The following is a 43,647-nucleotide window of genomic DNA, read 5'->3' as shown; positions in this document are numbered from 1 at the left end:
CCGCCTCGCCGCCGCCCCGTCTGGCGTCCCGTCAGCACCTCAGCGCCGCCGGTGAGGGGCTATCTACGGAATACCACAAACACCCGCAACCCCTTTTTCGCAAAAACTTCACGTGCAGCAGAAAGAAAGGTTTTTCGCCTATCCCGAGGGCGTTGCGCCCCTCTCGGGCGCTGGCCTGGACCTTCAGGCGCGCATCGCGCGCCCCTTGGGCCCCCATCCTCCGAATCCCTGCCCTATCCCCCGGCGAGAGATGGGGCCTGCGGCACCGCGTGCGCCCGGCCCCGGGGACGTCCGCCTCGCCTCCAGCCCCCCCTCTGCGCAAAAGAAGGCGCGGTCACGGGGCCGGCCCCTCCCCTTGATTTTGAGGTGGCAAAATGCCACCTTGGCGGGAGATCGAGGAGGACATCATGGCCCAGTCAGTGAAGCTTTCAGATGACGTGATGGCGAGCGTGCGCCGGGAAGCCGATCTCCACAGCCGGTCCGTTGCTGGCCAGATCACCCACTGGCTGCGGCTCGGGCGGGCGATCGAGCAGTCGGGCGCCTATGACCATACCCGCGTGACGGCAGCACTGGAGGGCCGCCTCGACACGGTCGAGCTCGGGGACGAGGAAGCCGCCGCCTGGCTGGATGCCTTCACCGAAAAGATGTCTGCTCCTTCCACGACGGAACAGGCCTTTTTCGCCAAGCGGCAGAAGCTTGGCCGGGGTGTCGGCCTCGACGCGGCCGGAAACCTCATTCATGCGGCAGGATCTGACGCGGCAGCATGAGACCCAGTCTCGTCCTGCTTGCGGGCCCGAACGGGGCGGGAAAATCCACGCTCTATCAGACCCGGGTCGCCCCGAGCTTTTCCGGGCCGTTCATCAATGCGGACCTGATCCAGCGCGACGAGCTCAGGGATGCCTCGATGGAGGCGTCCTACAGGGCGGCACAGATCGCCGCCGAACGCCGGGCGGACCTTCTGGAGGCCCGCAAGAGCTTCGCGACCGAGACCGTCTTCTCCCACCCCTCGAAGCTCGACGTCATCAGGGACGCGCGCGCGCGGTTATATGGTCGTCGTCATGCATGTGGGCGTGGATGACCCGGACCTCTCGGTCGCGCGGGTGCGGGCCCGCACCGAGGAAGGAGGCCACGACGTCCCCGAGCAGAAGATCCGGGACCGCTATGCAAGAGGCCAGCCCCTGATCCGGCAGGCCGTGCGTCAGGCCGACCGGGGCATGGTCTTCGACAACTCGACGCTCAACGCGCCGCCTCGCCGGTCCCTCCTCTTTGCCGCGGGGCGTCTTCTTCAGGCGGAACCGGTGCTGCCGCGCTGGATCCTGTCCGGCTATGCCGAGGATCTGGTGATCTGACGCCGCGTTTTGCCCGCGACAGAGGATGCGCGCGCCCTGCATCTGCCATGGAAGAGGCCATTTCCTGACGGCAGAGCCCGTCCGGGCAACCTCCTCAAGGCATCGGGCAAGCGGGATATCCGTCAGCCTGCGGACCTGAAGCCAGAGTTTCCCGGCATAGGATGCTGTCACCCCGGGTCGCCTGCGGACCGCTGGCCTTGGCGCAGATCTTTCCGGGGTCTGCTGTCGGCCTGCCAATGCCGGTCATGATCCGAGGTCGAGGCCTGCCATGGCCTCGGCTGTGTCCTGATCGGCGGGAAAGAACGCCTCGATCGTCACTTCGGACAGGGTGACATCGACCGCCGTGCCAAAAACCGTCGTCGTGCTGATGAAGGACAGCAGACCCCTGCTGCTTTTCAGCCGCAGCGGGACCGCGATATCCTGAGGCTGCCTTGGCATTCGGGGCTGTTTTGCGGGTTCGGGGCAGGGCAGCGCTGTGAGTTCGGCCCGGAGAGCGGCAAGGCGCGCGTCAGCCGTTGCCTCGATCTCATGATCCAGCCGGGCAAGGACATGCGCGCGCCACGCGCCAAGGTTGAGGATACGCGGGGCGAGGCCTTCCGGATGGAGGCTTGCGCGCAGAACGTTCACCTCCCCTGCCAGCAGGTGCGGCGCGACGCCGGTCAGCAGGTAAGGCACGGCGGCGTTTGCGGCGAGCAGGGTCCAGTGGCGATCCACCACCAGCGCGGGATGCGGCAGATGCCCGCGCAGAATACGGCTGACCGCCTCGCGGGCGGCAGAAAGGTCGGGCGCGTCAAGCGGGCGTTGCGGGAACTGCGCCGCATAACCGCCCGCGTTGAGCATGAGATTCCGGTCCCGCAGCGGCAGGCCGAGATGTTCGGCCAGTTGCAGGATCATGTCGCGGCTCGGCTGGGAGCGGCCCGATTCCAGAAAGCTCAGGTGACGCTGTGAAATCTGCGCCTCGAGAGCAAGCGCGAGCTGGCTGAGCCTGCGCCGGGTCCGCCACTGCTTCAACAAGGATCCGACCGTGTGCTTCTGCTCCATGGGGGCAGCCTCTTTGTTCATGCGCCTCGGTCCAATTACCTCTGAGGTAATCGACGGCTGTCGCCGGTCGCAAGATAGTCGGGTCATCCCTTCGGCAAGCGGAGCCTGAAATGACCAACGATCCCCACCGACCCAGCCTGAGAAACATCCTCGCCCTCGACGCGGCGACATGCACCGGCATGGGGCTGCTGCTTGTTCTGGCCGCGGGGCCGGTTGCGCGGCTGACGCAGATTCCGTCAGGACTGCTGTTCTGGGCGGGGCTGCTGCTGCCCGTCGCCGCCTTCATGGCGCTTGTGGCCAGAGCCGTGCCTCCGCCCGGCTGGGCGGTCGCCGTGATCGTGGCGGCAAACCTGCTCTGGGTTGCGGCCAGCCTGATCCTGCCCGGGGCGGGCGTGTTTGCGCCAAGCGCCCTGGGCTGGGTCTGCGTTCTGGCGCAGGCCGCGGGCGTCGCGCTGTTCTCCTGGCTGGAATGGACGGCACGTCCTGCGGCCATTGCGAAAATCCGACGCCGAACCGAAAGACCGCGCCCATGACCTGCTATGCCATCGGCCATCTGCGGACCGTCCAGATGGGACCGGAGATCATCGCCTATCTCGACGCCATCGATGCCACTCTGGCACCGTTCGACGGACGGTTCCTCATTCATGGCGGCCAGAACCATCTGCTGGAAGGGAGCTTCACCGGCGATCTGATCGTGATCGCCTTCCCGGATCTGGCCCGGGCCCGAGGCTGGTATGGATCGCCCGGCTATCAGAAAATCCTGCCGCTTCGGTCGCAGAATGCCGAAGGCGACGTGTTCCTCATCGAAGGTGTGGCTGCGGAACATCGCGCACCCGACATCCTTCGGCAGGAAGCATGACCGCAGGCGCGTCAGGGATCGCCGCCCATGCCGCATATCAGGGGGATCCTGCGGTCATTTACCGGATCCCGCGCGGATCCCATCCGGGCCACAAAGACCGCTGCCCCCGGCCCGAATTGCGCGGTGATCCGCGCTGTCATCCTGCGGGGGTGTGAAATCGGCGGGCAGGTGCTGCCCGGCATGGGGCGACGAGCTGGGGTGGCAGGTGCTAGATTCAGGGGGCGCAGCTTCAGGAATGGCGCCAGTCAAAAGGGAGAGCCCATGAAAATCCGGCCGGGGAAAAATATCGCAATCAAGGTGCCGCGTCACAAATGGCAGGAAACGGTGGCCTTCTACCGCGACAAGGTGGGGCTGAAGGTCGCAAGGGAGCTGACGAACAGCGTCGGATTTGTCTTTGGCGAGATGACCTTGTGGGTGGACAGGGTCGAACGGCAAAGTCAGTCTGACGTCTGGCTGGAGCTTTTTACAGAGGATCCGGATCGCGCGCTCGATCATCTGGAAAGCCCGCAGCGCGACGAGCTGGAGCCTCTGGACGGGGTGACCGGGCATTGGACTTCGGATCCGGCTGGCGTGGTCCTGCTGCTCAGGAACGAATGACCGCACCGGCTGTTCCTGGTGAAATCCGGCAATTCCGACGCACCGCCGCTGGGGCGTCCGGAGGGGTCTTTGCGTGTCAGGCTGGCTGCGGCAGGTCAGAACACGCAGATCTGCGCGTATCTCGCAGGACCCGATTTGCAGTGAATTAATTTGCTTAAGTTAGTTTTTGTAAATAGTTTCAATAACAAGAGTTCACCACCAGACTGTGAGGCAATAATGACCACATTTCCGGTGCTGTCTCGCGCGGCGATAGACGCCTATGATCCCCTTTCGCTTCCGGTCTGGGTGTTTTCGACCAAAACCCTTCGGATTCTGAGCGCGAACGCCGCCGCGCGCGACTGGGTCGGATATGACGCAGAGACATTGCAGGCCATGACCATCGCCGATCTGCGGCCCGAAGCGGACCGGGGCAGGATCGTGGATCGCGTCCGCGCGTTTGATGGCGTCAGAGCCGATGCCGGGACTTGGACCATCGTCGCAAGCTCGGGCATTCCCTATACCGCCTCGTTCACCTGGAGCAAGGTCGTGGTCGAAGGGGTGGAGGCGGTCGTGGCAAGCATCCGCGATGTGACGCGGATTGCCCAAGCCGAAGCGCTTGTCGAAGCGCTGAGCCATCAGAACGAAACGCTGCGCCGGACTGCCAGCCTGTCGGCGGCGCATCTTTCGAGGCTGTTTGACGGGCTTCCCGGCAAGATGGTGGTGCTGACACCGGGGGACTACACGATTGTCGCCGTCACCGATGAATATGCGCATGCCGTGAGGCTGGACCGCGACGCGTTGCTGGGCAGGCGGCTGCTGGACCTGTTCCCCGACGACCCCGTCGACCCGCAGGCGGATGACGCGGGCAACCTTCGCGCCTCGCTGCGCCGCGTGGCCTCGCTGCGCGTGACCGATGTGATGAACCTGCAATGCCAGCCCGTGCGTCAGTCCGATGGCGCATTGCAGGACCGGTTCTGGCTGCCGCGCAACAAGCCCGTGCTCGATGCTGACGGGCATCTCATCTACATCGTCCACCGTGTCGAGGACATGACCGAGGTTCTGGCCGGGAAAGGCGCACCCGACACGCCCGGGGCCGACGCCATCACCGCGCTGCAGACGCGCACCGCGCTCTTTGCGCTGCGCGAGCGGGAAACGCGGCTGAAAACCGCGGAGATGCTGCTGGATCTCGGCGCATGGGAATATGACTTCGAACGCGGCGCCCTGAGCTGGTCTGACCGGGCGTTCGACATTTACGGCGTCCCGCGCGACCGGGACCCGCCGGATTTTGATGGCTATGTCGCGCTGGTGCATCCCGATGACCGGCAGCAGATGCTGGCCGCCTATACCTGTTTCTTCGAGTCGGGCGCGCCGGAGATCGAGTTCCAGCACCGGATTCTCCGCGCCGACGGAACGCTGTCGCATATCCGGGGCGTCGGCGTGCGGCATCAGGTGGACGGGCGCGAAATCGCCATAGGCTTCGTGCAGGACATCACCGCCATCAAGCTGACCGAGGAAGAACTGCTGCGTCAGGGACGGCGGCGCGAGCTTGCGGGCCGTCTGGCGCGCCTCGGAAGCTGGCACGCAAGCCTTCAGGACACGCATGTGTCATGGTGTGACGTGACCGCGGACATTCACGATGAGCCCGACGGCTTCTCGCCGACGCTGGATCAGGCCATCTCTTACTACATCCCGGAACATCGCGACCGCATTCGCGCAAAATTCGAGGCCTGTGCCAAGGAAGGCCGCCCCTACAACGAAACCGTGCAGATAGAAACAGCCAAGGGACGGCGGGTCTGGGTGCGCACGCTCGGCGAGCCGATCCGCGACGAGAGCGGCGCAATCGTCGCGGTCGAAGGCGCGTTTCAGGACATCACCGACCTGATTGCGGTGCAGGACAAGGCCTCGGACCTGTCCGCGCGGCTCCGGGCAACGCTGGAGGGCATGAACGATGCCTTTTTCCTGCTGAACGAGGCCTGGCAGTTTGCCTTCATGAACTCCACGGCTGAAGCATTTCTGCAACGTACGCGAGACGACCTGCTGGGCAAATCCCTCTGGCAGGAATTCCCGGAGGCGGTCGGCAGCACCTTTCAGGAGAATTACGAGCGCGCGGTCGCCGAAGGGTGCGCCGTCCGGTTTCAAGCGTATTATCCTCCGCTGCAGAGATGGTTCGAAGTCAGTGCGGACCCCACCACAGCCGGGCTTGCGGTATATTTCCGGGACGTCACGCAGCAACGCGCCCAGAATGCCCACCTGCGTCTTCTGGAAGCCGCAGTCTCGCGTCAGAGCGACATTCTGCTGATTACCGAAGCAGAGCCGATCGACGCACCGGATGGTCCAAAAATCGTCTATGTCAATGACGCCTTCGAACGGCTCACCGGCTTTTCCCGCGATGAGGTGATCGGACTGACCCCCCGCCTGCTGCAGGGCCCGAAGACCCAGCACGAGGAGCTTTACCGTATCCGTCAGGCGCTGGAGAAATGGCAGCCGGTCCGGTCCGAGCTGATCAATTACACCAAGTCCGGCGAGGAATTCTGGCTGGAGCTCGACATCGTGCCGATGGCGGACGAGACGGGCTGGTTTACCCATTGGATCGCAGTCGAGCGGGACATCACCGCGCGCAAACAGGCCGATCTGGCGCTTCAGGCCAATGAGGAACGGTTCCGTCTGGTCAGCAAGGCGGCGGGCAGCGCCATCTGGGACTGGGACGTGACGATTGGCCAGCAATGGTGGAGCGAGGGCCTGCGCGACATTTTTGGACATGAAAGGGATACGTCCGGCACGGTGCCGACCGTCTGGCGCCGGCATGTCCATCCCGACGACATGGCGCAGGTCAATGCCGCCTTGGACCGTCTGATGACGGATCAGGACAGCGTCCTGCGCGAGCAATACCGGTTTCGGCGGGCAGATGGCAGCTGGGCATTTGTCGAGGACAGGGCCTTTGCCCTGCGCGATGACAACGGCAGGGTGCGCCGTGTTCTGGGATCGCTGACCGATATTACAGATCAGAAACTGCTCGAAGAGCGGCTGAGCCAAGCCCAGAAAATGGAAACGGTCGGTCAGCTGACTGGCGGCATAGCGCATGATTTCAACAACTTACTGACGATCATCCTTGGCAACACCGAAATCCTTGCAGAGGATCTGGGCGAGCTGCCGCATCTGCAGAGACTGGCCAAGATGTCTTTGGACGCGGCCGACCGCGGGGCGGAGCTGACCAGCCGGCTGCTGGCCTTTTCCCGCAGACAGGCCCTCGAGCCCAAGGTTCTGGATGTCGCGCAGCTTGTTCAGGGCATGGACGGGCTGCTGCGGCGGACGCTGCCCGAAAGCGTCGAGATCGAGATCGTGCGCGCGGGCGGGCTCTGGAAAATCGAAGCGGATGCCTCGCAGCTTGAACTGGCGCTGCTCAATCTCGCCGTAAACGCCCGCGACGCCATGCCGGATGGCGGCAACCTGACCATCGAGATGGCCAATGCCATGCTGGATGACGAGTATGTCGCCCTGGAACCCGATGTCAGAGCCGGGCAATATGTGGTGATTGTCGTCACCGACACGGGCACCGGAATTCCGCCGGAGGTGATCGACCGGGTGTTCGAGCCATTCTTCACCACAAAGGAGGTGGGCAAAGGCTCCGGCCTCGGGCTGAGCATGGTCTACGGCTTCGTCAAACAGTCCGGCGGACATATCCGGGTCTATTCGGAACTGGGCGAAGGCACCGCGATCAAGATGTATTTCCCGCGCTCCCGGATCAAGCAGGAGGTCATCGTCACGCTCCCTGCCGGGCGCAAGCTGATCGGCGGCACCGAGACCATTCTTGTGGTCGAAGATGACGACGCTGTCCGCCAGCATGTCACCGCGCAGCTTCAGGGGCTGGGCTATCAGGTGCTGGAAGCCGCCACAGGCGCCGAGGCCATGGACGTTCTGGACCAGTCGCCTGCGGTCGACCTGCTGTTCACCGATGTGGTCATGCCGGGGGGCATGGGGGGGCGGGATCTCGCGGATGCGGCGCGCAAGCTTCGGCCAAGCCTGAAGGTCCTGTTCACGTCCGGCTATACTGAAAACTCGATCGTCCATCACGGGCGTCTGGACCCGGGCGTCAAGCTGCTAAGCAAGCCCTACCGGCGTGAAAAACTGGCCGTAAAAATCCGCGAGGCCTTGGACAACGCCGAAGACTGAGGCGGAGCGGTTGGGCATGGCGATGCCGCGGGCGGAGGGTCAGACCCTTGCAGCCTTGCGGCACAGGAAACCGGCCCGGACCAGAAAGCCGCTAGAGCAGGTCGTCGACGGCGTTCAGCAGCGTTGCCCTTCTGAACGGCTTCTGCAGGATCGCGTTTGCCCCGAAGAGCTCGGCACTGCTGGTAATTCCGCGCAATTCGGCAGTTCCCGTAGGGATATACCGGGATCCCCCCGTGACGATCAGGATGGGCGTCTTTTTGCAGACCTTGCGGATTTCCATAACCATCTCCAGCCCGTCAAAATGCGGCATGAAGAGGTCTGAAATGATCAGATCGAAGCTTTCCTTGGACAGCATCTTGGGGACGCGGTCGGAAGAGCTTTCCACAGTCACCTCGTGCCCGGAAGTCACGAGAATGGTCTCCATGGTCGCCGCTACGGCAGCATCGTCATCTACGATGAGGATCTTCGCCATTCTTGTTCCCTCCTTCGACGAGACGTGCCTACAAGGCTGCAGAAAATCCAACGCTGCCGCCCCGACCCCGCGGAGGCGCATGCCCCCTTTGGCAACATGACCTAAGGTGCTTTCGGGCGCAGGCAAACCTGCCAGGTCGTTTAGCATGACCAAACAGGATCATACAGAGCCAGCTGGACCCGCGACGATTCGCTTCAGCCTCGCGCTCGTCCTCAAGCTGCTTCAGTCGGCGCTTCTCGTCAGGCAGCAACCCGCCATACTTCTTCTAGGCAAAGTAGGTCGACTGCCTGATCCCTGCCTTGAGGCACTTCTCGGCGACCGACGTCCCCTCCTCGCCTTGTTTCAGGATCAACGCCTTCTGCGTGTCTATGAACTTCGATATCTTAATCGTTTGCGGGTTTCGCAAAATCCGGGACGGGCATTTCGGTAAATCCCGGACACGCGCCTCATAGGACCTCTGACGGGGCCGACATCCACCGACAGCACGCGACGCATGCCCTTGATGCCTGGATCCGCGCCTGCCATAGAAGCCGCCCCCATCAGATGCCTGCCCGGCGTCGGTCAGCCGAGGCATTCACATTGGTGGCCTGCCCTGCGCAGATTCCGCTGGGACGGGACACAGTCACAATGTCATCAACCTCTAGGGCGTGCTACGGTGCTGAGGGGGCGGGTTTCAGACTGAGGCCTGTCATGTCGCGATCATACGGTCATTTGCTCACACATCCAAAAAATACAGAAAGCTATTCCTATCGTGACTTTTTGGAAAGATGACCGACAGAAACAGCCGCTACACCGTCAGCTGTTTCTCTCCATGCTGGTTGTATTGGGGATAGTCGCCCTGAGCCTGATCGTTGTGGGCTATAACGCAATCAGCGTGACGGATACGACTGCGAAGGCAAGGCAGGAACGCTTTGCGGCAAGACTTCTCGAGGCGGAAATCAGCAGCCTGCCGGATCAGCAGCGCAGCGCCACGGTCTGGGATGACGCGGTCCTCAACACCGAACTGCGCGATGACGACTGGATCGACGGAAATCTTGGCGCCTGGATGCAGGATTATTTCGGGCATGACGAAAGCTATCTTCTGGATCGCGACGACCGCCCGATCTTTGCCTCGATCAATGAAGAGCGCCAGCCTCTGGACGTCTTTGACGCGCGTGCGGAGGACATTGCCCCGCTCGTCGGGCGGCTGCGCGCCCTCATGTCCGAGGCAAGTCTGAATGTCGAAAATCCTTACGAAGAACTGGCCGAGGTGTCGGTGGTTTCTGCGGTACACCTCGATACCGGCCCGGCCATTGTCGCCATTGTCCCCATCATCTCCGATACCGGGGAGATCGCGCAGGTCCCCGGCTCCGAAAACCTTCATGTTGCGGTGAGATATCTCGACGCGGAGTTTGCCCGGACAATTGGCGATCCTATCGAGCTCCGGCAGGTCACCTTTTCAGACGATGGCTCCTCGGATGACCTGGCAAGGGTGCCTGTGACCGATAGCGACGGGGCGCCCGTGACATGGCTGGTCTGGACACCCGAACGCCCCGGGATGGGGCTTTTTTTCAGCGTCCTGCCTGTGCTGTTTGCCAGTGCTGTGGCAATCGCGTTTTTTCTTTGGTGGATCATTCAGCGTCTGCTCCGCGTGTCGAAACAGTTGCGGACAAGCGAGGAGCGGCTGCAGCAGTCGCAAAGGCTGGAAGCGGTGGGCCAGCTGACCGGGGGCATCGCCCATGATTTCAACAACCTGCTGACGATCATCATGGGAAATACCGAGGCGATTCAGGACCGGCTGGGACCGGACCATCCCCTGCGGCCCTCCGCCGATCTGACCGCGCTGGCCGCGGACCGCGCTGCGGACCTGACAAGCCGCCTGCTGGCGTTTTCCCGCAAGCAGGCGCTGCAGCCGCAGGTCACCGACCTGAACGCTGTCGTCTCTGGAATGGAAGGCATGTTGCGCCGCACAATCACCAAGGACATCGACATCAGGATCGTGGCCGCAGCAGATCTCTGGCGGACAGAGGTCGACCCCGCCCAGATCGAGTCCGCATTGCTTAATCTTGCGATCAACTCCCGGGATGCCATGCCCGAAGGGGGTGTCCTGACGATCGAGACGGCCAATGTGGCCCTGGACGAGGACTATGTGGCAAGCGAACCCGGCCTGACTGCGGGTGAATTCGCCATGATCTCGGTCAGCGATAACGGCCACGGCATCGCGAAAGAGCAGCTTGGCCGGGTATTTGAGCCGTTCTTCACCACGAAGCCCGTCGGAAAGGGCACCGGTCTGGGGCTGAGCATGGTCTATGGCTTCGTGAAGCAGACCGGGGGTCATATCAGCGTCTATTCGGAGCCCGGCAATGGCACGACCGTAAAGATCTATTTCCCACGGTATTATGGCACCACTCCGGCACCAGCCGGAAAGGTGCAAGAAAAAGCCGCCCTGCCCGGGCAGGAGACCATTCTGATCGTGGAAGACGACAGCCTGATCTCGCAGCAGCTTTCGTCCCAGCTGACGGATCTTGGCTATAGCGTTCTGGCGGCCCCAGCCGGCGCCGCCGCACTGGCCATCCTGAAAGAACGCAGGGACATTGACCTGCTTCTGACCGATATCATCTTGCCCGGAGGCATGAACGGGCAGCAGGTTGCCGAGGCTGCCAAAGCGATCAATCCTCAGCTCAAGCTTCTTTACACCTCCGGCTATTCCGAAAACGCGATCATACATCATGGGCGGCTCGCCCCGGGCACGGAACTGCTGAGCAAACCCTATCGCCGCTCCGAACTTGCTTTGAAGATACGTCAGGTTCTGGAGGCGTGAGCCCGATGAAAGCCGAACCGGCTGACCGAGTGCCGATTGGACAGGCCTGCTGACGTCGCGCCAGATGACCGGTCCCGGCCCCCTCCCCTGCGGCCTCAACGACTACCCCTTCAGGATCAGGGCGGCGCCGCTGATGATGGAGAAGATCAGCACCGCAAGCCGCAGCGCCGGACCGTTGATGCGGGCATGGACCACGCGGGAGAGGAGGGTGCCGACCAGCACGGCGGGCACAAGCATGACCGCCGCCAGCATCTGGTCCTGCGTGATGCGGCCCGACAGCAGCAGGATCACCAGCGAGATGACCTCGCCCACCAGAAAGCAGGTGGCGACGGTGGCGCGCAGGGTCGGCCCCTCGGCATGCTGATAGAGCAGCGCGAGGGGCGGGCCGCCGATGCCGGTGGCGGTTTCGGTGATGCCGGTGAAGAGCCCCACCCCCACCGAAGCTGGCGGGGTGATCCGGAAGGGCGGCGCCATCAGCGCCACCGCCGCGGCAAGGATGGTCAAAAGCCCCACCGCGATCTCGAGCTGGCGGACCGACAGCGCGATCAGCACCGCCATGCCCAGAAAGGTGCCGAAAAAGCGGCCCGCCGTGATCCAGCCCGCCCCCTGCCGGTCGATGGCCTGACGCTCTCGCCATGCGACAAGCAGGTTGAGCGGCAGCATGAGCACCAGCAGCGTCACCGGCAGATAGGTGGCATCGACGAAGCCGAAGACCGGCGCCATGATCAGCGCAAAGCCGATGCCGACGGCGCCTTGGATGAAGGCGGCACCGCCCACCAGCAGCGACAGGGTCAGGAAGATCGTCAGGGTCACGCGGGCCTCGTGGCGCTCAGGCTGTCCGCCGTCGGATGAAGGCGCTGGATCGGCGCCGCGGCAATCGCGGGGCCCGCCCGGTCGCGGATTTCGGCCATCAGGGCGCGGGCGTCCCAGTCGACGGGCCAGCCCCCGACCATGCGCAGCCGCCCGCAGGTGAAGACCGCGTCGATCTGGTCGCGGCTGCCATAGCGCACCAGCTCCCATGTCAGATCGTGAGAGGGGGTGAATTCCGGGCGGTCGAGATCCACCAGCAGGAAATCCGCCGCAAGGCCCGGCGCGATGCGGCCGGTGACGGCGGCAAGGCCGCTGGCCTCGGCGGCCATGCGGGTGGCGGCCTCCAGCCACAGCCAGCCCGCGCCGCAGGAACTGTCCCCCGAGGCAAGGCCATAGCTGATGCGCTGCAGGCTTTCGGCGGCATCCATCAGCCGGAAGCCGTCGGCGCGCGTGCCATCCGTGCCAAGCCCGAACCGGATCCCCAGCGCCTGCATCTGCAGCGCGGGCGCCACGGCATTGCCCTTCCAGACCGAGGCCACGGGGTTATAGGCCACCGCCGTTCCGGTCTCGCGCAGCAGGGTCAGTTCGGAGGGCGTGACCAGCGTGGCATGGGCGATCAGGGTCTGCGGCCCAAGCGCGCCGACATGGGCCAGATGCTCCAGCGGGCGGCGGCCCCGCGCGATCAGCGACCGTTCGACCGCGGCCAGATGCTCGTTCACATGGGTCTGAAAGACCGCCCCCGCCTCTGCCGCCAGACGCGCGACATCGCGCAGCATGCCGTCGCTCGCCGCCTCCGGGATCGAGATCGCCAGCGACGGATGGATCAGCGGATCGCCCGCATAATGGGCCAGATGCGCCTCGGCGCTGCGGAGGATGCTGTCGCGGTCGGGGATTTCAGCCGATCCGCCCAGATCGTTGCAGATCCGCGCGATCACGGTCCGCAGCCCGGTTTCGCGCGCCGCATCCGCGAGCCTGCCCACATGGCCCGCTGACCGCGTGCCGGCATCGACGGCGGTGGTGAAGCCGCCGCGCAGGCATTCCAGCGCCGCAAGCTTGGCGGAGAGATAGACCATATGCTCGTCAAGGCTGCCCTCCAGCGGCACCCAGATGCGGCGGAAGATCTCGGAGGGCTCGCCGAACACCAGCGACTTGCCCAGCGACTGGGTCAGATGGGTATGGGTGTCGATGAAACCGGGCATCATCAGGTGATGCGGCAGGTCGACCCGGCCCGCGCCGGGATGGCGGGCACGCAGCACCTCCGCCTCGGCGATCTCGGCAAAGCGGCCCGCCTTCAGCAGGACGGCCAGTCCGGGCCGGGGACCCGAGGGCAGCAGAAGCCGCCCCGGAGCCACGATCAGGTTTTCGGTCGACGCAAAGGCGTGACGAAGGTCGGTCACTGGGCAGTCTCCACCGTGTCATGAGGTTTGGGTGCGTTGAACTGGAACATCGCGTTGACGAGGGCGGCGGTGATCGTCCCCATCGCGAGGCCGTTGCCGAGGATCATCTGCGACCATTGCGGGAACTGGCTGTAGACGCCCGGCACGAGGATCGGCATCAGCCCCATGGCAAGCCCCGAGGCGAGGGTGAACATCGCGCCATGGTCGCGCAGGTCGACCCGGCTCAGCACATGGATGCCGATCACGCCGATGATCGAGAAGACGATGACCGCGGTGCCGCCCACGACCGCCCCGGGCAGCACGCTGGCCAGCCGCGACACCGGCGCGATCAGCGCGATGATGACAAGGATCACCCCCGCCGCCGCGGTCACATAGCGCGAGCGCACGCCGGTGGCGCGGACGATGCCGACATTTTCGCCCGAGGTGATGATGAGCGAGGTGCCGAACACGCCGCCCAGAACCGAGGCCACGGCATCGCCGCGGATGGTGCGCGGCACGATGGCATGGGCATCGCCCTTGCGGTCCACGATCTCGGCGGTGGCGATGGTCTGGCCGGTGGCCTCGGCCATCGAGATGATCGAGAAGATGATCAGCGGCAGCGAGGCGAGGATGTCGAATTTCGGCATGCCGAAGGGAAACAGCTGCGGCACCGCCAGCAGCGGACCCTGCATCACGCCCGAGGCGTCAAGCCGCCCCAGCGCCGCCGCCAGAAGCGTGCCCGCGATCAGCCCCAGCATGACCGAGATCCGCTGCAGCGTGCCGGTGAAGACGCGCGAGAAGATCACCGTCAGCGCGATGGTCGCAAGGGCAAGGCCCACATTGACCGGATCGGCAAAGCCCTCGCTGCCCGGCCTGCCGGTGATGGCGCCGCCATAGATCTTGACGAGGTTCACCGCGACCAGCAGCAGCATCGTGCCCACCACGATTGGCGGAAAGAACCGCAGCAGCCGCCGGAAGACCGGCAGCGCGAGGAAATAGAACAGCCCCGTCATCAGCACCGCGCCAACGGCGGTCTGCACGTCGGTCTGCGTGGCGATGGCAAGGAAGATCGCGATGGGGGCACCCCCCGGCACCATGATGAAGGGCAGCCGCGCCCCCAGCCCCGCCGGACCGAAGCTCTGCAGGATCGAGCCCAGACCGCAGACCAGAAAGGTCGCGCTGATGATCGACACCGTCAGCGCAGGCTCGAAGCCCAGCGTCTGCGCAACCAGAAACACCGCCGTGATCGGCGAGGCGGCCATGACCAGCACATGCTGGAAGCCATAAAGGACCAGATCCTTCAGCGGCAGTTTCTCGTCCACCGGATCGAGCCGGGGGTGTTGGTCCAGCACCTTCGTCATATGCATTCTCCCTGTGTGCATGTGCGGTCGTCTGCTTGCGCAAATCTTCTGCGATTTTTATGCAAATCGTTTTGCTAAACTCCGATTTACCATGGTGAACGATTCGTGCAAATCGTTTTGTTGCCTCGCTGCGGCGCGGGTGCTAGGAAGGCCGCGCAGCGTGGACGGGGGATCAGGTGCGAAAACCGACCATCTCGGATCTGGCCCGGGCGGCGGGCGTGTCGGTGACGACGGTCTCTCATGCCTTCAGTGGCCGCCGCCATGTCGATCCCGAAACCCGCGACCGGATCCAGCGGCTGGCCGACCAGCTGGGCTATCACCCCAGCAGCACGGCCCGCGCGCTGCGCAGCGGGCGGACCGGGATCATCGCGCTGGCCTCCTCCATGCCCTTCGCCGTGGCGGCGGGCCCCTCGCGCCTTGGTTTTCTGATGGAGATCGCGGCCTCGGCGGCCATGTCGGCGCTGACGCGGGATCTGGCGCTGTGCCTGATCCCGCCCCATCCTTCGGCACAAAGCTACAGTGCGGCGAGCTTTGACGGGGTGATCCTTGTCGAGCCGATGCGCAATGACCCGCTGGTCGCGCATTTCGAGGCGCGCAAGACCCCCATCGTCTCCATCGGCACGGTGGCGGGCCGTCCGGACATTCCGGCGGTCGACATCCGGTCCCGGCAGACCGCCGAGATGCTGCTGGATCATCTGGCCGGACAGGACTGCCGTCAGGTAGCGGCCCTGATCGGCGCGGGCTCGCGCACCAGCCAGATCGAGAGCATCGAGGCTTACGAGGCCTTCGCCGCCCGGCAGCAGATCCGCCCCCGGCTCCTGCTGCTGGACGAGGAGGAGGCCGAGGAGACCGCCTATGGCCAGATGTGCGACCTGCTGCACAGCGATCCGGAGATCGACGGCATCTTCGCCGCCATCGACGCCTTTGCAACCGGCGCGGTGCGCGCCGCCCGGCAGCGCGGCCGCGCGATCCCGCAGAGCCTGCGCATCGTGACCCGCTATGACGGGCTGCGCGCCAAGCTGTCCCAGCCGCCGCTGACGGCGGTCGACCTGCATCTGCCTGCGGTGGCGGAAAAGGCCGTCACCCTGCTGCTGAACCAGATCGACGGCCACAAGGGCGCGGAGATGGCGGATCTGCCGGAACTTGTCGCCCGGGCCTCCTCCCTGACGCCCGGCGCGGACGACCGCCCCTGAACCTCGGCCCTGCGCCGCGCCTTCCCCGCTTGCCGCAGGGCCGCCCCGCCCTCAGCCCGCGCCCTCCGCTGCGGCGCCCAGATGCGCGAGGACAAGCGCGGTGATCCGCTCAGGCTGGTCTTCCGGGGCGAAATGCCCGCATTCCTCCAGAACCGTCAGCCGCGATCCGGGGATGGCGTCATGAAGCCTGTGCGCCCAGTCGACCACCTGCCAGCGGTCCTCGGCGCCCCAGATCAGCTGCACCGGCAGCCGCCCCAGTTCGGACAGCCGGTCGGCCACCTCCAGCGTATGGACCGGATCGTAATGCCGGATCTGATGCTGAAAGAGGCTCGGCTGCCCGATCCACCCGGAGATATGATCGAGATAGCTCTCCAGCGGGCCCTCGGCGAAGCGGTCCCTGTGGTGGACAGCACTCAGCAGCCAGTCGCGGAAATGCCGCCGGTGGACGTCTTCCGGGGCCTGCACCAGCGCGTCGAGGCCCTGCGCCATCTGCGTCCGGGTGCGCGGCGAGGGATAGCTGTCATAGCTGACCACATCGATCATCGTGAGCGAGATCAGGCGCTCCGGATGAAAGACGCCGAAGCGCTGCGCGATGCCGCCGCCGAAGTCATGCGCCACCAGATGACAGCGATCGAGGCCCCAGTGCTCCAGCATCGCCCCGAAAATCTCCACCTGCGCGGAAATCGAGGTATCGACCTGTGGATCCTGCGGACGCTCCGACAGGCCGAACCCCAGCAGATCGAAGGCATGAATGCGATAGCCCGCCGCCGCCACGCGCGGCGCGATATTGCGCCAGATCAGCGAGGAGGAGGGCGTGCCGTGCAGAAACACGACCGGGGCGCCCTCTCCCTGAACTCCGCTGGCGATGCGGTGGCCGTTGACAAGAACATGGTCGGTGAGGAGCGGGGTCATGGCGGTTTCTCCGGAATGCAGCTTCAGGCCCAGACTGGAGCACCGGTGACATGACGTAAAATGCAGGTTTTGACAGAAACCATCCAGATATGTCATGTCGTTCCCCATGACAAAGCTGGATATCGGGGCGCTGCAGGCCCTTTGCGCGATCCATGACCATGGCGGCGTGTCCCGCGCCGCCGCCGCACTTGCGCTGTCGCAGCCGGCGGTCTCGCACAAGATCAGGCGGCTGGAAGCGGCGCTTGGCTGCGCGCTGCTGGACCGTCGCCCGGGCCGTCCCCGGTTCACGCCGGAGGGCGAAAAGCTGCTGTCCTATGGGCGCCGCATCCTCGCCCTGCATGACGAGGCGCTGCATGCGCTGAGCACCGAACCGCTGAGCGGACGGATCCGGCTGGGCGTGACCGAGGACATGACAAGCGGCGGGGTGTCCCGCGTGCTCGGGCGCTTCACCCGTCTTTACCCCGCCGTCGCGGTCCAGATCAGCGTGGCGCAGAGCCGGGTGATCGCGCAGCGCCTGAGCCGGGGCGAACTGGATGCGGGGGTGTTTCAGATATTCGCCACCGACCGCCAACCCGGGGACGTGACGCTGATCGAGGACAGCCTGCACTGGGTCAAATCGCCCGATCTCGTGCTGGACATGGCGCGGCCGATACCGCTGCTGGTCTTTGATGACGACTGCTTTTACCGCGACTGGGGCCTGCATCGCGCGGCCCAGCCGGGGATGGGATTCCGCATCGTCATGGAATGCGCCAGCATCGCCGGCATGACCTCCGCGCTGCGCGCCGGGCTGGGCGTCAGCCTTCTGAACGGGCGGCATGTCGGGGCGGGTCTCGACATCCTCGCCGCACCTTTCCCGCCGCCGCCCGAGCTTGCCTATGTCATCCGCACCGGCCCCAAGGCGCGCTGCGCCACCGTCAGGGCCCTGATCAAGATCGTGGCGGGCGAACGCGACTGGCCTTCGGAGCAGCCGGGCAGGGACGCGGCCCGCCTCACCCCCGCCAGCGCCCGTCCCGGCGGGCCCGGAGGATCTGCTCCAGACCCGCAGGCTGCATCATACCCTGAGACATGAGATCCTGTGCGATCCAGATATTGCGCGCTGACCAGCTGGACCGGCAGGTCGCCCCACCGAACGCTTCCCCCCGTCGATCCAGCCCCATGCCAGCGCACCCCGCCCACAGCCAGCCCAGTCGATGCAGGGCTGGCCTTAGCCTTTCTTGCAGAGACGGATCCAGAGCCCGTCGCGGGTCGCGGCATGCGCTGGAAACCAGCGGCCAAGGACGGCGGGATCGGCGAAGCTCAGGGCGGTGTCTTCGGGATCGGTCATCCTCCGGCCTGAAAGGCAAAACCCACGGCCACGGCCACCAGCTCTGCGGCCAGATGATAGGCCCCGCTGATGGCGCCTTAAAGGAGGGGGCGCGGGATGTTGGGGTTGAGGCCGGTATTCGCGGCCAGATAGCCGCAGCCAAGGAAAAGCCCGAGCCCCAGCGCCTCCGGCGGCGTGTCGGTGCCAAGCCGCGCCATAAGCACGGCGGTGGCAAAGGCGGTGATCAGGCCCCAGAGGGCGGAGCCTACGATCATCAGCGGGGCGGGCCTCGCCTTGGGGTCAGGCGCGCGCCCCAGCGCCCGCGCATAGGCGCGGCCAAAAAGCAGCGTGAACCACAGGCCGCCCAGCAGGAACGAGGCGAGGGCGGCGGCGATGATCCCGGTCCAACTGATATCCGAGAGGGTGAGCACGGGGTTTGTCCTTTCGAGCTGTCTAGACCCCGTATAGACCCGCCCTACTGACAATTTCCGGCAGCAGGTTGGTGGCACGATCCGACCGACTTCTTCGTCTGCTGCAGGTCATGCGCATGAAGCCCGCGCCTGTCACGGCGGCAAGCCTGGCCGAGGAGACCGGCGTGTCGCTCCGCTCGGTCTATCGCGACATTGACAGCCTGCGGGCCGCAGGCGCGCGGATCGAGGGCGAGCGCGGCTATGGCTACTGGCTGGTCGAGGATCTGGCCCTGCCCCCGCAAATGCTGGACCGCGACGAAATGGAGGCGCTGGCTCTGGGGCTGGCTCAGGTCCGGGCCATGGGGGATAAAACCCTCGCCCGCGCCGCTGACTCCGTGCTGGCCAAGATCGCCGCCTCCCTGCCGGAAGGCCGGGCGCAGCACCTGTTTCACGCGGTGTCCCAGGTCTACAGGCCGGAACCGTGCAGCCCCTCCTCCCCCGACATGGACAGGATCCGCGCCGCCTGCTTTGGCGAGCGCGCCCTGCGGATCGGCTACCGGGACAGGCACGGCACCCTCACGACCTGCCGGATCCTGCCTCTCGCCGTCATGTATACCGAGCGCGGCCTCACGCTTCTGGCCTGGTGCTGCCTGCGCGAAGGTTTCCGCATGTTCCGGGGCGACAGGATCGCCGCCTGCCAAGAGGACGGGCAGAGCTTCCGTCCGCGCCGGGTCACCCTGCTGCGCGCCTATCTGGCGCAGCTGCGCGCCTCGGCCGCCAAGGGCGAGTGACGCGCTCCATCACCCCAGCCCGTGGTGAAAGCCGGGGACGGGATAGCCTGCGCAGCAGGAAGATTGCGCACGACAAGATGAAGCCTTTGCAGGAGATTGCGGTCATGATCCGGGCGCCCGCTTTTTCCAGTCCATGCAAGAAGGCCGGGAGATCCCTCATGAAGAGGGCCAGTTGCCTTCTTGCAGGCCTGCGGGGGCATCTTGGGATCATGAGGGAAAACGCTCAAAAAGGGTCGGCTGTGCTTTGCCTTGGCGCGACACTTGACTAGGGTGCCCGACACGCAGCAGGAGAGGTCGCGATGCGGACGGTATTGGTGACGGGATCGGCCGGATTCATTGGCTTTCATCTGTGCCGGCGCCTGCTGGCTGACGGCTATCGGGTGATCGGGCTCGATGCGATGACCGATTATTACGAGGTGTCGCTGAAAGAGGCGCGTCTGGCCATGCTGCGGCCTGATCCCAGCTTCACCGAAGTGACCGGAAGGCTGGAGGATCCGGGCCGGATGCGGGCGCTTTTCGAAACTGCCCGGCCCGAAATTGTCATTCATCTGGCGGCGCAGGCGGGCGTGCGCCATTCCATCGACAATCCGCGCTCCTATCTGGACAGCAACATCACCGGCACGTTCGAACTTCTGGAGGCGGCGCGCGCCTATCCGCCCGCGCATATGCTGCTGGCCTCCACCTCCTCGGCCTTCGGCGCCAATACGGCCATGCCCTATCGCGAGACCGACCGCGCCGATCACCAGATGTCGTTCTATGCCGCCACCAAGAAGGCGACCGAGAGCATGGCGCATTCTTATGCCCATCTTTACGATCTGCCGGTGACCATGTTCCGCTTTTTCACCGTTTACGGGCCATGGGGGCGGCCGGACATGGCGCTGTTCAAGTTCACCAAGGCGATCCTCGAAGGCCAGCCCATCGACGTCTACAATCACGGCGACATGCAGCGCGATTTCACCTATATCGACGATCTGGTGGAGGCGATCTGCCTGCTGATCCCCGCCGTGCCGCAGCGCCCGGCAGAGGGCGTAGTGCCGGAGGGCGACAGCCTGTCGCCGGTGGCGCCGTTCCGGGTGGTCAATATCGGCAATTCCGAGCCGGTGCAGCTGACCGCCTTCATCGAGGCGATCGAGGCCGCGACCGGCCTTGCAGCCCGCCGCAACCTGATGCCCATGCAGCCCGGCGACGTGCCCGCCACATGGGCCGATGCGACGCTGCTGCGGCAGCTGACGGGCTATGCGCCGCGCACCTCGGTGCGCGACGGCGTCCGCCATTTCGTGGACTGGTATCGCGATCACTACCGCCCGAACGAGGCGGCGCGCGCCCGCTGACTGGCCCGGGCGGGGCGCCGCCCGCCCCCGTCAGGCCAGACGGCGCTTGGCGGCGGCGATGCGGTCGATCCGGTCGGAGAGTTCGGCGGCGCGGTGGTCGAAGGTATGGGCGGCCATGACGATGTCATGGGCGCGCGCCGCGCGGTCCAGATAGGGGGCGGGATCGTTCAGGCAGTCCTGCACGAGAGCCGCGAAGCCTTCGATCTCGCCCGCCTCGGAAATCGTGTCGCCGAACACATCCGCCAGCCCCGCCACCGGATCGGTCAGGATCGGCGTCGCCGTGCCCGAGCCGTCGAACAGCCGGTTCGACAGGAAGCCGTTGTCGCGCATCGATTCCCAATGGTCATTGAGCAGCATCAGATGGCTGCCGTAGAACTCGGGCAGATCGGCATTGGCCACGGAGGTGCCGCGCAGCATGCCCTCGGGCAGCACGCCCTCCCAGCCGCCGCCGTAAAGCTCCAGCGGGATCTCCTTCTGCAGGCACCATTTCACCATGGTGCGGTATTCCTTGCGGGAATTGCCGACAAACAGGCAGGCGGCGCGCCGGGTGCGGTCGGGATCGTGGCGGAACAGGGTCGAATCCGTCGCCTGATGCAGCACGCTGACCGAAGGCAGGCCGCGGGCGCGCAGCTCTGCCGCATAGATGTCAGAGGCCACCGCCACATGGTCGTAATCGGCGAATTCCTCGTCCGGGATGCGGTCGGGATGCGAGATGATCCACATGATGTTGACCCGGCCCGGATCGGTCTTGACCCGGTGGCGCCCGCGGATGGCGATCACCACATCCTCCTGCGCCTTCTGGGCATACCAGACATCGGCGGTGTCGACGCTGGCCTGATGGCCCAGCCGTTCAAACCCCGCCGCCAGCGAATTGGCGAAATGGTAATCGCCCCACATGGGCGCTTCCTTGAGGTTGGGGCAGGAGATCTTGATGCGGATCGCCAGATCCTGCAGCGGGCGCGGGATCAGCCCCGGCGCCGGGCGCAGCGCCTCGGGGCCAAAGCGCAGCCTGCCGCCCTCCAGCAGGTAATCCGACCCGGCAATGCCCAGACTGGCCACCACGGGGGCTGCGGCGCCGGTGATCTGCGGCGGCAGCACCATCAGGAACCGCCCGCCCTCGGCGGCGCGGGCCACCGCCACCGCCACCACCCCCGCCGGGGTGAAGGCCACCACCGCCACGTCGCGGCCCGGATGGCGGTTGTTGCGGGCGCGTCCGCCCAGCAGGCCGCCGCGCACCCAGTCGACCCGGCCGGTCCAGCCGCCCACCTGCACCGCCAGCGGACTGCCGGGCAGATCGGCGCCGTCGCGGCGGCAGTGCAGCACAAAATCCGCCTCGGGCCGGGGATCCAGCAGGATCTGCCCGGTCTGGCCCACCGGGCTTGCCTGCGGGGCGGGGCCTGCGGCCATCTCCAGTTCCGGAACCAGCCCCGGTGCGCCGGTCACAAGGATGCCGTCATGCAGCACCGGCACAAAGCCATAATCAGACGCGGTCATCGCTGGCCTCCTGTTCGGGCAGATCGTGCAGCAGGCGGTACAGCAGATGGGCCAGCCGTTCTTCGGCCAGATCCGGGTGATGCGCGATGGCCTGCACGGTGCGGCTGCGCTCCTGCAGGCGGGCAAGCCCCGCCGGATCGGCCAGAAGCTTGCGGATCTTGTCGAAGACCCATTTCGGATCGCTGTTCTGCAGCTCATAGGCGGCCTTGGCCTCGATCCACTGCCGGGCAAAGCCGGTGGCGCGGGCACGACCGGCATCGGGCAGCACGGCGGCGGGCACGCCGCGCCCCTGCAGCGCGCTCAGCAGCGACAGGCCAAAGGGATCAAGCTGGCTGACCGGGCCCAGACAGACGGTCATCGCCACCTGTCCCAGCAGATCCGGCAGGATATTGCCCGGGGCGGGGACCAGCGGCTGGGATCCGCCCGCCTCCAGCCGCTGCCAGCCCTGCCCACGCAGCGGCGGCAGCACCAGCACCAGCCCGCGGCGGCGCGCCTCGGCCTGCAGCGCGGCGTCCAGCCCGGCGGGCGCGTCGGCGGGGGGCATCACCAGCACCACCAGATCAGCCGCGTCATGCGACCCCTCCGGCAGCATCAGCGGCAGCGCGCCCAGATCGAAGCGGGCGCCGGGCAGATCCAGCCCCTGCAGCAGCGCGCCCTCTCCGCCCGATTGCAGCCGGTAGCAGCGGCGCGGATCAAGCCCGGGCAGCGCCCGCAGATAGCCGCCGCGCAGCCCCACCGACAGCACCGGCCTGCCCTGCACCAGCGCGCCAAGCGCATGGCCAAGCCGCAGCGGATCGCGCTGCAGCGCCATGGGAATGCTATGCCGGGTCAGGCCTTCGGGATCCTGCGGGCGGGCGGCCTGTTCCTCGGCGGGCAGGCCCAGTTCCACCAGATCCACATCCGCCACCCGCGCCGCCATCCGCGCAAGGCTCTGCGCCATGCTGCGGCTTTGCGGCCCGGGCAGATGCCCCTCGGCGCCGCCGCAGATCACCGTGACCCGGCTGCGGCCCGGCCACGGGATCGTCAGCCGCTCATGCCCGCCTTCCAGCCGGCGGCGGGTCTTTTCGTTCACCGTGTTCTGCGCGCCGGAATTCATGTGCAGATGCGTGACCTGCCCCCATGCGACGTTGCGGCGGTAGAACACGCCGATGCGGTTGACGAAGGCCGGGCGGAAGATCGCGGTATAGCGCAGCGCCAGATCCCAGTCCTGCAGCCGCGGCAGCGTGCCGTCGAACCCGCCCAGCCAGTCGTAAAGCCTGCGGTGATGGACGATGGTGTTCAGGTCCATGAAGTTTTTCGAGGCAAGCCGCACGGGGCGGAAATTCGGCCGCGAGACGGTCTGCAGATGCACCTTGGCGCCGTCGATTTCGGTGTCGAGATAGGCGGCATAGGCGATGGCAAGCCCCGGTGCCGACAGCAGCTTGCGCAGCATCAGATCCAGAAACTGCGGATGCCAGATGTTGTCGCTGTCCAGATAGGCGATGTACTCGCCCCGGGCAAAGCCCAGCCCCTTGTTGCGCGCCCCAGCCCCGTTGGATTTCAGGAATTTCATGTAGCGGATGCGCGGATCGTCGAAGCGGCGCACCACCTCGGCGGTCTTGTCCTCCGACGCGTCGTCGCAGATCAGCAGCTCCCAGTTGCCATAGCTCTGGTCGAGCACGCTCTGGATCGCCTCGCCGATGGTGAAGGCGCGGTTCCAGCTGGGCATGATGATGCTGACCAGCGGCTGCCGGGTCAGCGCGGTGCTGGCGATGTCGCGGCGCAGCGCGTGCTCGTCGGCCTCGATCTCGGCGCGGGTGCTGTCGGGAATGTCGAGCCGCGCCACCCAGGCGGCATAGATGCTGCGCGCCGGGCTCAGCGCATGGGTGGGCGGCGGCAGCGGCGTGGCGGCGGGCGGCGGCGGGGCAGAAAGGCTGGTCTCGTCGCGGCCACAGCCGGGGCGGGCGGCGCCGGCCAGCCCGGCCAGCCGGTCGGTCGGATCGCCGGAGGTGTCGCCCAAGGCCCGGCTCAGCGCCGGGGCAAGCCCGCTCAGGCTGCCAAGCGCGCCACGGCCCAAGGCCAGTTCCAGCGCGAAGGCGCAGGGCAGACGGCCTTCGGCGATGACCCGGGCCAGATCCGGATGCAGCGCCCGCGCCGCGGCCTCGTCAAAAAACGGCCCCGGCGAGGCGCCGTCAGGGGCGGCGGCGGCATAGGCGCCGATCAGCGCCTCGGGCGCCAGATCGCGGGCGGCGGGATGGCTCCAGCGGAACCACAGCGGATCGAACCGGTCATCGGGATCGGCGCAGAAAGCGTCAAAGGCGGCGCGGGCGCGGGCCAGCCCCTCCTCCTCCAGCGTTTCGGGGGCCAGCCACGGGGCAAGGGCATCGCGCGGCTGCCCGCCCGTCAGCACAAACCGCGCCAGCGGCTGGTCCTCGGCATCGGTGACCAGCAGCACCTGCGCGGCCTCGGGCAGATGGCAGACCGGCTGCCCGGGACGGCCCTGCACCTGCAGCGGCACCCCGTCGGCCAGCAGGCGCACCGGATCGGTCCAGCGGCTGCCATCGGGCGCGCGCAGCCCCAGCGTCAGCCGGGGGCCGGACTGTGCCTCGATCTCCACCCGGGGCTGGTCGGGGGCCACGCGCAGGCGCAGCGGCGTGCCATCCAGCAGCGCACCGCCGGATTTGGCCCGCACCTGCAGCTCGTGCCATGCCCCGTCGCGCAGCGCCTGCGGCACCGGCAGCAGGAACCCCTGCCGGGATCCGGATCCAAAGCCCGGCACCTCGCGGTCAAGCACCACCGCCTGCGGCGGCGCGTCGTCGAACTGCACCAGCACCGTGCTGGTGCCAAGCGCCCAGCCGGTGACCGCGGCGCGGCGGGGATCAAAAAACGCCACCCCCTCGGCAGCCCCCGAAGGCGGGACCGGGGCGGCGGCGGCGGCGGCGGGATCGGCACCGGAAGACGGCTCGGACGCGGCGGCCTGCCCCGGCGGCGGCGTGTCGGGTTCGGACACCGCCATGTCGGCGCGGGCCTCGATCTTCAGCCGTCCGCCGCGCAGCACCGGCCCGTCAAGCCCCAGCCGCAGTTCCACCAGATGCGCGCGCCCGTCCCGCAGGCGCCGGGGCAGCGTGGCGTCGAACCCGCTGCGCAGCGGGCCCAGACCCGCCGCCTGCACATCCTCGCGGGCAAGGTCGGCCACGATGTTCATGGCAGGCTCGCCATCCACATGCAGGCTCAGCAGCGCGGGCGTGCCCGGATCCGCCGGATCGGCAGCCCAGCCCGCCACGCGCGCGGCGTCGAAATGATCCACATAACCGGGCCCGCGGACCCGCCCCAGAAGGCGTGCGGCACGGGAGAGCAACGTTCTGGTATTCATTCAGCGCCGACCTTCAAAAACACATGGAGGCAGCCGGATCAGCCGCCTTCCGTCTTGTAGAACCTGTCTGCCCAGAGCGACATCTGCTCTCGGGCTATCTTGCGCATGCCCCGGATCGGCCCCATGTCGACCGCCCGGTAGAGTTCGGCAAACTGTTCCGGCACCTTGCGCGCCTTCTTGGTGCGGACAAACTCCGCATGACCGTCGAGCATCGCCCGGAACGCCGGATCACGCGCCACGCCCAGAAACCCCAGCAGCGCCGCCTCGGTCAGCGCCGGATCCGCATACATCTGGTCGTAATCCAGCAGGAACAGCCGTTCGCGCAGGGCGCGGTCGCGGACCATGCCGTGCAGGATCTCGTGCTGCTCGGCCCAGCTTTCGCAGGCCGGACCAAAGCCCTTGCCCTGCGGCCAGCTGTCGCGCGGCCGGTCGGCCCGCGCCTGCCACGACAGGCCCACATCCTTGAGGTTGCGCAGGATGCAGATGTATTTGTAATCCGGGTTCGCCGCCATGAACTCTGCCAGCACCGGCATCAGATCGGGCACCTTGTCGCCGATGACCTCGGCCTCGTCCCATTTCGCGGCGATCGCGTCATAGGTGGGCTGCCAGGCCGGGCGGACCTCCGGGCGCAGGTTCGTGTCCTCCTTGCGGAAGTCGAAGAACCGCTCGCGGGTGAAGAACTCGGGAGAATAGTCATGCTCCAGCAGATAGCGGAACTTGAACCGTTCGATGCCAAGGCAAATCCGGGGATGCGCGTTGAGAAGTTCGGCCAGCGCGGTGGTGCCGCTGCGGGCCACGCCGGTCACGATCAGAAAGGACTTGCCGTCAGTCATGAATTTCCAGTGCCTAGGCCGCCGCAGGGCGGATGTCAGGTATTCGCGGATATGTGCCGCAGAGCGGCTGACGGCGCAACCTCTTTGCATGCCCCCCGGCAGGCAACCGCCGGGCGGCGGAGCGGCGCCGGATCGCGGGGTTTTGACCCTTGCGCCGTTGTGAAAAACTCCGTTTCCTGAAAAGGGTCTGCCCCGCCTGCGGGATCTCTCTTCCCGACGGAACAAGGAATGTTTTTATGATTTCTGCCAAGGACGTGCTGAAGGCTGGCCGCAACAACGCCCATGACCGCTGGAACGGGGCCGAAGGCGGCGCCGCCGAACGGATGGCCGCGCGCATGGTGGTGCCCATGGGGCGCCAGAGCTTCCGCGCGAAGCCCGGGGACACTTTCTTCGCCATCGGATCCTGCTTTGCCCGCAATGTCGAGGAACGGCTGGAACTGGCGGGCGCCCGCGTCACCAGCCGCAACATCGCGGTGCGCGATCTGGGCAATGCCTCGGCGCGCGAGGGCGGCGTGTTCAACAAATACACCCCCGTCTCGATCCTGCAGGAGCTGCAATGGGCCGCAGGAGAGGCGGACTATCCCGAGACAGCCCTGCTGCCGGTGGGCGGCGGCGAGGTCTATGACCCCTATCTGTCCGGCAAGGCCGGGCGCGGCAGCGTGGCCGAACTGATGGCGCGCCGCGCCGAGGTGGGGCGCTATTTCGCGCAGGCATTCGAGGCCGATGTGGTGGTGCTGACGCTGGGGCTGGTGGAATCGTGGATCGACCGCGAGACCGGGCTCGCGCTCAACGAGACCCCCGCCCCCACCCTGCTCGCACGCGAGGGCAAGCGGTTCGGCTTCGAGGTGCTGAGCCTTGAACGCTGCGAGGCGGCGGTGGCCGACAGCGTGGCGCTGCTGCGCCGCCATGGCAAGCGCGGCCAGAAGATCGTGCTGACCGTGTCGCCGGTGCCCCTGGGCCGGACCTTCACCGACATGGACGTGATCGTGGCCAATACCATGGCCAAATCCACCCTGCGCGTGGCCGCGCACCGGCTGTCCGACCGCATCGAGGGGCTGGATTACTTCCCCAGCTACGAGGCGGTGATGCATTCCGACCCCAATCTCTGCTGGCAGCGCGACCGGCGCCATGTCAGCGACGTGATCGTGGGCCGCATCATCGAGACCTTCCTCAACCGCTACGGCGTCACCGAGGAGGCGCCGCAGGATTTCTCCGACGCCCTGAGCGCGCTCGACAGCGATCCGACCTTCCAGAAATGGTCCGAGATGGCCGGGGACGAAACCGCGCTGATCGCCCGGCTCAATCAGGAAGTGAACAAATACAAGAACATGGTCATCAAGCTGCAGGGCGAGCTGAAAAAGGCCCGCCTCGGCGACACGTGATCTGACCCGGCTCGGGGACTGCCCGCAAAGGGGGCAGCCCCGCCCTGTGGAAGGCCGGATCAGCCTTTGGCGGGCTTTTCCGGTCTGGCAAAAATCGGGATCCGCGCGGCATAGGACGGGCCCTGCACGGTCAGATGCCCCTCGTCATAGGACAGCCCGAAGGCCGGGATCTGGCTGACATCCTGATCCGGATCGGGCAGGATCCGGACCTGATAGGCCAGCGCATTCATCCCCTGCCGGGCGGTATGGGCAAAATCCAGCGCCTTGGTTTCAACCACTTCCCATTTTGCCGGAGAATAGCCGAGGCTACGCCAGCGCATTATCTCTGAAGATGGCTGAAGGGAGTGGGTGTTCTGGACCTGATTGGGACGGATGAAAATTCCGCGTCGGTCCTGCCTACGCAGAGAGATGCCTAGCCCAGGTGCCTCATCTTCGACCTGAGATAGAGCCGGATGGACCACAAGCTGCGACACGCATGTCTGTCCCGTCTCGACTGCCTCGAACAGATCGACCACCAGCAGGTCAAAAGGCTTGAGGAAAAGCAGCAACCTGCGGACATTTGGCCGCCTTGTTCCTTCATCCGCCTCATGATCGCAGACCACATAGCTCGCCTCGTCGGAAATCTGCCAGCCGGGCAGAATGCGGGCGCGCAGCGTCTCGCGCAGGCGGCCTTCGTTCTCAAAGCGCAGAAGATTGTGAGAGCTAGCCGCAACCCCTTCTGCCGAAGCTGCAATATTACGGTCATTTGCATAGCTTCCCGCATCGACCAACAATTCCTGTCCCAGACCAAAAAGCTGGAAACTGCCATCGTCCTGATGCTTGTGGATCCGGGTATGAAATCCGCTCTTTACAAAAATACAGGTAGGGCCGTCGGGCTGGCTCGCCGCTTCGCCAAACCGCCAGTCCGTGCGGAAACAGGCATAGCCTGCCGACCTAAAAACGCGGTCCGTCTCGCAGGTCTCATCCGGATGTCGCGCAGTGTTCGCCAAAATCTGGCAGATAGCCTTAAATTCAGGATCCTTTTTTCGCCACTTGCGAAAAGCTCCATCTTTCATTTCCGCGATGACATCAAATCTTTTAGTATCTCCAAAAGCTGCTAGCTTGAGATCCGGCTGGATGAAAAACAGAAGAGATTTCATCAGATTGAGTTTTTCCTGACATAGGTTTTCCCGCAACCCCTTCCCAAGATCAGGATCTAGGCTGGACCTATTGAGCAGTTTCATAAAAAAAAAGTGATATCCGGGACTATTTTCCTTATGGACATGTTCCCGATCAACGGATTGTTGGACCTGTTTACTCAAAAACCGGTCCTGAGCGATCTGATTAAGCATCGCGGCCTGGGACAGGCCTGGAACAAGCGATGACGCCTTGGCGAGCGCAATGTCCTGCATTAGGCCATGATTGTGCCGGGGCGCGTAGAACCGCTTGTCCGCCAGAACGAACAAATGGATCAGCAGAGCTCGAATAGCCTCAAATGCCAGCCCTTCGGGCAGAGGCTCGACCATTCTGCAGCGCTGAATCAGGTACTGTGCCAGTACCCGCACGCGCACGGCAAGCACATGCTCGTCCCACCCTATGATCTGTATGCCAGCGGGGTCAAGAAAATAGCGGCAATAATCATAAACCGCCGCATCCGTTGTTCTGTACCCCTGAAGCTGCAAAGTTCTTGCGATCCAAGACAGGTCATGGAAGCGGCGATACCAGTGCCGCTCGGGAAGATACTTGTGCTGCCAATCGAGAGGAAATTCCAGTGCCTGAACTGGATGCGGTGGTAAATCCACCGTTACACTACCACGCCCCTCTGGGCTTCCTGGTGCAATTTCAGGCAGGCAGGTAAGCCCAAAAATTTCCTGCAGAAAACGTCCTGGATCCTCTGTCGGATGTTCCAGGAAGCCTTTCAGATCGTGCCAAGAGGCCTGTTCCTTAAAAAGAGGTACCAATAATTTCTCAAGATCCGACTCCGGTGCTTTCAACCCCTCAAACAAAGAAAGAGCGTTTTTCATATTCTTGCTGAGCATTCCTGATCTCCATCAAAGCGCCTCAAGCATCAGAACTGATCAAAGATTCATGTCAACGTATGCCTCAGATCAGTTGCGAAAACTGTTATGACCCCGAAGCGTATCCAGCAGAAAATAGAGCCCGCGCGCAACAAAATCTGGCCTCTGAACGCATTTGAAGGAAAGTTTAGTACCGGTCAGCATATCTGGAGGGTGTTTGCCGGCATGAAAACCCGGGGCATGGGGCCCCGGGGGATGGTCGCGTCATGCAGGGCAGCCGACCCCTAGCCGAGTCCCATGGCGGCGCGGGCGCTCAGGAGCAGGTCCGCGCCGAACTCTTCGTTCATATGGCTGCGGTCGCCGCTGTCATGCAGCAGCCCGGCGCCGCGCAGACCGCGCGAGCCACGGCTGTAGTTCCGCCGGGTCAGGACATCGCGATAGCGGGTGTGATCGGGCTGGCGCAGCCCCCGCACGTCCAGTTCGGACCAATGCGCCTGCGTCTCTTCCAGCACACGGTCATAGGGCAGCACCTGCGTGACGACATGCTCGTTATGCGTGGTGATGTCGCTGGCGCGCAGCGGCGTGTGGGCGACATGGACCGGGATGTCCGACACCTGACGCAGCAGGCCCGCCAGTTTCCACGCCACGCTGCTGCGGACCAGATTGCGCAGCACCGCCTGCTGCACCGCGTGCGACAGGCGGGTGCTGACCGGGGGCAGGTTGTAATTGAGCCCGATGGTCAGCACCGCGTCATGCCGCGCAGGGTCGATGCGGTCCGCCCCGCCGGAGGTGGTCTGCAGGCTGGTGCGCAGCAGTTCGGTCTGCGGCACCAGACAGCCCTCCGCCACCGCAAAATCGTTCATGTTGCGGCCGATCGCGGCGTAGAAGGTGATGTCCAGCCCCCGGCCAAGGTCAGGGCGCGCGTTGAGCGCGTGCAGCAGGCAGGCCGTATGGCTATTGCCAAGGATGGCTAGGCGCATCGATGTCCTCGGGTGATGATTATGACTTGCCGCCGACGGGTCCGAAGGCGGCCAGCATCTCTTCCTCGCAGACGAGATCGGCAGAGGATTTGGCGGGCTGTGCGGCGCGGGCGGGGCGCGGCGTGGCGGGCTGGGCCGGATCGGCCTGACGGGCGCGGCTCAGCCCCTCGAAAAAGGTCCGCATCACAAAATCGACGCCATTGTGGTTCACGTTGCGGCGGTTGGCCTCGAAGAACACTCCCTGAAAGGGCGGGGAGTTGATGATCTCATACGAGGGGAAGTAGTCGCAGCGCGGCACGCTGCCCGCCACCTCGCCCGCCACAGCGCGCAGGCGCGATTTCGACTCCATCGTCGCCACCAGCACATGGTTGCCGGAATTGGTCGCGGTCAGCGGCACCGGCGACACGGTCAGCAGAAACCGCAGGCCGCGGCGCAGATGGCGCATCAGCCCGATGGCGCGGCGCAGGCTGGCGCTGATCTGGGCATAGCCCTGATTGATAAAGACGTCGGAGGGACGGCCGAAGCTGTCGTCGATGGCGGCGGGGCAGATCGGGTATTCATACCCCGTCTCCTCGTTCCACCAGCTTTCGGTCAGGCCCAGCGTGAACACGAAGGTGTCCGCCGTGGTGATAGCGCGGCGGAAGGCCTCGACGCAGAGCAGGCGGGACTCGATCACCTCCTCGCGGCTGGCAAAGCCGTTGGGTTCGATGCGCGGACGGAACGGATCGTAAAACCGCCCGTCTTTCTCCCAGACTTCGTCGGGCACGGGCTTTTCGCCCACCGCCCATTCGGTCCACTGCAGCAGCAGCGAGGTGGTGTAGATATTGCCGGTGCGGGCGGAAAAGATGCCGTAGTTGAACCGCTTGGCATCGTCCTCCGACAGGCCCATCGGCGCCGGTTCGGCATCGAACCACGAAAAGTTGCGGGCCACGAGGGCCCGGCTGAAATGCTGCGCGAAGCAGGATCCGAAGGTGACGATCATCGACTTGCCGTCGATCTTGAAGGCAGGCCGCCACAGATCGTTGATGTCGAACATGTTGCGCTTGGCGATGGCGGGGGACCAGAAGGCGCGTTCTTCAAGGGAACTGTAAGGGTTCATGGCACCAGCTCACTCTGACAAGACGAACAACATCGTTCAGTTTGTGCTAGCCCATCTGCCCCTGCAGTTCAAGAACGCGCCCCCTGACGCGGATCAGACGAGGATGAAATCATCCGCCCCCAGATCGGGACGGCCTTCCAGAACGGCAAACAGCACCGGCGCCGCATCGCCAGTCCCGTCCACATCGACCCAGAGCCGCCCGGTGCCGCGATCATACAGGATCACGTCCTCCGCATCCTGTGCGGCGGCTCCCAGCACGAAGGCATCCGCCGAAAGCGCGCCGCGCGGCAGGCCGCCCAGATTGCTGCCGAGCAGCATGATGCGGTCCTCGCCCGGGGTGAAATCGGTGATCCGGTCGACATTGCCCGGCCCCGGCGCCGTGAGGAAGCGGAACGTGTCCGCGCCCCCCTGCCCCGACAGCGTGTCATTGCCGCCCATCCCGTCGATCAGGTTGTTGAAATTGTTGCCAATGATCACGTTGTTCATGTCATTGCCGAAGCCGTTGATCCCGACCGAGGTCAGCAGGTGCAGGTTTTCCACCTGATCGGGCAGGGCGAAGCTGAACAGCGCCTTGACGGTGTCCGTGCCCTCGCCGGCAAGCTCGATGATCGTGTCGCCGACGGCGCGGACAAAATAGGTGTCATCGCCCAGACCGCCGACCAGACGGTCGGCCCGCGGCCCGCCATCGATGATGTTGTCGCCGTCATTGCCGATGATGACGTTTTCCAGCCCGTTGCCGATGCCGCGGGTGTTGCCGGTGCCGGTCAGGGTCAGGTTTTCGATATGGTCGCGCCCCATCAGGAAATCGACCGAGGAAATCACGTGATCGACCCCGTCCCAGCGGCGGCTTTCCGCGACCCGGTCGCCGAGATTGTCGATGATATAGGTGTCCGACCCGGGCCCGCCATTCATGATGTCGGCCCCGGCGCCGCCATCGATGGTGTCATCGCCGCCGGTGGCGAGGATGGTGTCATTCCCCGAGCCGCCATTGAGGTAATCCGAGGCGCGTCCGCCCCAGAGGATGTCGTTCAGCACGTCGCCGGTGATGTTCGTGCCGACCCGGTCGGTGGATTTGACCGTGTGGGAAATGCCCCCCGTCAGCTCGACCTCGCGCGCGCCGTCGATGGACACGGTCCGGCCCCGGCCCAGCGGCAGCACGTTGAGCAGCAGCTTGTTGCCGGTATCCCCCACCGCAAGCGTCAGGCGCTGCGTGTCGCTCTGCGCCGCAAGCTGGGCGCTGATGCTGAAATTGCCGAACCGCACCCCCGAGACGTCAAAGACCTCGACCCCCGAGAAGCTGCCCGCCGCAAAGAGATCCCCGGTCAGCGACTGCGTCGCGATGGCCACGGTGTCGAGCCCGGCCCCGGCGATGATCTTCAGCGCCGGATCGGCGAGATGGAAGGCGGTGATGTTGAAGAGATCGTGCCGGTTGGTGCCCAGCCCGAACATCTCGTTGGCGCGCAGCGAAAAGGTCTGGCCGGCCAGCACGTCGTTTTCCAGCCGGAAATTCGCCGCGACAAAATCCTCCACACGGGTGTTCATGAACCGGGTCAGGCCGGTGGTGCCATACCACAGCAGGGTGTCACTGCCCTCCTGCTCGAAGACCAGCTCGGAGAAGGCGCGATAGCCCGTGCCGATCAGCACCATGACATCGCCGCCCGCCCCGGTTTCGAAATCGGTGATCGTGTCGGTGAAATCGTTGAACTGGCGCAGGAACTGGTCGCGCCCGCCGCCGCCCGTCAGGATGTCGCCGTTTTCGCCGCCATCAAGCGTGTCATTGCCCGAGCCGCCATAAAGCCGGTCATTGCCCAGCCCGGTGGAGAGGTAGCCGCCATCCTCATGGGCATGGATGATGTCGTTGCGCTCGCCGGTGATGGCATCGCGGAAGGTGACGTCATTGGCCTCGATCGTCCAGTAGGGGTGCAGCGGGAAGCTGCCGCCCTGCACCGCATCGAACTGCGGGGTGGAGCCTGCGGGATAATCCTGCCGCATCACGTCGACCACCACGGTGTTGTCCGCATCGGGGCTGCCGTGGAAGTTGATGTCGCGGTTGGAGAACAGCAGGTGGATGTTGTTGTAATGCTCGGCGCTGTAGCTGGTGAACAGCACGGCATGGCGGGCATCGGTGCTGGAAAGATTGGTGAAATCGTTCGAAAACGCCTCGTAGAGCATGAAGTGATAGCCGTTGCCGCCCGCCTTGTTATGGGCGCCGACGCCGGTCAGGCTGTCGCCGGTCACGTCATAGATGCGCTGGAAGCGGAAGGCGTGGCTGGCCGGTTCGATGATGCTGATGTTCTGCAGGTGGCTGTCGCGCACCCCGTCCATTTCCAGCGTCGAGCGGCCTTCCCATGCGTCCAGCGTCACCTCGAAATTGAACGGATCCGAGTTGCCCCAGATGCCTTCGATGGTGAAATGGCTGAGATTGACGTTGCTGAGGAAGGTGGATTCCGCCAGCAGCGCCACCCCCGCTTCGAAGGCATAGGGGCTGGGTTCGGCCAGCGTGGCCACGTTGTTTTCGATGGAGACGATGCGGCTGCGGAATTCGCGCAGGTAATAATCCTCGCCGTCGCGCACCTGATCCTCGGGATTGACCGGCGGCTCCCAGCCGGTATTGCCGGTTTCCGCCAGCCATTCCGCGTCATTGGGCTGGGTCACGTAAAGCAGGTCGCCCACCGCGAATTCATGGCTGTCGGGCAGGGTGACGGTGCGGGATCCCAGCGCGATATCCTCGGGGATCACGCCCAGACGGATCTGCATGTCGGTCGGTTCGACCTTCAGCGTGGGGCCGGGCGTTTCCGGCGACACGTCGGAGCGGAAGATGGTCTGCCCCTCTCCGGCGCCGACAAGGCTGATGTCCGAGCGCGAGATGCGCAGCGTTTCGGTGATGGAATAGACGCCCGCCGCCAGATTGATCGTGGCCCCCGGAGGCGCCCCGTCCAGCAGCTGCTGCAGATCGGCCATGGCGATGCTAGGATCCACGTTGAAAACCAGCGGGTTTTCCCCGGCAAACAGGAAATCGCCATCATCCAGATCACTGGCCTGGGTGTTCAGAAACACCAGCGACAGCCCGTCCGCCGTGACGCGGACATTGTCGCCCTGATTGGTGAAGGTCAGGTCGGCCCGGCTGGTCAGATCGGAAAAGCCGGTCAGGTCGACCCGTTCCACCACATTGTCCCGCTCGTAATCGGCCAGCGTGGTGGTGCCCGCTGCGCGCCCGATCACGAAGGCATCGCTGCCCTGACCGCCGGTCAGCATGTCATTGCCGCCCGAACTGACCATCGTGTCATTGCCGTCATCGCCGGAGAGCCGGTCATTGCCGCTGCCGCCGGAGATCAGGTCATTGCTTTCCCCGCCGGTGATCACGTCATCGCCGCCGCCGCCGGACAGCGTGTCCTCGCGTTCGTTGCCCTCGATCGTGTCGCCAAGCGCGCCGCCCTGAATGAGGCTGGGATCATTGCCGGCGCGGACATGGCCCGCGATGCTGTCGGAGATGGTGACCTTCTGGCCGGGCACGTCGCGCAGGGTGACGGTGCCGGTGCCTTCGACCACGACCTGATCGGCGCTGGCAAAGCGTTCGGTGTCGAGCAGCAGCGGGCTGGCGCCGTGGCGGACCAGCAGGAAGCCGGTTTCGGAGCCTTCGAGCGCGCGCGGCCCCAGCGACAGGCCCGAAACGCCGGTGGCGCCGGTCAGGTCGATCACCTCCACCGAGGTCATGCCGGCCAGACGGCTGGAGGCGATGTTGCGGTCCTCGCCCCAGATGCGCAGCGTGTCGATCCCCGCGCCGCCGTCGAAGATGTCGACCCCGTCGAGCTTGGCAAAGGTGCCGCTGAGTTCGAAGATGTCATTGCCCCGGCCGCCGGTGAAGCGGTCGGCGGCTTCGGTGAAGCTGAAATCGGCGGGCGCGCTCAGCGCCTCGGCCATGGTGGCCACGTCATCCCCGGCAAAGACGAAACTTGCCGCCGAAACCGCAGCGCGGCTGATGCCGGTCAGGGTGATGGTGCTGCCATCGGACAGGGAGACCAGCAGGTCGGGGCCGGTCTGCGCCAGCCCCAGATCGGCAAAGCTCAGCCCGGCAAAGGCCCGCAGGTCGATGCGCTCATAGGGGTTGGTCGCCTCGAAATCGGTGACGGTCAACTGCTCGCCCGGGCTCAGCACATAGGTGTCGGCCCCGGCCCCGCCGGTGGCGCGGGTGCTGCCCACGCCGCCGCTGATCAGGTCATGGCCCGCGCCGCCGTCCATCTGGTCATTGTCGGCGCCGCCCGACAGCCGGTCCTGCCCGGCCCCGCCCGACAGCGTGTCATTGCCGCGCCCGCCCGACAGCACGTCATCGCCATCATTGCCGCGCAGCTGGTCGCGGCCATTGCCGCCCTCCAGCAGGTCGCGCCCGGTACCGCCCGAAACGCTGCCATTGACGCCATTGGCCACCACGACCCGCTGCAGGCCTGCATTGAACAGATCGACCTGCCCGGTGCCGTTCAGCAGCACGGTGCCCGCATCCGGGCTGGTGACGCTGCGCAGATCCAGCATCACCGATCCGGATCCGAAGCTCAGCCGCACCGTCGCGTCCTGCGCCTGGGCCAGGACGGCATCGTCGAGCGACATCACCACGCTGGGGGCGGCGCGCAGGTCGAATTCCTCGATCCCCGAGAGACCGGCAAGATTGAGAGAGCTCACCGACAGCGCAAGGCTGCGGTCGAAGCGCAGCGTATCGAACCCGGCCCCGCCGATGATCGTGTCATCCGCCGCAAGGTTGGTATTGGAGGGCGGCACGACGATCAGGTCGTCATCAGCGGTGCCTTCGACCAGATCGGCCACGGTGGTCAGGGAAAAAGTTGCCATATCTCTCTCGATCTTACTTTTTAAGCATGCCCGCCAAGGCATAACGGCACGAGTGCGGCGCTCCATCGGCACCGGGAGTGTTGCCAGGATGGGTTAATTCTTCGTGGTGATATACTCAAAATCGACGGGAACGAGTCCGTTCAAATCTATATTTTCGAAATGTCACATTCCGGACAAGCTTTTTTGCAGGCCGGTCGGGAGGTCGGCATCGGGTCTTGTGCCCGGTTCCGGCGGGGCTCCGCCCGTCGGACCGGAGCCCTCTGGCGAAGCCCCGCGCATCGTGCCACCAAAACCACAGACACCAGAGGCGGGCAGGCTGATCCGAGGCTCCGCCGCGCTTGAAACCACGAGGAAACTGTGCTGCTTGAAGGCGTAGTATTGAGGAACCAGATTTATGAGCCAGGCCTTGCCCACCACCTTTCTTGACCGGATTGCCACCTATCCCGAACCGGTCCGGCACAGTCTGCAGTCAAACCTGACTGCCCCGGTGATCCGGGACTACATGCTGATCCTGCACGGGCAGAGCGACGTGGAGGAGACAAAGGTCGAAGGGCTTCTGGCCACCGGCATGGTGATCGATGCCTTTCTCAGCCGGCTCCTGCGGTCCAAACGGTTCTGGACGCGGCTCGGGCGGCTGCCCCAGCAGTTCCAGAACGGCATCCCTCCGGAAAACCGCACGCTGGTGCTGGATTTCATCGATCCGCTGGCCGATCCAGACCGCCCCTTCCTCTACAAGCTGCGCGAGATGCAGTCCGAGACGGAGATGCTCTCCGAGGATCAGGCGCAGGATCTGGCCCTGCTGATGACCCTGCTCGACACCCATACCCGTCTGAGCGGCCTTCCCGCCGATCCGCAGCGCATTCTGGAGGCGGAGCTGCTGCTGGCGGCCTCGGGCGAGACGGCGCCGCTGCTGCCCTGCCTGATGGGCGCGCTGGATGCCCCCACCAGCTTTCGCGGCGCGGCCCCCCTGCCCGCCGGGCTGCCTCTGGCCGCAGGCATCGCCTTTCTGCAGGCGGAACTGGCCGAAAAGGGCGTGGGCGCGCTGGATCCGCTGGATCAGCGCAGTCTGGCGCTGATCGGGCGCGACCGGCAGAACGCCATGGGCGAGATCATGCTCTATCCGCCGCAGCCCCTGCGGGTGGTGCTGTCGGGCACGCCCGCCGCCGCCGCGCAGGAGTTCTGGGAGGACATGGCCGAACGCGGGCTGGTGACCGCCCGCCCCGAAACCCGCGAGACGGCCGAGCCCGAGACGCCCGCCCCCGCAGAGACGGTGCTGACCCTGCCCGCCGATCTGCCGGTCTCGCCGCTGCTGCTGGGCTATCTGCGCTGTGCGGCGCCTGCGGGCAGCCCTGTGGCGCTTGAATTGACGCTGTCGCGCAGCACCGACACCTCCTCCTGGGCCTCCCGAATCGAAGGTTATACCGATGTGGCGATGACCGATGTGGCAGGGCAGGTCCGGCGCGGCCCGCAGAAGGCGCCCGCGCAGCCCGACAGTCTGGAACTGGCACGGATTTCCCAGCAGGTGCTGCCACAGCAGGCCGTGGCCAGCGCCGGGGTCCGGCCCGAAGACGCCTTTGCCATCCTGCTGCGGCTCGATCCCACCGCAGAGGTGGAGCCCTATCTGAACACCGATCACTGCCTGATCGTCGAGGGACGCGCGGCGCTGCTGGAACGCTTCGCCGAGGCAGGCCCCGCCCTGCTGCAGAAGCCGGTGGTCTGCATCGGGCGCCGCACCCCGCTGCAGGAGGATTACCTGATCGCCTCGGTGCAGAATTACTGGGGCCGGGGCGGGCGCTATCCGGTGACCCCGGTGGCGCTGAGCTACAATGGCGAAAGCTCGACCTTTTCCATCGATCCCAAGCCGGGCGAGGGGCTGACGCTGATGGCGCTGGCCGATCTGGTGACCCTGCCGCTGGCTCTGGCGCTGAAGCTCGACCAGCCCGGCGCGCCGCACGCCATCGCCGGTCTGCTGCTCTGGCCCGAGGGGCTGATCGTGCGCGGCGGCGCGGGCACGGCGCTGGCCCCCGACCTGCTGGTGGGGCTGGAACGCAGCGTCAATACCATGCCCCTGACCGAGACCGATCACGAGGCGGCCTTCCTGACCGGGCAGATCGACGAGCGGTTCTTCGCCCGCCGCTCCACCATCGCCGACTGGCCGGTGGCGCCGCTGATCGGCGCCATCGTGCAGCGCAGCCGCAATCTGGAAACGCAGCTGGCCAAGTTCGCCGCCGCGCCTTCGCCCCGGCAGGCCGGGCTGGTGATGGCCGCTCTGGAACGGGCGGGCGACACCCCGCATCTGACCACCGCCATCGACGCCTTTGCCCGCAGCGCCTCCGGCCAGCCGCAGCTGCTGCTGCGCATGGAAGAGGGCAGCCTGCGCGCCTTTCTGGGTCTGGCCCGGCAGGTCGCCTCCTGCGACGAGATCGCGGCACGGCTGGCGGTCTGCGCGGGCGACATCGCCCGGGCCAGCCACCATCACATCGTGCCGCTGTTCGAACTGCTGGCCAGCTGCCTGCCGCTGCCCGTGGTGCATGCCGCCCTTGCCTTTGCCGCCGCCGACACCGAACAGACCAAGCGCGCGCAGTACCGGTTCGGCGAATGCATCCGCCGCTACGGCTCGGTCGAGCTGATGACCCAGCATCTGGCGCATCTGGCCCGGACCGGATCCGACCTGCTGCAGGATGTGGGATTCCTGCGGTTCTTCCAGAAGCTGCTCTATTCCGACGTGCTGCCCACGGTCCGCGCGCTGGTGGGCGAGCCGGTGCTGCAGGCCATCGCCGGGACGCTGGATTTCAAGGACAGCTTCAAGAACGCGCTGGTGGAGGGCGACCGCGACCGGCTGCTGGCGATGATCCGCGACCCCGACCGCACCCGCAACGTGGAGTTCATCCCGTGGATGGATTCGCTGCGCAGCCATTCCAACGAACTGCATGACATGGCGCTGCCGATCACCGGCGCCGCCCTGCCGCAGCTGTCGGGCGTCTATGGCAACAAGCTGATGGGGGCGCTGTTTTCCGACCGCGCCGTGCTCGAGGAGCTGCGCGAGGCGCGGCTGCTGGAGGATGACACCGATCTGGACGTGATCTGCAAGAACGTGCTGGGCGATAACGGGCCGCTGAACGCCATGCTGGCCCGGCGCTTCGAGGGCAGCGGCACGGCGCCGCTGCGCATCGAGGGCCGCAGTGCGGCAGAGGTCTTTGCCCATGCCGCCACCGCCTGCGCGGGCAGCGCGCAGCACCGGGACGGGCCCAAGGTCAGCGTCATCATCTCGGCCTATAATGCCGACATCCCGCTGCTGAAGCTGTCGCTGGCCTCGGTGCTGGAGCAGTCGCATGGCAATATCGAGGTGTTTGTGGTCGACGACGCCTCCGAGCCGGAGAACAGCGCCGAGATCCGCGCCGCCGTGGAGGGCGACCCCCGCGTCAGCTATCTGCGGATGCCGGTCAATTCCGGGCCCTATATGGGGCGCAACCGCGCCATCGCCGCCGCCTCCGGCGCGTTCGTGGCGATTCAGGATGCCGATGACTGGTCGCATCCCGACCGCTTCGCCACCCAGATCGCGGCCTTTGCGCAAAGCCCCGTCACGCAGATGGTCACCACCCCGCATATCCGCATCGACCGCCATGGCCGCATCCAGATGGAGGCGGAATTCACCATTCTGGGCGACGGGCCGATGACCTCGATGTTCCGGCGCGAGGCGTTCGACGCGGTGGGGCTTTTTGCGCAGGTGCGCTCTCGCGGGGATGTGGAGATGCGCGAACGGCTGCGCGCATATTACGGCAACCACGCCCTGACCGAACTGGCTCTGCCGATGATGCTGTGTTTTGCGGATTCCGCCACCCTGTCGCAGAAGACCAAGAGCGAGAAGATGGAATATCTGCAGCTGTTCCGTACCAATATCAGCGGGCGGCGCAGCCTGCGCAACCTGCGCCGCGACGGGCAGGCGCTTGCCCCCGAACATGCCATCGCGGTGCCGCTTGCCCTGCGCCCGACCCAAGGGGTTTGAAGACATGACAGATTACGGCACCATCGACATTTCGATGACCTCGATGAGCTCGCGCATGGCCACGCTGGGCCAGACGCTGCGCTCGCTGCTGGACCAGAATTACGCCAACCTGTGCATCCATCTCTATCTCTCGCGCGAGCCTTACCTGCTCGACAAGGGCGTGACCGAGCTGCCGGAGGACATCCAGCAGCTACAGCGCGAGGCGGCGGGGCGGCTGAAAATCCAGTTCTGTCCGAACTGGGGGCCCTATCGCAAGCTGCTGCCCTATCTGCGCGCCAATTGGGGCAGCTCCAAGCTGGTGGTGACGGTGGATGATGACACGATCTATCCGCCCGACTGGCTGGAAGGGCTGGTCGCGGCCTATCACACCTATCGCTGCGTGATCGGCTATCGCGGCCACCGCATCAACGTGCGCGAGGACAAGATCGCCCCCTATCGCAGCTGGATGCGCACCCGGATCGAACAGAATCCCAGCATGCTGATCCTGCCCACCGGCAAGGACGGCATCCTTTACAACACCGCGTTTTTCCCGGTGAACGTGCTGAACGTGGCCGATGCCCTGCGCATCGCCCCCACGGTGGATGATCTGTGGTTCCGCTGGCATCTGTCGCTGAACCGGATCGCGGTCAACGTGATCAATGTCGATTACAAGGCCGGCACTTTCGACGAGACCGATTACGAGAGCTCGCTCTATCTCAACTTCAACAAGGGCGGCGGCAATGACGTCGCCGTGGGCGAGCTGCAGAACTACTTCAAGAGCCGTTTCGATTTCGATCTGGCGGGGCTGGCCCGCCGGGAGTGACCTTGTGCTATAGTGGTATCGTTTAACGACACGACATGCTGCGCTGCGGATTCCATCCGCGATCTTGGTCACCACAAGCTGCATTACACACAGGGCGGCGACACCCTTGTCGTCAACTATTCAAATAAAAAGTTATAAAAAAGATACCTCATAAGATGGTAAGAAACCCTTCCTTCATTAACCCAACCTCAGCCATTGATTCTGAGGTTGGGTTGCGATATTTGCATACGTTACGCCATCATATGATAAATTAGTTACGCATATAATGTTCATAAGGAAGGTCGAATACCCTCAGCAAAGATCGCGCATATATTCGGCGCAAACCAAGGCTATCCGCCAGATGATGATCAAAAATTGCAGGCGCAAACTGTGGCTTAAGAGAGCGGGGAGAAGACGGAGTTTTTTGATACCCCACCGCATTATTTATATCAAAATAGCGAAATAGTCCAGCCTGAGATTCCAATCGCATTCTCTCGTTAAAATCCATCAACATCTTATTCATCTGCCTTTCCCCAAGTATATGGGAATCAAGTCGACTGGAAAATAACTCAACATCTTCTTCAGAAGAATCTCCTGTTTTTATGATCCTCTGGACGTACTTTCTCGTGAAGTTACGGTGTGACAGAACGGTCAGGTGGCAACCTTTGATCGCAAGATGATCTCCAGGGAAATTCAATGATTTAATAAATTCAAGATAAATGCCCGAGAGCCAGTCTACATATTCCCCAGGAGTTAGATCGGTATCATTTTTCACTACCTTGCGATAATAATACCCCAACTCCAAGTCGACCTGACCAAACCCCAGCACCAGATGCTTGACGTTGGGTAGAGCTGCTCGAATAATCTCTTTGGTTTTAAGCGTTGAAGCTTTAGGTCTGAACCCAGCAATCGAAGCCGCAGGAATGGCTTGCCCCACGATTGAAAAATATTTTCTGTTTATGCCAATTCTATCGGACATAGATCCTGCCTTGGGTAGGATATGATGTGAGTGGGAATCCCCAAACACACAAATAGAGATAGGAAGAATATTGCCCTTGGTCAAAATGGCACTCCTTGAAGCCACACGATATTCAAGCACAGGGTCATCCTGCGTAGAGCACCACTATAAATAAGATCAAGCCAACAGGCCGCTTGAAAAATTTCTTGATCCAAAATATTGTTGCCCCGTTGCTGGTGTGCCTCATCGGGTCCACACCCCTATGCAACCCCGGACGGACCTCCCGCCGGAGATGTCGATCAGATACGATGAAAGGTATCACCATGTCCGACACCCCCCACGACACCGCTGCGCCCCTGAGCGCCCGCACTCAAAAATCTCTGAACTTGACCGCCAAGTCGGTCAAGCGCCGGATGTCCAAGATTTCCAGTGGGACTGAACCTCGCGCCCTGAACAAGAAGAAGGGCAAGCTGGCCATTGCGATCCTGAACCAGATCGCTGCAGGCCAGATCAAGAACCCAGTCGCCGTTGCAAAAGCCTTCGCCGATGAGCAGAACGAAGAAGGCGCTGAGCCCGCTACGGAAGAGACAGCAGATAAAGAGACCTAGGGTCAGGACACATTGATCATGTCATAAAGATCTGGTTCACCGCTCGACCATCGAGCGGTGAAATCTGTAATTTGGTCTGGCTGAAAGACACGCAGATGGTGCGTCTTGAGTTCTTTTATCCAAAGCCCTGCGTCGATAACCGGCGTATTCTACCAAGGATAATACTAATTATATTAAATTTTTACACTAATGCGACGCGCCCAAACGTTACCGTCCGCACAGGACGCTCTACAGCCGCTGGAAGCGCTGGAACGACAAGGGTATGTTTGCCCGGATCATATCACAAACTGGCAGACTCTTGTTATGATCGAGAAACTCAAGGGGCCAGATCACAGGCACCGATGAAGCGCTGAGCAGGTGCGGGATCGAAGGCTGAAGGGCGGAGAGGCAGTCGTCCAGTGGCAGCAGCGTGTGCCACGGCTATTGCTCCCTCGACCCAGTTTTCATTCAACGACTTTCATTCAACGGCCGTAAGACCGCATGTCTTTTTCACCGGCACGGCCCAGTCGGATCAGCCTGTATTCTGATCGCGGGGCGGCAGGTGCCGTCCGTTTGCGATGGAGG

The 43,647-nt window shown here is 64.7% G+C and carries 31 protein-coding genes and 2 pseudogenes; 17 read left to right on the top strand and 16 right to left on the bottom strand.

Annotation, left to right across the window (positions count from 1 at the left end; all coding sequences use genetic code 11):
- Positions 1-407: 407 nt before the first annotated feature.
- Genes BLR51_RS24205 through BLR51_RS28335 form a run of 3 tightly spaced genes read left to right on the top strand, consistent with a single transcriptional unit; the run spans position 408 to position 1,349 of the window.
- Positions 408-767 carry a TA system antitoxin ParD family protein gene (locus BLR51_RS24205; protein ID WP_089851822.1) on the top strand — a complete coding sequence of 120 codons (360 nt, stop codon included), beginning with the start codon at positions 408-410 and terminating at the stop codon, positions 765-767.
- Positions 764-1,078, top strand: coding sequence for a hypothetical protein (locus BLR51_RS28340; RefSeq protein WP_242656833.1), 315 nt, complete (start codon positions 764-766; stop codon positions 1,076-1,078). The genes BLR51_RS24205 and BLR51_RS28340 overlap by 4 nt, the downstream gene beginning before the upstream one ends.
- Positions 1,071-1,349 carry a signal transduction histidine kinase gene (locus BLR51_RS28335; protein WP_242656832.1) on the top strand — a complete coding sequence of 93 codons (279 nt, stop codon included), beginning with the start codon at positions 1,071-1,073 and terminating at the stop codon, positions 1,347-1,349. Before BLR51_RS28340 ends, BLR51_RS28335 begins: the two co-directional genes overlap by 8 nt.
- 243 nt (positions 1,350-1,592) lie before the next feature.
- Here the strand turns inward: BLR51_RS28335 and BLR51_RS24195 are convergent, their stop codons facing one another.
- On the bottom strand, positions 1,593-2,390 hold the full coding sequence (locus tag BLR51_RS24195; protein ID WP_089851820.1) for a helix-turn-helix transcriptional regulator: 798 nt from the start codon (positions 2,388-2,390) through the stop codon (positions 1,593-1,595).
- Positions 2,391-2,500: 110 nt separating this feature from the next.
- On the opposite strand from BLR51_RS24195, the gene BLR51_RS24190 reads away from it, so the two are divergent.
- The 4 genes from BLR51_RS24190 to BLR51_RS24175 all read left to right on the top strand — a co-directional run bounded on the left by BLR51_RS24190 (position 2,501) and on the right by BLR51_RS24175 (position 7,995).
- Positions 2,501-2,923: a hypothetical protein gene (locus BLR51_RS24190; protein ID WP_089851818.1), complete on the top strand. Its 423-nt coding sequence runs from the start codon at positions 2,501-2,503 to the stop codon at positions 2,921-2,923.
- Positions 2,920-3,249 carry a DUF1330 domain-containing protein gene (locus BLR51_RS24185; protein WP_089851817.1) on the top strand — a complete coding sequence of 110 codons (330 nt, stop codon included), beginning with the start codon at positions 2,920-2,922 and terminating at the stop codon, positions 3,247-3,249. Before BLR51_RS24190 ends, BLR51_RS24185 begins: the two co-directional genes overlap by 4 nt.
- A 261-nt stretch (positions 3,250-3,510) precedes the next feature.
- Complete coding sequence (locus BLR51_RS24180) at positions 3,511-3,846, top strand: VOC family protein (protein WP_089851815.1); 336 nt, start codon at positions 3,511-3,513, stop codon at positions 3,844-3,846.
- A gap of 216 nt (positions 3,847-4,062) precedes the next feature.
- Positions 4,063-7,995 (top strand): PAS domain S-box protein, encoded by a 3,933-nt coding sequence (locus tag BLR51_RS24175; RefSeq protein ID WP_089851814.1) that lies wholly within the window; start codon positions 4,063-4,065, stop codon positions 7,993-7,995.
- A 91-nt stretch (positions 7,996-8,086) separates the two neighbouring features.
- On the opposite strand, the gene BLR51_RS24170 is transcribed toward BLR51_RS24175, so the two are convergent.
- Positions 8,087-8,467, bottom strand: coding sequence for a response regulator (locus tag BLR51_RS24170; RefSeq protein WP_165616925.1), 381 nt, complete (start codon positions 8,465-8,467; stop codon positions 8,087-8,089).
- A gap of 180 nt (positions 8,468-8,647) precedes the next feature.
- A pseudogene (locus tag BLR51_RS24165) lies at positions 8,648-8,855 on the bottom strand (transposase); the annotation flags it as partial.
- A 423-nt stretch (positions 8,856-9,278) separates the two neighbouring features.
- On the opposite strand from BLR51_RS24165, the gene BLR51_RS24160 reads away from it, so the two are divergent.
- Positions 9,279-11,267 (top strand): CHASE4 domain-containing protein, encoded by a 1,989-nt coding sequence (locus BLR51_RS24160; protein ID WP_089851810.1) that lies wholly within the window; start codon positions 9,279-9,281, stop codon positions 11,265-11,267.
- Positions 11,268-11,369: 102 nt separating this feature from the next.
- On the opposite strand, the gene BLR51_RS24155 is transcribed toward BLR51_RS24160, so the two are convergent.
- Genes BLR51_RS24155 through BLR51_RS24145 form a run of 3 tightly spaced genes read right to left on the bottom strand, consistent with a single transcriptional unit; the run spans position 11,370 to position 14,814 of the window.
- Entirely contained in the window at positions 11,370-12,080 is a 711-nt protein-coding gene (locus BLR51_RS24155; RefSeq protein ID WP_089851808.1) for a sulfite exporter TauE/SafE family protein, read from the bottom strand.
- Positions 12,077-13,474 (bottom strand): amidohydrolase family protein, encoded by a 1,398-nt coding sequence (locus BLR51_RS24150; protein WP_089851805.1) that lies wholly within the window; start codon positions 13,472-13,474, stop codon positions 12,077-12,079. Before BLR51_RS24150 ends, BLR51_RS24155 begins: the two co-directional genes overlap by 4 nt.
- Positions 13,471-14,814, bottom strand: a complete 1,344-nt coding sequence (locus BLR51_RS24145; RefSeq protein WP_089851803.1) for a uracil-xanthine permease family protein — start codon at positions 14,812-14,814, stop codon at positions 13,471-13,473. Before BLR51_RS24145 ends, BLR51_RS24150 begins: the two co-directional genes overlap by 4 nt.
- Before the next feature lie 176 nt (positions 14,815-14,990).
- Here BLR51_RS24145 and BLR51_RS24140 point away from each other — a divergent pair, with 176 nt between their 5' ends.
- Positions 14,991-16,007, top strand: coding sequence for a substrate-binding domain-containing protein (locus tag BLR51_RS24140; protein ID WP_089851801.1), 1,017 nt, complete (start codon positions 14,991-14,993; stop codon positions 16,005-16,007).
- A gap of 51 nt (positions 16,008-16,058) precedes the next feature.
- Here the strand turns inward: BLR51_RS24140 and BLR51_RS24135 are convergent, their stop codons facing one another.
- Positions 16,059-16,919, bottom strand: a complete 861-nt coding sequence (locus BLR51_RS24135) for an alpha/beta fold hydrolase (protein WP_089851828.1) — start codon at positions 16,917-16,919, stop codon at positions 16,059-16,061.
- 106 nt (positions 16,920-17,025) lie between these two features.
- Here BLR51_RS24135 and BLR51_RS24130 point away from each other — a divergent pair, with 106 nt between their 5' ends.
- Positions 17,026-17,988: a LysR family transcriptional regulator gene (locus BLR51_RS24130; protein WP_089851799.1), complete on the top strand. Its 963-nt coding sequence runs from the start codon at positions 17,026-17,028 to the stop codon at positions 17,986-17,988.
- 332 nt (positions 17,989-18,320) lie between these two features.
- Here the strand turns inward: BLR51_RS24130 and BLR51_RS24125 are convergent, their stop codons facing one another.
- Positions 18,321-18,653, bottom strand: coding sequence for a DUF1761 domain-containing protein (locus BLR51_RS24125; protein ID WP_165616924.1), 333 nt, complete (start codon positions 18,651-18,653; stop codon positions 18,321-18,323).
- Between the two features lie 71 nt (positions 18,654-18,724).
- Here BLR51_RS24125 and BLR51_RS24120 point away from each other — a divergent pair, with 71 nt between their 5' ends.
- Entirely contained in the window at positions 18,725-19,423 is a 699-nt protein-coding gene (locus BLR51_RS24120; protein ID WP_089851824.1) for a helix-turn-helix transcriptional regulator, read from the top strand.
- 299 nt (positions 19,424-19,722) lie between these two features.
- On the top strand, positions 19,723-20,754 hold the full coding sequence (locus BLR51_RS24115) for an SDR family NAD(P)-dependent oxidoreductase (RefSeq protein WP_089851797.1): 1,032 nt from the start codon (positions 19,723-19,725) through the stop codon (positions 20,752-20,754).
- 30 nt (positions 20,755-20,784) lie between these two features.
- Here the strand turns inward: BLR51_RS24115 and BLR51_RS24110 are convergent, their stop codons facing one another.
- From BLR51_RS24110 to BLR51_RS24100, 3 genes are read right to left on the bottom strand one after another with little or no spacing between them, the layout of a single operon-like run.
- A complete protein-coding gene (locus BLR51_RS24110) occupies positions 20,785-22,248 on the bottom strand; it encodes a CgeB family protein (RefSeq protein WP_089851795.1) in 1,464 nt (487 codons plus the stop codon).
- Positions 22,235-25,600: a glycosyltransferase family 2 protein gene (locus tag BLR51_RS24105; RefSeq protein WP_131821876.1), complete on the bottom strand. Its 3,366-nt coding sequence runs from the start codon at positions 25,598-25,600 to the stop codon at positions 22,235-22,237. Before BLR51_RS24105 ends, BLR51_RS24110 begins: the two co-directional genes overlap by 14 nt.
- A 38-nt stretch (positions 25,601-25,638) precedes the next feature.
- Positions 25,639-26,433, bottom strand: a complete 795-nt coding sequence (locus tag BLR51_RS24100) for a sulfotransferase family protein (RefSeq protein WP_165616923.1) — start codon at positions 26,431-26,433, stop codon at positions 25,639-25,641.
- A gap of 236 nt (positions 26,434-26,669) precedes the next feature.
- Here BLR51_RS24100 and BLR51_RS24095 point away from each other — a divergent pair, with 236 nt between their 5' ends.
- Positions 26,670-27,815: a GSCFA domain-containing protein gene (locus BLR51_RS24095; RefSeq protein WP_089851789.1), complete on the top strand. Its 1,146-nt coding sequence runs from the start codon at positions 26,670-26,672 to the stop codon at positions 27,813-27,815.
- A gap of 59 nt (positions 27,816-27,874) precedes the next feature.
- Here BLR51_RS24095 and BLR51_RS24090 read toward each other — a convergent pair whose 3' ends face one another.
- The 4 genes from BLR51_RS24090 to BLR51_RS28520 all read right to left on the bottom strand — a co-directional run bounded on the left by BLR51_RS24090 (position 27,875) and on the right by BLR51_RS28520 (position 36,730).
- Complete coding sequence (locus BLR51_RS24090; protein WP_089851787.1) at positions 27,875-29,833, bottom strand: heparinase II/III domain-containing protein; 1,959 nt, start codon at positions 29,831-29,833, stop codon at positions 27,875-27,877.
- 263 nt (positions 29,834-30,096) lie between these two features.
- Complete coding sequence (locus BLR51_RS24085; RefSeq protein WP_089851785.1) at positions 30,097-30,792, bottom strand: hypothetical protein; 696 nt, start codon at positions 30,790-30,792, stop codon at positions 30,097-30,099.
- A gap of 19 nt (positions 30,793-30,811) precedes the next feature.
- Positions 30,812-31,891 carry a GSCFA domain-containing protein gene (locus BLR51_RS24080; RefSeq protein WP_089851783.1) on the bottom strand — a complete coding sequence of 360 codons (1,080 nt, stop codon included), beginning with the start codon at positions 31,889-31,891 and terminating at the stop codon, positions 30,812-30,814.
- 93 nt (positions 31,892-31,984) lie between these two features.
- Positions 31,985-36,730 (bottom strand): calcium-binding protein, encoded by a 4,746-nt coding sequence (locus tag BLR51_RS28520; protein ID WP_165616922.1) that lies wholly within the window; start codon positions 36,728-36,730, stop codon positions 31,985-31,987.
- A 394-nt stretch (positions 36,731-37,124) separates the two neighbouring features.
- Between BLR51_RS28520 and BLR51_RS24070 the strand changes: the two genes are divergently transcribed.
- Both BLR51_RS24070 and BLR51_RS24065 read left to right on the top strand, forming a co-directional pair.
- Positions 37,125-40,736: a glycosyltransferase family 2 protein gene (locus tag BLR51_RS24070; protein WP_089851779.1), complete on the top strand. Its 3,612-nt coding sequence runs from the start codon at positions 37,125-37,127 to the stop codon at positions 40,734-40,736.
- A 4-nt stretch (positions 40,737-40,740) separates the two neighbouring features.
- Positions 40,741-41,538 carry a glycosyltransferase family A protein gene (locus BLR51_RS24065; RefSeq protein WP_165616921.1) on the top strand — a complete coding sequence of 266 codons (798 nt, stop codon included), beginning with the start codon at positions 40,741-40,743 and terminating at the stop codon, positions 41,536-41,538.
- Between the two features lie 250 nt (positions 41,539-41,788).
- Here BLR51_RS24065 and BLR51_RS27500 read toward each other — a convergent pair whose 3' ends face one another.
- Positions 41,789-42,580, bottom strand: coding sequence for a hypothetical protein (locus tag BLR51_RS27500; protein ID WP_131821875.1), 792 nt, complete (start codon positions 42,578-42,580; stop codon positions 41,789-41,791).
- A gap of 218 nt (positions 42,581-42,798) precedes the next feature.
- Between BLR51_RS27500 and BLR51_RS24060 the strand changes: the two genes are divergently transcribed.
- Together BLR51_RS24060 and BLR51_RS28315 are read left to right on the top strand one after the other, a co-directional pair.
- Positions 42,799-43,083, top strand: a complete 285-nt coding sequence (locus tag BLR51_RS24060) for a hypothetical protein (RefSeq protein ID WP_131821874.1) — start codon at positions 42,799-42,801, stop codon at positions 43,081-43,083.
- A gap of 95 nt (positions 43,084-43,178) precedes the next feature.
- Positions 43,179-43,363: pseudogene (locus BLR51_RS28315) on the top strand (IS5/IS1182 family transposase); the annotation flags it as partial.
- Between the last annotated feature and the right edge of the window lie 284 nt (positions 43,364-43,647).

This window comes from Salipiger marinus, from assembly GCF_900100085.1.
In the GTDB taxonomy this organism is placed as follows: domain Bacteria; phylum Pseudomonadota; class Alphaproteobacteria; order Rhodobacterales; family Rhodobacteraceae; genus Salipiger; species Salipiger marinus.
The sequence above is the reverse complement of the archived record's forward strand: the minus strand, read 5'-3'. Positions and strand labels throughout refer to the sequence as shown.

What these genes read in the sequence shown, in the direction of transcription:
- BLR51_RS24205 (WP_089851822.1), top strand. Translation starts at nt 408, where the DNA reads ATGGCCCAGTCAGTGAAGCTTTCAGATGACGTGATGGCGAGCGTGCGC.
- BLR51_RS28340 (WP_242656833.1), top strand. Translation starts at nt 764, where the DNA reads ATGAGACCCAGTCTCGTCCTGCTTGCGGGCCCGAACGGGGCGGGAAAA.
- BLR51_RS24195 (WP_089851820.1), bottom strand. Translation starts at nt 2,390, where the DNA reads ATGGAGCAGAAGCACACGGTCGGATCCTTGTTGAAGCAGTGGCGGACC.
- BLR51_RS24190 (WP_089851818.1), top strand. Translation starts at nt 2,501, where the DNA reads ATGACCAACGATCCCCACCGACCCAGCCTGAGAAACATCCTCGCCCTC.
- BLR51_RS24185 (WP_089851817.1), top strand. Translation starts at nt 2,920, where the DNA reads ATGACCTGCTATGCCATCGGCCATCTGCGGACCGTCCAGATGGGACCG.
- BLR51_RS24180 (WP_089851815.1), top strand. Translation starts at nt 3,511, where the DNA reads ATGAAAATCCGGCCGGGGAAAAATATCGCAATCAAGGTGCCGCGTCAC.
- BLR51_RS24175 (WP_089851814.1), top strand. Translation starts at nt 4,063, where the DNA reads ATGACCACATTTCCGGTGCTGTCTCGCGCGGCGATAGACGCCTATGAT.
- BLR51_RS24170 (WP_165616925.1), bottom strand. Translation starts at nt 8,467, where the DNA reads ATGGCGAAGATCCTCATCGTAGATGACGATGCTGCCGTAGCGGCGACC.
- BLR51_RS24160 (WP_089851810.1), top strand. Translation starts at nt 9,279, where the DNA reads ATGCTGGTTGTATTGGGGATAGTCGCCCTGAGCCTGATCGTTGTGGGC.
- BLR51_RS24145 (WP_089851803.1), bottom strand. Translation starts at nt 14,814, where the DNA reads ATGACGAAGGTGCTGGACCAACACCCCCGGCTCGATCCGGTGGACGAG.
- BLR51_RS24135 (WP_089851828.1), bottom strand. Translation starts at nt 16,919, where the DNA reads ATGACCCCGCTCCTCACCGACCATGTTCTTGTCAACGGCCACCGCATC.
- BLR51_RS24130 (WP_089851799.1), top strand. Translation starts at nt 17,026, where the DNA reads ATGACAAAGCTGGATATCGGGGCGCTGCAGGCCCTTTGCGCGATCCAT.
- BLR51_RS24115 (WP_089851797.1), top strand. Translation starts at nt 19,723, where the DNA reads ATGCGGACGGTATTGGTGACGGGATCGGCCGGATTCATTGGCTTTCAT.
- BLR51_RS24110 (WP_089851795.1), bottom strand. Translation starts at nt 22,248, where the DNA reads ATGACCGCGTCTGATTATGGCTTTGTGCCGGTGCTGCATGACGGCATC.
- BLR51_RS24105 (WP_131821876.1), bottom strand. Translation starts at nt 25,600, where the DNA reads ATGAATACCAGAACGTTGCTCTCCCGTGCCGCACGCCTTCTGGGGCGG.
- BLR51_RS24100 (WP_165616923.1), bottom strand. Translation starts at nt 26,433, where the DNA reads ATGACTGACGGCAAGTCCTTTCTGATCGTGACCGGCGTGGCCCGCAGC.
- BLR51_RS24095 (WP_089851789.1), top strand. Translation starts at nt 26,670, where the DNA reads ATGATTTCTGCCAAGGACGTGCTGAAGGCTGGCCGCAACAACGCCCAT.
- BLR51_RS24090 (WP_089851787.1), bottom strand. Translation starts at nt 29,833, where the DNA reads ATGCTCAGCAAGAATATGAAAAACGCTCTTTCTTTGTTTGAGGGGTTG.
- BLR51_RS24085 (WP_089851785.1), bottom strand. Translation starts at nt 30,792, where the DNA reads ATGCGCCTAGCCATCCTTGGCAATAGCCATACGGCCTGCCTGCTGCAC.
- BLR51_RS24080 (WP_089851783.1), bottom strand. Translation starts at nt 31,891, where the DNA reads ATGAACCCTTACAGTTCCCTTGAAGAACGCGCCTTCTGGTCCCCCGCC.
- BLR51_RS28520 (WP_165616922.1), bottom strand. Translation starts at nt 36,730, where the DNA reads ATGGCAACTTTTTCCCTGACCACCGTGGCCGATCTGGTCGAAGGCACC.
- BLR51_RS24070 (WP_089851779.1), top strand. Translation starts at nt 37,125, where the DNA reads ATGAGCCAGGCCTTGCCCACCACCTTTCTTGACCGGATTGCCACCTAT.
- BLR51_RS24065 (WP_165616921.1), top strand. Translation starts at nt 40,741, where the DNA reads ATGACAGATTACGGCACCATCGACATTTCGATGACCTCGATGAGCTCG.
- BLR51_RS24060 (WP_131821874.1), top strand. Translation starts at nt 42,799, where the DNA reads ATGTCCGACACCCCCCACGACACCGCTGCGCCCCTGAGCGCCCGCACT.